The sequence below is a fragment of the Gilliamella sp. W8126 genome (assembly GCF_016102185.1).
In the GTDB taxonomy this organism is placed as follows: Bacteria; Pseudomonadota; Gammaproteobacteria; order Enterobacterales; family Orbaceae; genus Gilliamella; species Gilliamella apis_A.
On the sequence record NZ_JACFPE010000004.1, the window covers coordinates 115,343 to 173,013 of the forward strand.

General features: G+C 35.3%; 57 protein-coding genes, 4 tRNA genes and 1 pseudogene (2 of these 62 running past the window's edge). 36 read left to right on the forward strand and 26 right to left on the reverse strand.

The annotated features are described in order from the left end of the window. On the reverse strand, window positions 1-124 hold the beginning of the coding sequence (locus H3S74_RS08875) for a hypothetical protein (RefSeq protein ID WP_198247699.1). Its footprint begins 1,682 nt before the window's first position; the window shows 124 of its 1,806 coding nt (coding positions 1-124); it begins with the start codon at window positions 122-124; its stop codon lies beyond the left edge, outside the window. 1,070 nt (window positions 125-1,194) lie between these two features. Here H3S74_RS08875 and H3S74_RS08880 point away from each other — a divergent pair. Further along, window positions 1,195-2,421 (forward strand): phospholipase D family protein, encoded by a 1,227-nt coding sequence (locus H3S74_RS08880; protein ID WP_198247700.1) that lies wholly within the window; start codon window positions 1,195-1,197, stop codon window positions 2,419-2,421. Here the strand turns inward: H3S74_RS08880 and H3S74_RS08885 are convergent. The 3 genes and pseudogenes from H3S74_RS08885 to H3S74_RS08895 all read right to left on the reverse strand — a co-directional run. Continuing rightward, window positions 2,418-3,254 (reverse strand): hypothetical protein, encoded by an 837-nt coding sequence (locus H3S74_RS08885; RefSeq protein WP_232354884.1) that lies wholly within the window; start codon window positions 3,252-3,254, stop codon window positions 2,418-2,420. The two genes, H3S74_RS08880 and H3S74_RS08885, sit on opposite strands and share 4 nt — an antisense overlap. Next, window positions 3,251-4,498 carry a type II toxin-antitoxin system RelB/DinJ family antitoxin gene (locus H3S74_RS08890; RefSeq protein WP_198247702.1) on the reverse strand — a complete coding sequence of 416 codons (1,248 nt, stop codon included), beginning with the start codon at window positions 4,496-4,498 and terminating at the stop codon, window positions 3,251-3,253. Before H3S74_RS08890 ends, H3S74_RS08885 begins: the two co-directional genes overlap by 4 nt. A gap of 225 nt (window positions 4,499-4,723) precedes the next feature. Next, a pseudogene (locus tag H3S74_RS08895) lies at window positions 4,724-4,894 on the reverse strand (integrase); the annotation flags it as partial. A 185-nt stretch (window positions 4,895-5,079) separates the two neighbouring features. Between H3S74_RS08895 and H3S74_RS08900 the strand changes: the two are divergent. Beyond that, window positions 5,080-5,445, forward strand: a complete 366-nt coding sequence (locus tag H3S74_RS08900; protein ID WP_198247704.1) for a hypothetical protein — start codon at window positions 5,080-5,082, stop codon at window positions 5,443-5,445. A 462-nt stretch (window positions 5,446-5,907) separates the two neighbouring features. Here the strand turns inward: H3S74_RS08900 and H3S74_RS08905 are convergent. Continuing rightward, a tRNA-Phe gene (locus H3S74_RS08905) sits at window positions 5,908-5,983 on the reverse strand. Window positions 5,984-6,142: 159 nt separating this feature from the next. Between H3S74_RS08905 and H3S74_RS08910 the strand changes: the two genes are divergently transcribed. The 3 genes from H3S74_RS08910 to groL all read left to right on the forward strand — a co-directional run bounded on the left by H3S74_RS08910 (window position 6,143) and on the right by groL (window position 8,717). After that, on the forward strand, window positions 6,143-6,583 hold the full coding sequence (locus H3S74_RS08910) for an FxsA family protein (protein ID WP_198247705.1): 441 nt from the start codon (window positions 6,143-6,145) through the stop codon (window positions 6,581-6,583). A gap of 146 nt (window positions 6,584-6,729) precedes the next feature. Beyond that, window positions 6,730-7,023, forward strand: coding sequence for a co-chaperone GroES (locus H3S74_RS08915; RefSeq protein ID WP_034901049.1), 294 nt, complete (start codon window positions 6,730-6,732; stop codon window positions 7,021-7,023). A 47-nt stretch (window positions 7,024-7,070) separates the two neighbouring features. Next, a complete protein-coding gene (groL, locus tag H3S74_RS08920) occupies window positions 7,071-8,717 on the forward strand; it encodes a chaperonin GroEL (RefSeq protein WP_065613631.1) in 1,647 nt (548 codons plus the stop codon). An 84-nt stretch (window positions 8,718-8,801) separates the two neighbouring features. Here groL and H3S74_RS08925 read toward each other — a convergent pair whose 3' ends face one another. From H3S74_RS08925 to H3S74_RS08935, 3 genes are read right to left on the reverse strand one after another with little or no spacing between them, the layout of a single operon-like run. Further along, entirely contained in the window at window positions 8,802-9,380 is a 579-nt protein-coding gene (locus tag H3S74_RS08925) for a manganese efflux pump MntP family protein (RefSeq protein ID WP_198247706.1), read from the reverse strand. A gap of 51 nt (window positions 9,381-9,431) precedes the next feature. After that, window positions 9,432-10,046 carry a hypothetical protein gene (locus H3S74_RS08930; protein WP_198247707.1) on the reverse strand — a complete coding sequence of 205 codons (615 nt, stop codon included), beginning with the start codon at window positions 10,044-10,046 and terminating at the stop codon, window positions 9,432-9,434. Window positions 10,047-10,065: 19 nt separating this feature from the next. Then, window positions 10,066-11,256 (reverse strand): bifunctional tRNA (adenosine(37)-C2)-methyltransferase TrmG/ribosomal RNA large subunit methyltransferase RlmN, encoded by a 1,191-nt coding sequence (locus tag H3S74_RS08935; RefSeq protein WP_065579081.1) that lies wholly within the window; start codon window positions 11,254-11,256, stop codon window positions 10,066-10,068. 103 nt (window positions 11,257-11,359) lie between these two features. Here H3S74_RS08935 and H3S74_RS08940 point away from each other — a divergent pair, with 103 nt between their 5' ends. Continuing rightward, window positions 11,360-12,109, forward strand: a complete 750-nt coding sequence (locus H3S74_RS08940) for a M15 family metallopeptidase (RefSeq protein ID WP_198247708.1) — start codon at window positions 11,360-11,362, stop codon at window positions 12,107-12,109. On the opposite strand, the gene H3S74_RS08945 is transcribed toward H3S74_RS08940, so the two are convergent. After that, a complete protein-coding gene (locus H3S74_RS08945) occupies window positions 12,106-13,410 on the reverse strand; it encodes an ATP-binding protein (RefSeq protein WP_198247709.1) in 1,305 nt (434 codons plus the stop codon). The genes H3S74_RS08940 and H3S74_RS08945 overlap by 4 nt on opposite strands. Window positions 13,411-13,428: 18 nt before the next feature. Then, window positions 13,429-14,109, reverse strand: a complete 681-nt coding sequence (locus H3S74_RS08950) for a response regulator transcription factor (RefSeq protein ID WP_034901087.1) — start codon at window positions 14,107-14,109, stop codon at window positions 13,429-13,431. 380 nt (window positions 14,110-14,489) lie between these two features. Between H3S74_RS08950 and H3S74_RS08955 the strand changes: the two genes are divergently transcribed. The 13 genes from H3S74_RS08955 to asd all read left to right on the forward strand — a co-directional run bounded on the left by H3S74_RS08955 (window position 14,490) and on the right by asd (window position 24,413). Continuing rightward, window positions 14,490-15,785 (forward strand): serine dehydratase subunit alpha family protein, encoded by a 1,296-nt coding sequence (locus H3S74_RS08955; protein WP_198247710.1) that lies wholly within the window; start codon window positions 14,490-14,492, stop codon window positions 15,783-15,785. A gap of 124 nt (window positions 15,786-15,909) precedes the next feature. Then, a tRNA-His gene (locus H3S74_RS08960) sits at window positions 15,910-15,985 on the forward strand. Between the two features lie 31 nt (window positions 15,986-16,016). Continuing rightward, a tRNA-Pro gene (locus tag H3S74_RS08965) sits at window positions 16,017-16,093 on the forward strand. Window positions 16,094-16,566: 473 nt separating this feature from the next. After that, entirely contained in the window at window positions 16,567-17,289 is a 723-nt protein-coding gene (locus H3S74_RS08970) for a GntR family transcriptional regulator (RefSeq protein WP_146208350.1), read from the forward strand. Then, complete coding sequence (locus tag H3S74_RS08975; protein WP_034903862.1) at window positions 17,286-17,969, forward strand: GntR family transcriptional regulator; 684 nt, start codon at window positions 17,286-17,288, stop codon at window positions 17,967-17,969. Before H3S74_RS08970 ends, H3S74_RS08975 begins: the two co-directional genes overlap by 4 nt. Before the next feature lie 14 nt (window positions 17,970-17,983). Continuing rightward, a complete protein-coding gene (locus tag H3S74_RS08980) occupies window positions 17,984-18,451 on the forward strand; it encodes a PTS sugar transporter subunit IIB (protein WP_065613642.1) in 468 nt (155 codons plus the stop codon). Window positions 18,452-18,468: 17 nt separating this feature from the next. Beyond that, entirely contained in the window at window positions 18,469-19,302 is an 834-nt protein-coding gene (locus H3S74_RS08985; RefSeq protein WP_110448764.1) for a PTS sugar transporter subunit IIC, read from the forward strand. After that, window positions 19,283-20,107: a PTS system mannose/fructose/sorbose family transporter subunit IID gene (locus H3S74_RS08990; protein ID WP_110448763.1), complete on the forward strand. Its 825-nt coding sequence runs from the start codon at window positions 19,283-19,285 to the stop codon at window positions 20,105-20,107. The genes H3S74_RS08985 and H3S74_RS08990 overlap by 20 nt, the downstream gene beginning before the upstream one ends. Before the next feature lie 13 nt (window positions 20,108-20,120). After that, on the forward strand, window positions 20,121-21,200 hold the full coding sequence (locus H3S74_RS08995) for an SIS domain-containing protein (RefSeq protein WP_198247711.1): 1,080 nt from the start codon (window positions 20,121-20,123) through the stop codon (window positions 21,198-21,200). 2 nt (window positions 21,201-21,202) lie between these two features. Beyond that, window positions 21,203-22,201, forward strand: a complete 999-nt coding sequence (locus tag H3S74_RS09000) for an SIS domain-containing protein (protein WP_065613650.1) — start codon at window positions 21,203-21,205, stop codon at window positions 22,199-22,201. A 17-nt stretch (window positions 22,202-22,218) separates the two neighbouring features. Further along, window positions 22,219-22,650 (forward strand): PTS sugar transporter subunit IIA, encoded by a 432-nt coding sequence (locus H3S74_RS09005; RefSeq protein WP_110448761.1) that lies wholly within the window; start codon window positions 22,219-22,221, stop codon window positions 22,648-22,650. A gap of 215 nt (window positions 22,651-22,865) precedes the next feature. After that, window positions 22,866-23,015, forward strand: coding sequence for a hypothetical protein (locus tag H3S74_RS09010; protein ID WP_198247712.1), 150 nt, complete (start codon window positions 22,866-22,868; stop codon window positions 23,013-23,015). A 294-nt stretch (window positions 23,016-23,309) separates the two neighbouring features. Beyond that, on the forward strand, window positions 23,310-24,413 hold the full coding sequence (gene asd / locus H3S74_RS09015; protein ID WP_110448759.1) for an aspartate-semialdehyde dehydrogenase: 1,104 nt from the start codon (window positions 23,310-23,312) through the stop codon (window positions 24,411-24,413). 56 nt (window positions 24,414-24,469) lie between these two features. Here asd and H3S74_RS09020 read toward each other — a convergent pair whose 3' ends face one another. From H3S74_RS09020 to nagB, 3 genes are read right to left on the reverse strand one after another with little or no spacing between them, the layout of a single operon-like run. Beyond that, a complete protein-coding gene (locus H3S74_RS09020; protein ID WP_110448758.1) occupies window positions 24,470-25,693 on the reverse strand; it encodes an ROK family protein in 1,224 nt (407 codons plus the stop codon). A gap of 36 nt (window positions 25,694-25,729) precedes the next feature. Beyond that, entirely contained in the window at window positions 25,730-26,872 is a 1,143-nt protein-coding gene (gene nagA / locus H3S74_RS09025) for an N-acetylglucosamine-6-phosphate deacetylase (RefSeq protein WP_034903256.1), read from the reverse strand. Window positions 26,873-26,883: 11 nt separating this feature from the next. Further along, window positions 26,884-27,690: a glucosamine-6-phosphate deaminase gene (nagB, locus tag H3S74_RS09030; RefSeq protein ID WP_110448757.1), complete on the reverse strand. Its 807-nt coding sequence runs from the start codon at window positions 27,688-27,690 to the stop codon at window positions 26,884-26,886. 246 nt (window positions 27,691-27,936) lie between these two features. Between nagB and nagE the strand changes: the two genes are divergently transcribed. Beyond that, entirely contained in the window at window positions 27,937-29,442 is a 1,506-nt protein-coding gene (gene nagE / locus H3S74_RS09035; protein WP_110448756.1) for an N-acetylglucosamine-specific PTS transporter subunit IIBC, read from the forward strand. Between the two features lie 171 nt (window positions 29,443-29,613). Here nagE and tusC read toward each other — a convergent pair whose 3' ends face one another. The 3 genes from tusC to fkpA are packed head-to-tail and all read right to left on the reverse strand — an operon-like array spanning window position 29,614 to window position 31,262. Continuing rightward, window positions 29,614-29,967 carry a sulfurtransferase complex subunit TusC gene (gene tusC, locus H3S74_RS09040; protein ID WP_198247713.1) on the reverse strand — a complete coding sequence of 118 codons (354 nt, stop codon included), beginning with the start codon at window positions 29,965-29,967 and terminating at the stop codon, window positions 29,614-29,616. Between the two features lie 16 nt (window positions 29,968-29,983). After that, window positions 29,984-30,349, reverse strand: coding sequence for a sulfurtransferase complex subunit TusD (gene tusD, locus H3S74_RS09045; RefSeq protein ID WP_198247714.1), 366 nt, complete (start codon window positions 30,347-30,349; stop codon window positions 29,984-29,986). Window positions 30,350-30,371: 22 nt separating this feature from the next. After that, a complete protein-coding gene (gene fkpA / locus H3S74_RS09050; RefSeq protein WP_198247715.1) occupies window positions 30,372-31,262 on the reverse strand; it encodes an FKBP-type peptidyl-prolyl cis-trans isomerase in 891 nt (296 codons plus the stop codon). 231 nt (window positions 31,263-31,493) lie between these two features. On the opposite strand from fkpA, the gene fabZ reads away from it, so the two are divergent. Genes fabZ through rnhB form a run of 4 tightly spaced genes read left to right on the forward strand, consistent with a single transcriptional unit; the run spans window position 31,494 to window position 34,498 of the window. Then, window positions 31,494-31,940, forward strand: a complete 447-nt coding sequence (gene fabZ / locus H3S74_RS09055) for a 3-hydroxyacyl-ACP dehydratase FabZ (RefSeq protein ID WP_110448752.1) — start codon at window positions 31,494-31,496, stop codon at window positions 31,938-31,940. Between the two features lie 40 nt (window positions 31,941-31,980). Further along, on the forward strand, window positions 31,981-32,760 hold the full coding sequence (gene lpxA, locus H3S74_RS09060; RefSeq protein ID WP_110448751.1) for an acyl-ACP--UDP-N-acetylglucosamine O-acyltransferase: 780 nt from the start codon (window positions 31,981-31,983) through the stop codon (window positions 32,758-32,760). Next, window positions 32,760-33,914, forward strand: a complete 1,155-nt coding sequence (gene lpxB, locus H3S74_RS09065) for a lipid-A-disaccharide synthase (protein ID WP_110448750.1) — start codon at window positions 32,760-32,762, stop codon at window positions 33,912-33,914. The genes lpxA and lpxB overlap by 1 nt, the downstream gene beginning before the upstream one ends. Further along, the gene (gene rnhB, locus H3S74_RS09070; protein ID WP_110448749.1) at window positions 33,908-34,498 is read left to right on the forward strand and encodes a ribonuclease HII; all 591 of its coding nucleotides are present in this window, start codon (window positions 33,908-33,910) and stop codon (window positions 34,496-34,498) included. Before lpxB ends, rnhB begins: the two co-directional genes overlap by 7 nt. Here rnhB and H3S74_RS09075 read toward each other — a convergent pair. Together H3S74_RS09075 and H3S74_RS09080 are read right to left on the reverse strand one after the other, a co-directional pair. Then, window positions 34,495-35,094, reverse strand: a complete 600-nt coding sequence (locus H3S74_RS09075) for a YiiX family permuted papain-like enzyme (protein ID WP_370547591.1) — start codon at window positions 35,092-35,094, stop codon at window positions 34,495-34,497. The genes rnhB and H3S74_RS09075 overlap by 4 nt on opposite strands. Before the next feature lie 96 nt (window positions 35,095-35,190). After that, window positions 35,191-36,480 carry an NAD(P)/FAD-dependent oxidoreductase gene (locus tag H3S74_RS09080; RefSeq protein ID WP_198247717.1) on the reverse strand — a complete coding sequence of 430 codons (1,290 nt, stop codon included), beginning with the start codon at window positions 36,478-36,480 and terminating at the stop codon, window positions 35,191-35,193. Between the two features lie 334 nt (window positions 36,481-36,814). Between H3S74_RS09080 and H3S74_RS09085 the strand changes: the two genes are divergently transcribed. From H3S74_RS09085 to rraA, 5 genes are all read left to right on the forward strand, one after another. Further along, window positions 36,815-37,786, forward strand: a complete 972-nt coding sequence (locus tag H3S74_RS09085; protein WP_065579101.1) for an HlyD family secretion protein — start codon at window positions 36,815-36,817, stop codon at window positions 37,784-37,786. Then, on the forward strand, window positions 37,768-38,907 hold the full coding sequence (locus tag H3S74_RS09090) for an ABC transporter permease (RefSeq protein ID WP_086363528.1): 1,140 nt from the start codon (window positions 37,768-37,770) through the stop codon (window positions 38,905-38,907). Before H3S74_RS09085 ends, H3S74_RS09090 begins: the two co-directional genes overlap by 19 nt. 14 nt (window positions 38,908-38,921) lie before the next feature. Next, window positions 38,922-40,109: an ABC transporter permease gene (locus H3S74_RS09095; protein ID WP_110448745.1), complete on the forward strand. Its 1,188-nt coding sequence runs from the start codon at window positions 38,922-38,924 to the stop codon at window positions 40,107-40,109. 71 nt (window positions 40,110-40,180) lie between these two features. Continuing rightward, entirely contained in the window at window positions 40,181-41,083 is a 903-nt protein-coding gene (locus H3S74_RS09100) for a 1,4-dihydroxy-2-naphthoate polyprenyltransferase (protein ID WP_198192459.1), read from the forward strand. Between the two features lie 89 nt (window positions 41,084-41,172). Then, the gene (gene rraA / locus H3S74_RS09105; protein WP_086358333.1) at window positions 41,173-41,664 is read left to right on the forward strand and encodes a ribonuclease E activity regulator RraA; all 492 of its coding nucleotides are present in this window, start codon (window positions 41,173-41,175) and stop codon (window positions 41,662-41,664) included. A 98-nt stretch (window positions 41,665-41,762) separates the two neighbouring features. Here the strand turns inward: rraA and dprA are convergent, their stop codons facing one another. Further along, a complete protein-coding gene (dprA, locus tag H3S74_RS09110; protein WP_181414709.1) occupies window positions 41,763-42,863 on the reverse strand; it encodes a DNA-processing protein DprA in 1,101 nt (366 codons plus the stop codon). Window positions 42,864-43,021: 158 nt separating this feature from the next. Here dprA and def point away from each other — a divergent pair, with 158 nt between their 5' ends. Then, window positions 43,022-43,534: a peptide deformylase gene (gene def / locus H3S74_RS09115; RefSeq protein ID WP_110448742.1), complete on the forward strand. Its 513-nt coding sequence runs from the start codon at window positions 43,022-43,024 to the stop codon at window positions 43,532-43,534. A gap of 47 nt (window positions 43,535-43,581) precedes the next feature. Here the strand turns inward: def and grpE are convergent, their stop codons facing one another. Beyond that, the gene (gene grpE, locus H3S74_RS09120; RefSeq protein WP_086363534.1) at window positions 43,582-44,166 is read right to left on the reverse strand and encodes a nucleotide exchange factor GrpE; all 585 of its coding nucleotides are present in this window, start codon (window positions 44,164-44,166) and stop codon (window positions 43,582-43,584) included. A 154-nt stretch (window positions 44,167-44,320) separates the two neighbouring features. Between grpE and nadK the strand changes: the two genes are divergently transcribed. Further along, window positions 44,321-45,199, forward strand: a complete 879-nt coding sequence (nadK, locus tag H3S74_RS09125; RefSeq protein WP_198247718.1) for an NAD(+) kinase — start codon at window positions 44,321-44,323, stop codon at window positions 45,197-45,199. Window positions 45,200-45,263: 64 nt separating this feature from the next. Here nadK and H3S74_RS09130 read toward each other — a convergent pair whose 3' ends face one another. Then, window positions 45,264-45,761, reverse strand: coding sequence for a phosphatidylglycerophosphatase A (locus H3S74_RS09130; protein ID WP_198201571.1), 498 nt, complete (start codon window positions 45,759-45,761; stop codon window positions 45,264-45,266). Between the two features lie 102 nt (window positions 45,762-45,863). Then, window positions 45,864-46,871, reverse strand: coding sequence for an ornithine carbamoyltransferase (gene argF / locus H3S74_RS09135; protein ID WP_086363536.1), 1,008 nt, complete (start codon window positions 46,869-46,871; stop codon window positions 45,864-45,866). Window positions 46,872-47,140: 269 nt separating this feature from the next. Here argF and carA point away from each other — a divergent pair, with 269 nt between their 5' ends. Next, window positions 47,141-48,301 carry a glutamine-hydrolyzing carbamoyl-phosphate synthase small subunit gene (gene carA, locus H3S74_RS09140; protein WP_198247719.1) on the forward strand — a complete coding sequence of 387 codons (1,161 nt, stop codon included), beginning with the start codon at window positions 47,141-47,143 and terminating at the stop codon, window positions 48,299-48,301. 1 nt (window position 48,302) lies between these two features. Then, window positions 48,303-51,518 (forward strand): carbamoyl-phosphate synthase large subunit, encoded by a 3,216-nt coding sequence (carB, locus tag H3S74_RS09145; protein WP_198222563.1) that lies wholly within the window; start codon window positions 48,303-48,305, stop codon window positions 51,516-51,518. 60 nt (window positions 51,519-51,578) lie between these two features. Here the strand turns inward: carB and H3S74_RS09150 are convergent, their stop codons facing one another. After that, entirely contained in the window at window positions 51,579-51,998 is a 420-nt protein-coding gene (locus H3S74_RS09150; protein ID WP_025316813.1) for a GFA family protein, read from the reverse strand. A 219-nt stretch (window positions 51,999-52,217) separates the two neighbouring features. Here H3S74_RS09150 and H3S74_RS09155 point away from each other — a divergent pair. Then, a tRNA-Met gene (locus H3S74_RS09155) sits at window positions 52,218-52,294 on the forward strand. A gap of 41 nt (window positions 52,295-52,335) precedes the next feature. Here the strand turns inward: H3S74_RS09155 and metF are convergent. After that, complete coding sequence (gene metF / locus H3S74_RS09160) at window positions 52,336-53,211, reverse strand: methylenetetrahydrofolate reductase [NAD(P)H] (protein WP_065579112.1); 876 nt, start codon at window positions 53,209-53,211, stop codon at window positions 52,336-52,338. A gap of 110 nt (window positions 53,212-53,321) precedes the next feature. Beyond that, on the reverse strand, window positions 53,322-55,595 hold the full coding sequence (gene metE / locus H3S74_RS09165) for a 5-methyltetrahydropteroyltriglutamate--homocysteine S-methyltransferase (RefSeq protein WP_198201576.1): 2,274 nt from the start codon (window positions 55,593-55,595) through the stop codon (window positions 53,322-53,324). Window positions 55,596-55,810: 215 nt separating this feature from the next. Between metE and H3S74_RS09170 the strand changes: the two genes are divergently transcribed. Further along, window positions 55,811-56,167 carry a hypothetical protein gene (locus tag H3S74_RS09170; RefSeq protein ID WP_198247720.1) on the forward strand — a complete coding sequence of 119 codons (357 nt, stop codon included), beginning with the start codon at window positions 55,811-55,813 and terminating at the stop codon, window positions 56,165-56,167. Between the two features lie 74 nt (window positions 56,168-56,241). Here the strand turns inward: H3S74_RS09170 and H3S74_RS09175 are convergent, their stop codons facing one another. Further along, entirely contained in the window at window positions 56,242-56,793 is a 552-nt protein-coding gene (locus tag H3S74_RS09175) for a DUF1440 domain-containing protein (RefSeq protein WP_110448736.1), read from the reverse strand. Window positions 56,794-57,149: 356 nt separating this feature from the next. On the opposite strand from H3S74_RS09175, the gene H3S74_RS09180 reads away from it, so the two are divergent. After that, window positions 57,150-57,671: the beginning of an Nramp family divalent metal transporter gene (locus H3S74_RS09180; RefSeq protein ID WP_110448735.1), read on the forward strand. 831 nt of this gene lie beyond the right edge of the window; 522 of the gene's 1,353 nt are visible here — the first part of the coding sequence; it begins with the start codon at window positions 57,150-57,152; its stop codon lies beyond the right edge, outside the window.

Sequence of the window (57,671 nt, forward strand, 5' to 3'; positions counted from 1 at the left end):
CAATGTTTGCACTTGATGTATCTAAAACTTCACGAATGATTGAATCGTTAATTGAAGATTGCAATGCTCCGTTTTTTAAATTATAAAATTGTGCATTTTTAGTTAACTCTAACTTATCAAGCATAGATATTCCCTCTTAACAAGAAAAATAAATTTTATTTATCTTATTCGCAAAAATAATCTAAAAATTGTAATTAATTGGTTAATTTTTTCAATAAAATAATTATTTAAACTATACATAATAATTTTTTTTATAGGTATCGTTAATTGTGGCCAAGGCAAGGAAGCTCATTCCATCTTCCTTGTCAATTCAAACGCAATGTAATTATGTTCAATTAAAAGATGAGCTGTTTTTGGTTATGCAATTGGATATATCCAGATTGAGTAATATGAAGCTATCTCTTTTTTAGTTGCTCCAGTCTCAGTTATTGTTACTATAGCTATCAGTTATTATCCGTCTGATGTTTCTTATCCTTGCCGAAATAATATTAGATGTAAATGGTTATTTTGATATTGATATTTTGAATCCATATTAACGATATGATTCAAAATAATAAAACCTAAGCAATTTCTTATAGCCATTACAAATAAAGGCTTTAAAGCTATTTTATGGATACACGTCATTATCGAACCAAATGTATCCGGGGTTGTATCCGATTTTGCACTTGATATGGGGTAATCTCAGTTGACGTTGGTTGACAAACAAAATCCCTTTAAAGGCAGCTTTGAAAAGGCTTTAGACATAAAAAAACCTGCTAGAAGCAGGTCTTAGAATTTGGTGATTGGTGCCCGGACGCGGAATCGAAGATACAGCTTAAAGCATTGGTATTATTGGGTTGGGGTATGTATCCGTAGTGGGATTGGTTGGGTTTTAGCTTATTATTAAAAATCCATAATCAAATAGAAAAATGATGATAAAAACAATTGCATACCCTTTATTCTCCAAGCAAATCAACGAGTAAGAGCTCAAAATAGATTAATCTGGCAGTATTTGCCTAAATTAACCGCAATTGATAAACTATCGATCATCATTGCAACAAAAAATTGCGGATAGTTTTAGCAATTCCCCCAAGAAAATCATTAAGGAGGTATATGCCATGATGACGTTATGGGGATATTCTATACTATTATGTTTCGATGTTGAATTCGCTGTTGTCATTATTGTTTTCTACATTTTTTATAGGGAGATATTTAATGGAATTGATAAACCAGCCCTTCACAGGTCAGCTTGGTAACCGTTTGATAGAGTTACTTGGCTCGTCTGACTACCATACACTGAATATCGTAGTAGCTTTTGCAAAGAACAGCGGAATTCTCAGAATCAAGAATGCACTGGACGAATTCAGAAAACGAGGAGGCCTAGTCAATGTATATGTGGGAGTCGATCTTGGTGGAACGTCGTATGAGGCGCTCACAGCTCTATTACTTCATTCGGATTCATTGAATGTTGTCCACTCAGAAAAAGGTCAAACATTCCATACAAAAATATATCAATTTCTAGGGAAGGATAAAGCACTGATAGTTATTGGATCACACAATTTGACGGGGGGAGGTTTATGGACTAATTTTGAAAGCTCAGTACTGATCCCAATAAATCGGTCGAATACCTATGATAGAAATATACTAAAATGGATGGATGACTACTTCAAACAGTTAAAATCACTTAAAGACTCGTTTATGTTAATAAATACAAAAGAAGACATAGATAAGCTCCTTCAAAACGGTTATGTGTGTAAAGAAATCGCCGAGCAAATACGTCTGATAAAAACTACTACACAGGATAAAGCTCGGGAGTGTTTATTCGGTAATGGCACCTCCGCAAAACTACCTAGCATTGCCTCACAAAAGAACGAGAAGATAGATAAGGCTGTTGCTGCGCAAATAAATTCAATCTCCGTTATTTTGAATGATGAAGCACAGACTATTTGGTTTGAAACTAAGAAATTAACTGGTGGATCACGAAATATACTTGATCTATCAATGAAGTCTCTCGTTGAGCGTGGAGACCCCACCGGCACCCCTTTTGACCTTGGTGAATCGAAATTCATGCGCGGCGGGGTCGAGTTTTTTGGTCTAAATCCTACGGTTACAAACAAAAATAAAAACATCACTCTTAACTTTGAAGGAATTGACTACGCAGGAAATACTATACTTTTTCCTGTTGGAGAAAAAGCAAACGGCACATGGCGGCTTCAGATCAAGGGATCTAGTTCTTCTCAAATAAAAATCACTGATGCTTTTAGAAAAAAAGGTGAAACACATTACTTAGTAGAGAAAATAATCACCTTTACTAAGATTGAAGATGATTATTATGTCATGTCTATATTTCCAGAATCTGAACTTGAAAATTTCAAGGCGGCTTCACGTATCTTGGCTCGAAACGGGTCGACAAGAACAGCTAAACAGCTAGGATTGCTTTAAAAACGACTCAACCACTCTTGGTGTTTGCCTTTTCGAACTCCACTAATTCCGCCCTTTGCTCCGCCAAACTCGAGTATCAGGGCATTGTCATTCAGAGAGATTCCTTCTGAAACAAATAGTGGAGCCTGACTTATTTCACAGAAACGTTTTATGAATAATTTTATATCAAAACTGAATGCATACCCTGTTGTATTGTGATATGGGGGATCCACATATACGACGGAATTGTTTGGGACTGGAGCATTAAGTATTGTCATAATATCTGTATTGAAACAGGTTACTCCTTTCATCCCATGCACAAGCGCATCAATTCTACGATGCAGTTCGATTGGAGAAGGTTGCATGGGATTAGCGGGGCTGCGACGTATACTAGTCTCAGTTGGCACCCAGTAATCTCTGAAACTAGCATTTACCCAATGATTGCCTTCACGCCAAATTTGCTTGCCTCCGAAAGAGCATGCCTGAAGCAATGGATAAAGTTCTACTTCATGCTCCTCTACTGGAAGCGCCGATAGTGCTAGCATGTGAGCTTTAAAATCTCGTTTATCATTCGGTAACCCAGATAAAAACAGTTCAAAAGAGTTCATATTAAATGTACCAGAACCAATTGAAGACCAAAAAGATCCCCAAGAACTGATATCGAGCATGATAATTCGTGACGGATCTATACCTCTATTAACTAGCTCGATGGATATCGCTCCAGACCCACAGCACAAGTCGTAGAATTGTGAATTTGGTTCAGGAGCAGCTTCAAGAAGATGATCAACAATTTGAGACGCGACACGTTGCTTTCCCCCCTGATATGCGCAGGGTACGCGCAATCGACTACTCATAAGGATTTTCTACGAATAAAAATTCGCGCATAAACACGTCGGCCGTTAATAATACCGACTCCTCCCCTATCTTCAGAGTGCTGTCGATAGTTTACCTCTTTCAGCACTTTGGAAGATACATTAGTGCGAGCATTGCCGTTAGCAAGCATAACGATTTCAAATTGATCTGGACTGTATTTATCGAGAAAAGTGATAGGAACTCCCATAAGGCCATCGTAGTCAAAAGGAATATTTTGGGTACGCCCAACCTCAATAGCATCATAATTTTCGTAGTATGGGTATTCCTCAGGAATAAAACGACGACTCAATGATATATGCTCATTCCGCCTACTAGTATCCACATTGGTGAACCAACGAACCCCTTTTACTCTAATATAACGCCGTCCTCTTTCATCTATACCACAGCTAGTGGCATTCAATGGATAATTGTCGGGGACATAAAATTTGCGATCACCAGAACGAATAGACTCTCCATACCAAACTTTATTGTCACGGAAGAGAGGAAAGACCTCTTTGTATGTGGCAGCATTCATGTTTCCAAGGATTATAAATTTTTTTTCGTAGCGCTCTAATAGACTAATATACTCACGAAATAGGCTAAAGGGAGGGTTAGTAACCACTATGTCGGCTTCCTTAAGCAAATCCACACATTCATCTGATCTGAAATCACCATCACCAGCAAGGTGCATAAGAGAGTTTCCTTGCATGGCAAATAAGGATTCTAAGTCCAGAGAACCATCAGGTCTTTCCAAAAATACATCAGGCACTTCGGTTACTACTGCCTTGTAAGCATTTGTCTCGCCATCTAGCGGGTATTCTTTCCCCGCTATTGGAGAACTTGAATAACAAGTAGATGTTAACCCAGCAAGTCCAAGCTTTTCGAAATTAAGCACAAAAAATCGAAAGAAAGCTGATTCAAAAGGATCATCACAGTTACAAAGCACAGTCTTACCTTTTAGTTGCTCTCGATATTTTATTATTTCTCTGGAAACATCTTCGTACTGAGTATAGAATTCATCTTTTTTGACGATAAATGCACGATTAAGCGTCGCATTTCCTGATACTGGATATTGTTTTGGACTTTTTATTGTTATATCAAATGGCATTGTTCCCTCACGAACCACTGCTTTAAGAAAAGTATTAATAGCAGCTGACATACTAATGCCAATCTCATCAAAGACTTTAGTAGCTTGTATCTTAACATTTGAATCAATGCGTATTGTCGTAGTTGGTTTGGTAGACATGATTTACAATTCCTTTATAGATATACAATGTAGCACAATTTTCTGTGTAATACAATTTCATTATATTTACCCTAATTAGTAAAAATATAGAAATGTCCCAAAATCTACAACAAAGAATTTTGAGCATGACAATACACTGGGTAATGTTTGCATAAACATCTCCTTAAATTTTTAGATATTAAAATAATTGATTTTTGAAAAGAGAATTAAATAGTAGATTGCTTTTTAAGTCGTTTTGAACTCATAAGGAGTGACAAATTCAGTTCGGATTGAATCTAAGTAATCAGCCCACCACTGAACAATTTTTGTCCGTTCAATAATGTGTTGTGTTTTATGAATATAAGCTGTCCTTACGCCATTACGTTCTTGATGACTCATCTGGCGTTCCACTACATCTATAGTTATACTTCATCATTTTTTACATCCTGAAATCAAACTAAATAAAGCAACAAAGGGGTAAAATTGAAAGAGACGTAAAACCATTTAAATGGATAAATATTAAAAATAGAGCTGAAGTTGTTAGTCTTTTATTAAAAATTCAAAAGATTACAAATACTCATACGGATATATTACATGAAACTATGCATTCTGACTCAAAAGAGTTGTATCAGTACATTCAATATTTTTTTGATGATTGGGATAATTCTAAAGAAGCTAAAGAGCTTTCACAAATTAAAATAAAAAAAGCATGGGATCAAAAAAAATATAGAGATAAAGTTAAAGGTAAAAAAGTATTAAATATTTATTTAGATTCCAAAGTTAAAGATGAATTGAAAAAATTAGCAAAAGAACAAAATAAAACAATAACAAGCGTTATTGAAAATTTAATTAATCGTGAAATTAAATTAATTAACAATACTAAAGCATTTGAAAAAATAAATAAAAATAGGACGGGTCTGGTATTGAATATAGGATCTTCTCAAAAAAAAACAAGAGCCAGATTCTAGTGGAAATATTTTTAGATTTCCTGACAATGATCATGTAGATAGGTAATAATTCTAAATATAAATAAATTTACCATTTATATTTCTTAAAATACCTTTAAGGCAATTTTTAGTGGTACATAGTAATTGAATTAATATTTTTGTATAAATAAGAATGTTTATTAAGTATTTTTTTAAATAGTACCATTGATTATTTTTGTTGTAATTATTTGGTATTTTTTAGTATTCAAAATAATAAAACCTAAGCAATTTCTCTTAAGCATTACAAATAAAGGCTTTAAAGCCATTTTATGGATACACGCCATTATCGAACCAAATGTATCCGGGAGTTGTATCCGATTTTGCACTTGATATGGGGTAATCTCAGTTGGCATCGGTTGACAAAGAAAATCGCTTGAAAGGTAGCTTGGAAAAGGCTTTAGACATAAAAAAAACTGCTAGAAGCAGGTCTTAAAATTTGGTGATTGGTGCCCGGACGCGGAATCGAACCACGGACACGGGGATTTTCAATCCCCTGCTCTACCGACTGAGCTATCCGGGCAACAATGGAGCTGTATTAAACACGATTAGAGATTATTCGTCAATCCTTTTTGTGAGATATTTTTAAAAATATATACTGTTTGGTTGAAATTTAGCTAATCGTCACCATTTTAATAACTAATTAAAAATAATGCCGCTCTATATTTAGAGGAATTTTTGTATGCGAGTTATTGGTTTTATTATATTTTTTATTTATGTTTATTGTGAGATTAGTTTTTTTATCGCAATTGCTAATTATGTGGGGGTATTGCTTGCATTAATCGGAATTATTGCTACCTCGATTATTGGTTTTTCATTAATTAAAAAGCAAGGATTAAAAAATTTAAGTCTTATGCAACAAAAGATTGCTAATCAGCAAAGCCCAAAAGAAGAAATTATTAACAGTGTTTCGTTATTATTTGCTGGTTTTTTCTTATTTATTCCAGGTTTTCTAACGGATATCTTAGGGGGAATTTTATTAATTCCATATGTTCAGGAATATATTGTGCGCTTTATTGTTAAAAAACTTCCTACTAAAGTTTATTCATTTTCTTCTAGTCGCAATGCACAAGTAAGTAATGATGTGATCGAAGGAGAATTTGAACGGAAAGATGATGAATAATTAATCAATTAGAAAATTTTTTTATTTTATTCTCTTGAAGAATATAAATTAATCCCCATCTATTATGCACTATATGATACATATCATAATTTTATGATTTATTGTTAATAATTACTTAAGTAAAAATTAGTGCTAGGAGATAACTAATGAAAATTCGTCCATTGCATGATCGTGTGATCATTAAACGCAAAGAAGTAGAATCAAAATCAGCTGGCGGTATTGTGTTAACTGGCTCAGCAGCAGGTAAATCAACACGTGGTGAAGTTTTAGCTGTTGGTAATGGTCGCATTTTAGAAAATGGTCAAGTTCAGCCATTAGATGTTAAAGTTGGTGATATCGTAATTTTCAATGAAGGATATGGCGTTAAAACAGAAAAAATTGATAACGAAGAAGTGCTTATCTTATCAGAAAGCGATATTTTAGCCATTGTTCAAGAATAACTGGCAGATAATTTAACTTATATACAGAATTTAGGAGAAATACGAAGATGGCAGCTAAAGATGTAAAATTTGGAAATGACGCTCGAGCTAAAATGCTTAAAGGCGTTAATGTATTAGCTGATGCAGTTAAAGTAACTTTAGGTCCAAAAGGACGTAATGTTGTATTAGATAAATCATTTGGTGCGCCAACTATCACTAAAGATGGTGTATCAGTTGCTCGTGAAATCGAATTAGAAGATAAATTCGAAAACATGGGTGCGCAAATGGTTAAAGAAGTAGCTTCAAAAGCAAACGATGCAGCAGGTGATGGTACTACTACTGCAACTGTACTTGCGCAAGCTATCGTTAACGAAGGTTTAAAAGCAGTTGCTGCTGGTATGAATCCAATGGATTTAAAACGTGGTATTGATAAAGCAGTAGTTGCAGCAGTTGAAGAGCTTAAAAAATTATCTTCACCATGTGCTGATTCTAAAGCGATCGCACAAGTTGGTACTATTTCAGCAAACTCTGATGAAACAGTTGGTACTTTAATTGCTCAAGCAATGGAAAAAGTAGGTAAAGAAGGTGTTATCACTGTTGAAGATGGTACTGGTTTACAAGATGAACTTGATGTTGTTGAAGGTATGCAGTTTGACCGTGGTTATTTATCTCCATATTTCATCAACAAACCAGAAACTGCGACTGTTGAATTAGATAGCCCGTATATTTTATTAGCGGATAAAAAAATCTCTAATATCCGTGAATTATTACCAGTATTAGAAGCTGTTGCTAAAGCAGGTAAATCTTTATTAATCATTGCTGAAGATGTTGAAGGCGAAGCATTAGCAACATTAGTTGTGAATACTATGCGTGGTATTGTTAAAGTTGCAGCGGTTAAAGCACCTGGTTTTGGTGACCGTCGTAAAGCAATGTTACAAGATATCGCAATCTTAACTGCTGGTACTGTAATTTCTGAAGAAATTGGTTTAGAGCTTGAAAAAGCAACACTTGAAGATTTAGGTCAAGCTAAACGTGTGGTTATCAATAAAGATAACACAACAATCATCGACGGTGTTGGTGAAGAATCATTAATTAATGCACGTGTTGAACAAATTCGTAAACAAATCGAAGAATCAACTTCTGATTACGATAAAGAAAAACTTCAAGAGCGTGTGGCTAAATTAGCTGGCGGTGTTGCAGTAATTAAAGTTGGTGCAGCAACTGAAGTTGAAATGAAAGAGAAAAAAGCACGTGTTGAAGATGCATTACATGCGACTCGTGCAGCAGTTGAAGAAGGTGTTGTTGCTGGTGGTGGTGTTGCGTTAGTTCGTGCTGCTTCTGCAATTTTAGACCTTAAAGGTGCAAACGAAGATCAAAACGTTGGTATTAAAGTTGCTCTTCGTGCGATGGAAGCGCCATTACGTCAAATCGTTACTAACTGCGGTGAAGAAGCTTCTGTTGTGGTTAATGCGGTTAAAGGCGGTAAAGGTAACTATGGTTACAATGCCTCAACTGAAGAATATGGTGATATGATTGCCATGGGTATTTTAGATCCAACTAAAGTAACACGTAGTGCATTACAATATGCTGCATCAGTAGCAGGTCTTATGATCACAACTGAATGTATGGTTACTGATTTACCTAAAGATGATAAAGCTGACTTAGGTGCTGCTGGTGGTATGGGCGGCATGGGAGGAATGGGCGGAATGATGTAATTCCCCTATTTAGCCCGTCAAAATAAAAAACCACTCCAATATGTGAGTGGTTTTTTTATATCTAAACTTAAGTAAAGAATAAAATTATATAGTGAGATGTTGGTACAATGTTATTGAACCGATGACAATAAGAACGATGCCACCGATAAATGATGCTTGTTTACCAATTAAACAACCAATTTTTTTACCTAGCAATAAGCCCAACGTAACCATGATACAGGTTGCAAGTCCAATCATGGTGGCGGCAATATAAATATTAACGCTGGCAAGTGCTAATCCGACACCAACAGCAAATGCGTCAATACTTGTTGAAACCGCAGTAAGAACTAATATTAAAAATGATTTTTTCGATGAAGGAAGTGGTTTTGCATCACAGTTGTCATCGTTATCTTCCTTAAAACTATGATAGATCATGTTTAGACCTAACAATAACATGACGGTAAAAACAATCCAATGATCCCATCTTTCAATATATTGTAGGGCAATATAGCCAATTAACCAGCCTAGTAATGGCGTGATGGCTTCAACAAAACCAAATAAGATCCCCACTTTTAATGCGCCTAAAAACGGCGTTGATTTTAGTGATACGCCACGACAAATCGCTACCGCAAAGGCATCTGTAGACATGGCTAATGCTAGCAGTAAAATAGCCAAAAAACTCATGATATATACTCTTGCTTCCAGTGAAGTTAATTTTAATTTTGTATTTATAATTTATTTTTTTGATACTAAAAATAGATAGTTAGCTATCTTGTTGTCGCCTTTATTTTTATAAAGTTCGGCTGTTTTTGCTACATTACTTCGACGACTTGCATCATATGCAAAAAGTTGTTTAAACATTAGATCTGCAGTTTTTTTATCGCCGTTTTGGATAGCACAATAACCATATTGCTCGTAGGTATCTGCTTTCCAGCGGTGCCTATCTAGTTCTAGACTTTTGGCAAATTGTTGTTTCGCTTCTTGGTAACGATCTCTACCACATAAAAAGGAGCCGTAGTGCACATGATATAAACCATTACCTGGTTGCATTAATGTGATTCGTTTATAAATCATCTCCGCCTCATTATATTCACCAACATGTTGATCAAACATTGCCATTGCTAGCATGATTTGAGGATTATTGGGTGAATATTGAGCGGCCAATTTTAGATTATAATGTGCCGCTTTAACGTTATCTTCAGATTCATTGGCTTTGGCTAAATAACCTAAGCCTAATCGCATTCTTGCTAACGCAGCGGTTTCTGGATCAAAATCCTCACGACCATTCATTTGGCAACCTGTTAGCATTAACATGGCCAAACTGCTTAATGCTATTAATGCGTTTTTCATGTACAACTCCTCGGTTATTTTAGGCGGTTTGTTGAACAAGATTTTGCTTTTTATAAAGCGTTCGTTTGGTCCGATCTACAACTTCGCCTGCAAGTTGACCACAAGCTGCATCAATATCATCGCCACGTGTTTTCCGAACGATAACTGTAAATCCGTAACCCATTAATGTTTTCATAAACCGATCAATTCGGGTGTTTGAACAACGGGCATAAGGCGCACCTGGGAAAGGATTCCATGGGATTAAATTGATTTTACTTGGTACATTTTTCAGGAATTTAGCCAGCTCATGGGCATGTTCAACACTATCATTAATCTGGTTGAGTAATACATATTCGATGGTCACTTTACCATGATTAGCATTCGAAGTTGAAAGATAACGTAAAATTGAATCACGTAACATTGCCATATTATATTTTTGGTTAATTGGCATAATCTCACTACGAATTTCATCATTTGGTGCATGTAATGAAATAGCTAATGCTACATCAATCATGCCGGCTAATTTATCTAAAGCGGGTACGACACCAGAAGTAGAAAGCGTCACGCGTCTTTTGGATAAACCATAACCAAAATCATCTAGCATAATTTCCATTGCTGGTGCGACATTGGATAAGTTAAGTAAAGGTTCACCCATTCCCATCATAACTACATTAGTGATAGGTCGATCGGCTAATTTACCTGTTACGCCAATAGCATTTGAAGCGCGCCAAACTTGGCCAATAATTTCAGATACGGTTAAATTACGGTTAAAACCTTGTTGCGCTGTTGAACAGAATTTACATTCCAAAGCACAGCCCACTTGTGATGAAACACATAAGGTCGCACGATCACGTTCAGGAATATAAACTGATTCAATCATTTGATTATTGCCTACATCTAAAGCCCATTTTATAGTGCCATCGGATGAACGTTGCTCGATGGCTATTTTAGGTGCTTTAATTTCAGCTAATTTTTTTAATTGCTCACGTAATTTTTTGTTAATGTCGGTCATAAGATCGAAATCATCTATCCCAAAATGATAGATCCATTTCATCACTTGATCCGCTCTAAATGGTTTTTCTCCTAACGAAATAAAAAATTCTCTTAACTGTTGTCTGGTAAAGTTAAGTAAGTTTATTTTTTCGTTAGTTGGATTGGTGGTGTTTTGATTAGTTGTATTTGTCACGTCCAAACAATTATCAGACGATTTGTGTGTAGCTGATGTTAACATATGGCCTCGTTTTTACACATTATGGCTATTTCAATTTTTAGGGAAAGGATTATACTGGTTTTCACCCTGTCTGGCTAATATAATATTAATTAGAATCTAAATGATGAAAAAAATAATAACATTGAAAACAGTTACTCATTTTAGCTCAACTTTAACTTTACTCTTATGTTCAACGTTTGCTATGGCACAATCTATTCCATTAAATAAACTTACTGGGCAATTTGATGAAAAAAAAGATAGTAATTATATTGCTCTCGACTCAACAATATTACCCGTAAACAAAAAAGGTATGTATTTACAGAAGGAACCAACTGAGCAGTTGATTAAGGCTTATAATGATTTTAAAAAATCTTATCCTAACATTCCTTTTATTGTAGTGAGTGCTACGCGTAATTACACCTATCAAAATGGTATTTGGCAACGTAAGTGGGATGCATTATTACCTAAGTTGAATAATCCACAAAAAATTGCCGAACAAATTTTAAAATTATCTTCAATGCCTGGTACATCAAGACATCATTGGGGAACAGATATTGATATTACTAGTGTATCGTCTGAATATTTTAAAAATGATAAACAGGGAATTATTTTGTATCAATGGCTTCGTGAAAACTTACCGAAATATGGTTTTTGCCAACCATTCAATGAGGGGCGAAAAGGGGGCTATTTGCCAGAAGAGTGGCATTGGTCATATAAACCAATCGCCAAACAATATATTGCTGAATATAAAGCAATACTTGACAGTAATCCACAGATGATTATGCAAAATCTGAATTTTACTGGTTACGATAAAATTACCTTAGAAAGTCTGGTAAAAGAGTATGTATTAACCGTTAATCCGGATTGTTATTAATTTTTTCGCCAATAAGGTAGTTTGATTGTTACCACTAAACCACCACCATCGCGATTATTAGCTTGAATAGTGCCGTTATGCATAATAACGGTCTTTCTGACGATGGCTAGACCTAGTCCATAGCCTTTACCTAACTGTGCTGACTGAATACGGACAAAGGGTTCAAAAATACTCGATAATTTACTGGCATCGACACCCGGACCACGATCTTTAACTTCAATTTGTAAATATTTTCCTGCTTCTTTTAATGATACCTCAACCGTTTGGCCTGCATTAGAAAAGCGGATAGCATTACGAATAATATTTTCAATCGCGCGTCGTATCTGTTCAGAATTACCTTTAACAATAGTGTGATTAATGGATGATAAGTTAAACTCTACTTCAATAGATTGGTGATTGGCTTCGTAGTTGGCATCATTAACCACTACACCAATTAACTCTTTTAAGTCAAAGTATTCATCGGTTCGATTATTCATTTCTGCACGTGAATAATTAAGAATCTCACCAATTAATTGATCTAATCGTTGCGACTCTAACTCAATTCTAGCTAAAGCTGTATCGATATTTTGTTTATTTTGTTGGGCAAGACCGATTGCCAATTGTAAGCGGGCCAGAGGGGTTCTGAGTTCATGAGAAACATCATGAAGTAGCGCTTGGCGATCAGATATTAAGATGTTGAGTTGCTCAACCATCATATCAAAATCTTTACCTAATTCACTCAGTTCATCACGACGAGGTTTTAACTTTTTAAATAACCTAACCGATAGATCACCTTGCGATACACGGAAAAATCCTTGTCTTAGTAATTTCATTGGTCTAGTTAAGTTCCATGCTAAAAATAGGCTGAATACTAAACCAACACAGATCCCCATTAACAAAATAGGGGTCGGCATATTAAATAAAGTTTTATTTTTGTTATTGCTGTGATCGGTTTTATCGTCTTTAAATGATACCGAATAGAGGGTGCCATCCGGTGCCACTGCCATCCGTTGATATACATAAGAGCTAGGTTCTAATTCATCTGTGATGATATTGACTTGATCATATTGTGGAGACACCAATTTTATTGACAATAAAACTCGCTCACGTTCGGGTAAATGTGCAATAAAATTGAGTGTTTCATCTTCACCGGCAACATGCAATAATTGAGCAATCATATCCACTTTAGTCGGCATATGATTTAAGAATCGTTGATTTCTACTTTCTATATAATAAGAGAAAGCAATCCAAGTTAATTGGAAAGTAAGATAAAAAATTATCCAAAATATAACCAGTATTTTCCAAAATAATCGACGATTCATAGCAAACCTATGGCTTGATTAACGGATACGATAGCCAACCGCTCTTATTGTTTCAATGGTCACATCATTTTGTGCTACTTGATGTAGTTTTTGGCGAATATTGCTGATATGAACATCGACGCTGCGATCATATAATTCTCGAGCACGACCCAGACCTATTTCAGACAATTCTTCTTTAGTTACCACACGTTCACTATGTTTAACGAGTAAAACTAACAAGTTAAATTCAGTAGAGGTGAGATCTATCGGTTGACCGTTCCAAGTACAAAGTCGTTGTGGTAGATCTAAAGTTAAGCCATTAAAATGATATTTTTTCTCATCAACTAATTCGACTGAACGTTCGTCAAACCGACGTAATACCGCTCTCAATCTCGCCAATAATTCACGTGGGTAACATGGTTTTGGTATGTAATCATCAGCACCTAATTCTAACCCTAATACGCGATCAATATTATCACCTTTGGCAGTTAACATAATAACTGGCATATTACATTGTTGACGAATGCTTTTTAGGACATCAATGCCATTAATATCAGGTAACATCACATCTAAAATTGCTGCACGATATTTACCTGATAGCGCTTCATCAATACCATCCTTACCTAAATAAACACTTTTAATATTAAAACCTTCATTGGTTAAATATTCGCTAAGCATTTGTGATAATTCTACATCATCATCAATTAATAAAATATTTATCATATCTCGCCATTATTATTTAATTTTTGATAGTTACATTATTGCAATAATAAAAAAAAAGTCAGGTAGTTTTACTAAAATATTACATATTTTGAACTATTCCTGATTAATTTATTTACTATGCAGTTAAGTATAGATGTTTCAGATTTAGTCTATTTTTGTCGTGTATGTTTTAAACAAAAAGTGATTGAATAAAATCTGTTTATAGTGGTTTAACGTATTAATAAAATCAGTATTGAACTGATAAATTATGTTCACTTACTCTTTAATATGTGAGCTTAACATTCAGTTTTCAAGTTAAATAGAATAAAATAATTACTTAATTTCATGGCTAAACGTTTTATTTGCTAACATTACGGTTAGTAATATGGAGATAAAAAATGGAACAACAAGTAATGTGGCAACAATTAATCAAATTGGTGAAGCATGAAGTCTTGCCAGCACTTGGTTGCACTGAACCTATCTCACTTGCTTTAGCTGCTGCTACGGCAACTCAATATATTGATAAAAATAAAATTAGCCACATTGATGCTTATGTCTCGCCCAATTTAATGAAAAATGGCATGGGTGTTACGGTTCCAGGCACTGGTATGGTGGGATTAGCTATTGCAGCGGCCATCGGCGCCATTGGTGGTGATGCTGGGGCAGGCCTTGAAGTCCTTAAAAATATAACTCAGCAACAGATCGAACAAGCTAAAACGATGCTCAATGAGCATAAAATTAATGTGCAAATTGCCGATAATAATACCGCTATTTATTCTGAAGCTAATATTTATACTAATCATGATCATGTCCGCGTCTGTATTGAAAGCTCACATACTAATGTGATTTTGATTGAAAAAAATGACGAAATAATTTTTAAAGCCGATAACCAAAAGCAAGATGATTCGAAAGATGCGGCTATCATCAAATTGATGTCGGTAAAACAGATATATGAATTTGCCTCGCAGGCTGATTTTGCTGATATCGAATTTATTTTACACTCAGCAGAATTAAATGATGCCTTATCTCAGGAAGGCTTAAGACGAGATTATGGCTTAAGTATTGCGGCGACATTACATGAACAAACTAAAAATGGCTTATTAGCTGATGATCTATTGTCTAAAGTGATTATTCGTACTACTGCTGCATCAGATGCTCGCATGGGTGGTGCAACGTTACCAGCTATGAGTAATTCAGGTTCAGGCAATCAAGGTATTACTGCAACTATGCCAGTCGTTGTTGTTGCCGATTATTTAGAGTCAACGCCAGAACAATTAGCGAGAGCGCTTATTTTATCGCATACCATTGCCATTTATATTCATAGTAAATTTCCGCCATTATCAGCTCTTTGTGCAGCCTCAACAGCAGCCATGGGATCGGCTGCCGGTATGGCGTGGTTACTGGGTAAAGGCCAATATGAGGCAGTTGATATGGCCATATGTAACATGATTGGTGATTTGTCTGGAATAATTTGTGATGGTGCGTCAAATAGCTGTGCAATGAAAGTTTCAACCTCGGTTTCATCCGGATTTAAAGCTGTATTAATGGCGCTAAACCGAATTCGTGTTACAGGTAATGAAGGTATTGTTTGTGATAGTGTTGAAACTTCAATTAATAATTTAGGGGCGATTGTTAGCAATAGTATGAAAGCAACTGACACTCAGATAATTGATATTATGTCGCATAAAGCCTAATTTTTTTGAAAAATGCTAAAAGAATAACCTTTTAACGCTTTTAATATGACCAATTGGTGTTATTTTTAAAAAATATGCTGGACAATATTATTTTTTATGCGTAATATTTCGTCCTGCTTCTATGGTGGCTATAGCTCAGTTGGTAGAGCCCTGGATTGTGATTCCAGTTGTCGTGGGTTCGAGTCCCATTAGCCACCCCATTTTATAGTTAGAATGTGAAGCAATTTCTGACGGCGAGTAGCGCAGCTTGGTAGCGCAACTGGTTTGGGACCAGTGGGTCGGAGGTTCGAATCCTCTCTCGCCGACCAATTTAATAAGAAAGCCTACTCATTTGAGTGGGCTTTTTTATTATTACAACGATGCATTTGATTCGAACCGATAAGAGGTTCGAGCCGAGTAGCACGAGACAGTGTTGCTTTAGCAATGACTAGACATTTTTATCCTTCTAAATTATCTAAGCTGTAACTATGCATTTTTACCATGTTCTTTATAATTAACTCTACAAACACTTTATACTTCGTTCCTTCTTATGACTTGATAAAATTGCGTTTTTACATTGAGTTTTCTTCAAATCTTCCTTTATTGTAAATCAAATAAACAGATACATTTTAAAATATATCATATTGATTTAATTATAAATAATTATAAAAACTGTGATCTATACAACAAATTTGGTACTTAAAATTGACAACATGTATTTTTTTGTTTATTTTTTAATAATATTTACGTTATCTTAACGTATATCTATTTTATAAAAAAGTCCATCAATGGAGTGTGTTTTTTGGAATATCGTGAAATAGCTTCAAAAACTTATGTTGAAGAACAGATTAAAGCTAATCCGACTATTGTCAGTAAGAAATTGACAGAACGAGCACTAGCAGAACATTTTGGTGTAAGTCGTACAACAATCAGAAACGCTTTAAATGATTTAGCTATGGAAGGTTATGTATTCCAAAACGATACTGATGTGGAACCGCATAAAATTTTTGAGATTAATATGTTAAAAATGTCTTCTTTCAGTGAAGAAGTTAAAAAAGAAGACGATATTGACCTTAATATTAAAGTTCTCACCAATCAAATTATTAATATGCCAGCTGAATTGAGATCTTTTTTTGGTTCGAATGAAAAATTGATTAGAATTGTTCGGCAAAGGATATTAAACAAAACTCCGCTTTCCTACGAAGTAACATATTTACCATCTAATAGATTTAAAGGTTTAGAACAAGTCGATTTGAATAATGTTTCTCTTTATCAATTTTTGAAAGAGCATTATCCATTCAAGCCAAGTCACGGTCGTGAAGAAATTACTTATGAGTCAGCAACCGAAGATAAAGCCAAATACTTAGGGGTTATTGAAGGAACACCGATTTATAAAGTATCGAGTAATAGCTTTGATATTAACTTTCAACCATTTGAGCATACCGAGCAATATCTAGCAGGAAAACGATTTAAATATCATTTATCGGCGAAAAATATCTTCAATTATGGAGAAAAACAATTATGAAATTGTTTGAAAAAATTGCCGATCATTTAATGGGACAGATCAACTCGGGTCAATATGGTGTGGGTGCGGAGCTCCCCCCAGAAGTTCAATTACAAAAAGATTTTGATGTCAGTCGTACTACTGTTCGTAAAGCCATTGACCTATTAGTAGAAAAAAATTTAGTTGTACGAAAAAAAGGGGTTGGTTTATTTGTTGCGCCAATGCTGTCTACCCAAAATATTCTTGAGATGACAGGTATTATTAAACCTGGCACTTATCAACATCATAAAAAAATTCTTAAAGAGAATTATTTAAGAAAAGCTGGCCCTTACTATAGCCAGTTATTAAAGATAAAACCGTCAGCACTAATTTATTATATTAGTTTTTTAGAAGTTGCTAAAACTAGTGTAGTAAAAGAGATTTTTCTTTTACCCCTTCACTATTTTCCTGATTTCCAAGTTTCAATAATAAAAGTGCTATCAGCGCTTGAAATTACTAATTCGGGTAAGAAAAAAGTCGATAAATTAGAACAAGATTTACAGCTAATTGTTGCCAATGCTGAATTGGCTAAACAATTACGCTGCCAAATTGATGAACCATTATTTAAAGTGTCTAATCACTATTTTGATATAAATAGCGAACCGATTGCGATTGAATACAAATTCGCTAGTAATACCAAATATGTGGTGGATTTCACCTAGGAGGAAGAAAACCAATGATTAAATTGTTACGTGTCGATCACCGCTTATTGCATGGTCAGGTTGTTGTTTCATGGTTCGATAATGTTGGAGCTAATACTATTTTAGTTGCCAACGATGCTGTTGCTAATGATGAATTTCGTAAATCAGCGATCCGATTAGCTAAACCTGAAAATGCCAAACTAGTCATGAAGTCAATTGATGACAGTATTGGCGCTATTAATTCTGGTGTAACAGATAAATATCAGATGTTAATTGTGGTGGAATCGGTAGAAGATGCAGAAAAACTCATCCGAGGAACTCAAGGACAAATAACTAGTCTTAATTTAGGAGGAACTAAACCTCGTGAAGGAACCAAAAATTATTCTAAAACAATTAATTTGACAGAGTTAGAAGCGGACTTATTAGCTGGATTACAACAAGATGGTGTTGAAGTGTATATACAACAGATCCCAAGTGAATCTAAGCAAAAATTTGAAAAATAGACAAAAAGGAATACAAAATGAGTATTGTTATTACAGCAATTATTTTGGCCTTGATTGCTATGTTAGCCAATGGTGAATACTTTTTAGGTTCATCTATGTTATCAAGGCCTTTAGTTACTTGTACCTTAGCAGGGCTAGTAATGGGGGATGTTACACAAGGAATTATCATCGGTGCGACATTAGAGTTGGCGTTTGTTGGTTCTTTTTCTATTGGTGCATCTATCCCTCCAGAAATTATTTCAGGTAGTGTATTAGGAACTGCGTTTGCGATTGGTGCCGGTAAAAGTACGGCAGTAGCCTTAACTTTAGGGATTCCAATTGCTTCTTTGGTTTTAGTGGTTAAAAACTTATGTTTCTTGTTCATTTTACCTTACTTTGTACATAAAGCAGATAAGTATGCTAGTGAAGGTAATGGTAAAGGCGTTGATCGCATGAATATTTTCGGCGGTTTCTTTTCTATCAACCTACCAATTGGTTTAGTTGTTGGTTTTTCTTACTTATTTGGTAGTGAAGCAATAAAAAGCTTACTTGATGTGATCCCTGAGTTTGTCATTAACGGTTTAGGAATTGCAACAGGCTTATTACCTGCATTTGGTTTTGCTATGTTAATGAAGATTATGATCAAAAAAACCAATGCGACATTCTTTATTCTTGGTTTTGCTGTAGCAGTATATATGAAAGTACCTGTCACTGGTGTTGCCGTTTTTGGCGCTTGTATGGCGTTAATTCTAACCGGTTACTCTTCATTTACCGGCAAAAAACTTACCACCTCAGACAATCAAGAAGTTAATAATCAATCAGGCAATGCTTTAGTAGGACAGGAGATCAATTATGAAGATGAAGAATTCTAATTTAATTACTAAAAAGGATTTAATGCGAACATTTTGGCGTTCTTTCACTGCTGAGTGGTCATGGAACTATGAACGACAAATGAATTTAGGTTATTCTTTTGCGATTCGTCCTGCTTTAGAAAAAATTTATAGCCAAAAACCAGAACAATTAACTACTGCTTATCAACGACATTTAGAGTTTTATAATGTTACGCCATGGTTAATTACTTTCCCATTAGGTATTTCTATTGCTATGGAAGAGCAAAATGCCGTAAATGAAAATTTTGATGAAAGTTCAATAAATGACGTCAAAATTGCATTAATGGGACCACTAAGTGGTTTGGGAGATTCATTCTTCTGGGGAACATTACGGGTTATTGCAACCGGTATTGGTACTTCACTGGCGATGCAAGGTAATATCTTAGGGCCTCTGCTATTTTTATTAATTTTCAATATCCCAGCCATTATTGCTCGTTATTTTGGTCTATTTATTGGTTATAACATTGGTGCATCTTTTATTGAAAAAGTGCAAAAAACTGGCTTGATGGACAAATTGTCTTATGGCGCATCTATCTTGGGGCTCTCGGTGGTAGGAGCCATGGTGGCGACGATGGTGACATTAAATATGCCACTAACCATTGGCTCAGGCTCTGATGCAACGTCATTACAGGATATTTTCGATGGCATTGTTCCGCAAATATTGCCGTTATTATTTACTTTATTTATCTTTTTATTAGACAGAAAAGGACTAAAAGCACATTGGATCTTATTACTGATTGCTGGTATTGGTATCTTTGGTGCTTGGAGTGGATTACTAGGTCAATAACAGGGACGATTTAATGAAAAGTATTGCTGATTATGTAGCATTAGAACCTGAATACTATCAAAATATTTTAGACAATTATCAAACATTGTTTGTTGATAATATTGATTCAAGTAAAGTTAAACAATTTAACTCAATTGTTATCTTTGCTACTGGTTCAAGTTCTAACGCAGCTTATGGGGCGAGACCTTTAATGAGTAAAATCTTAAAGGTTCCCGTTTATATTGAAGATCCTTCAATCGCTGCTAATTATTTACATTACAGCGATCCTAATACCCTCTATTTTGCTATTTCGCAAGGGGGAGAAAGCTATTCAACGATTCATTTAGTTGAAGAGTTTATCAAGAATAATCAAACTATCTATACGCTTACCAGTAATCCTGATAGCCCATTATATAAAATTAGCAATAATGTATTATCTATGGGCATTCCTATTGAGGAAATGCCTTATGTCAGTGCTGGTTATAGCGTTACGATACTTGATTTGATATTAATTGCTTTAGTCATTGCACAAAAAAATGGCAGCATGGATGATCTACAATTTGCCAGTTATTTCGATCAACTTAGAAAAGTTGCAGGTTTGCTACCTAAAGTTATCGAACAATCCCAAGCTTGGGTAAATCAATATCAACACAAATTTTATCATTCTCAACGAGTCATATTTATTGGCTACGGTGCAACCTATGGTATTGCTCGAGAAGGCGAAACAAAATTCACCGAAACTATACGTAATAATGCTTTCGGTAAAGAACTCGAGGAGTATATGCATGGCCCATATTTAGGTTTACATGAGAATGATAATATCGTTTTTCTTGAGCCGCATGGCGTGTTATCTAACCGTGCTGAATTGTTAAAAGTATTTTTAACTAAACATGTTAAAAATATTTCTACGATTTACGCCAATAACAGTAGCAACGTTAAACAAGACGATTTGTGTCTTAATATTGATATAGATGAACTGTACGCATCATTATTTATGACAATACCAATTCATCTATTAAGTTACCAAGTTTCACGATTAAAAGGTCATAACCTTGAAAAATCAACCTATCCAGAATTTGATGAAATAACTAGCTCAAAAATTAAGAGGATTTAAAAATGAGAAAATATGACGAAAAGAAAGAATTAGACAGCATGAATGGTGCATTAGCATTAAGACCACAAATTAATGAATTTATTGATAAAATCCACGCGCGTGGTTATAGCAACGTTTGTTGGTTAGGTATTGGTGGTACTTATGCATCATCAATGCAAGCAGTTGTACATATGAAAGAAAAAACAGCGATTGAGACTTTTGTGCAACACGCTGCTGAATATTTAGTAACTGGTAACAAACGTATTACTAAAGATACGCTTATCATTATTTCATCTGTAACTGGCACAACACAAGAAGTGGTTGCTGCTATTGAAAAAATCCAAAAAGAAGTTGGTTCAACTGTATTTGCTTTCATGGATAAAGCCGATACTCCATTAGGAAATATGGCTGATCATGTAGTTGTTTATCCAATGAATGAACAATTAAAATTCTTTATGACTGCTGATCGTTTAATGTTTTTAGCTGGAGAATTCCCTGATTATGACGAGTTCTACCAACAAATGGATCAACATTTTGCTAAAAATATTGTTGCCGTTGCGAAAAAAGCCGATAAATTTGGTCAAGAAGTTGCTGAAAAACATCATAATGATCCAATGCACTATTTTGTTGGCGCAGGTAATCAATGGGGGGCAACTTATTCTCATGCTATGTGTTATTGGGAAGAACAACATTGGTTACGTTCAAAATCAATTGAGTCAGCAGAATTTTTCCATGGTACATTAGAAGTTATTGATCGTGATACTGCGGTAACCGTTTATGTTGGTGAAGATACTCAACGCCCATTAAGTGAAAGAGTCGCTAAGTTCTTACCGCAAATTTGTGGTAATTATACTATTATTGATACCAAAGATTATGAATTACCGGGTATATCAGAAAAATATCGTGGAAATCTTTCACCATTTGTTTTCCGTGCTATTAATAATCGTATCGATGCTTATGTTGAACATTTAAATCGTCATCCAATGTCAATCCGTCGTTACTATCGTTGTTTAGATTACTAAAATAGGAACTTAAATCGATGATTTCTGTATTAGTCAGTACACATGGTTCAACGGCGAAAAGCTTAATTGAAACGACTGAAATGATTTGTGGTAAACAATCTCAGTGTGAAGCGGTTTCGTTTGCAATGGGGCAATCAACAGATGATTTTCAACAACAACTGCAAAAAAAGCTAGAAGAGTTACAGCATTTTGGCTCAGAAATTGTATGTTTTGTTGATTTAAAAGGTGGAACACCATTTAATACTTTAGTTAGATTGATGGCTGATTTTCCTAATATAGAAATAGTCACTGGTGTAAATGTCCCTATGTTGTTAGAAACCTTTATGCAACGCTCTGACGCAAATCTAGTAACATTGTTACCAGATATTATACAAGCCGGAACTCAAGGGATTGAGCGGTATAATATTGCAGCAATGGCAGCAGATGAACCAAGTGATGAAGATTTCTAAAATTGACAACGCACAAAACTACAATAAGCCCGATAATTCGGGCTTTGTTTTATCAAAAACCAATTATCTAAATTACAATAATAATCTATCTTTTAGACGAAGAGTTAGCCAAAGCGAATGAATAATAATCGTTTGATACATTAAGATATAAATGATAGAACTAGATAATTATTCTAGTTTTATTTTTTATAGAGCATGATAAAAGGAGATCAATAATGTTCTGGTTAAAAAAAATTTTTTTTATCATGATCGTCTTTTTATCATTAGTGAACTGTATTAGTTGTGTATCTAACCACTCTTATTCATCAGTTGACAGTTATGGTTGGATGGAAACAGAAAAGGATCTAACCGACTCGGTGAGATAAATAGTTCTCAAAATGAAAACGTCTTTATTGTAGCTAACCAAGAAGATGGCCATTTTATTAATAATTTTGTCAATATGGTGGTGTTTTTTATGTGGAAAACGAATATTACTGACTAGTTTATGAAGTGCTAGTTTTAGCATAATATTCAGTTTTGCCTATAAAATTATATATAACACCACGTTATTATCTGCTTGACTAGAAAAATAATTCTTATCTGACTTGTTTTATGGTGATTTTTTGCTTTAATAGTAAATGAATATTTCTTTATATAACATCTACTTTTGGAAATAAACTATGAAAAATGTTGGTTTTGTCGGTTGGCGAGGAATGGTGGGCTCTGTTCTTATGCAACGTATGGTTGAAGAGCATGATTTTGATTATATCAATCCTGTTTTCTTTTCTACTTCTCAAGCTGGTCAAGCAGCTCCTTCTTTTGGCGGAAAAACAGGAATATTACAAAGTGCCGATGATATTGATGCTTTAAAAGCATTAGATATTATTGTCACCTGCCAAGGTGGTGATTATACCTCTGAAATTTATGCAAAATTGCGTGCAACCGGTTGGCAAGGCTACTGGATTGATGCTGCGTCAACTTTACGTATGGAAGATGATGCAATTATTGTTCTTGATCCAGTGAATAAAGCTAACATTCAATCAGCCTTAGATAGAGGCATTAAAACTTTTGTTGGTGGTAACTGTACAGTAAGTTTAATGTTGATGTCACTTGGTGGATTATTTGCTGAAAACTTAATCGATTGGGTTTCTGTTTCAACTTATCAAGCGGCTTCTGGTGGTGGTGCACGTCATATGCGTGAATTACTGACCCAAATGGGAATGTTAAACGCTGAAGTTGCTAAAGAACTACAAGATCCTAACTCTTCTATTTTAGATATTGAACGCAAAGTGACGCAAAAAATGCGTGATGGTAGTTTACCGACTGATAATTTTGGCGTGCCTTTAGCGGGTAGCTTAATTCCATGGATTGATAAAGCTCTTGATAACGGCCAAAGTCGTGAAGAGTGGAAAGGCCAAGCGGAAACCAATAAAATTCTAGGAACGAGTCAGATTATTCCAGTCGATGGACTTTGTGTACGAGTTGGGGCATTACGTTGCCATAGTCAATCATTCACGATTAAATTGAAGAAAGATATCAGCATTCCTGAGATTGAAAAACTACTTGCTGCTCATAATGATTGGGTTAAAGTTGTACCAAATGATCGTGAACTTTCTATGCGAGAACTTACTCCAGCTGCGGTTACAGGTACCTTAAGTACACCAGTTGGACGTTTACGTAAATTGAATATGGGTAAAGAGTATCTATCAGCCTTTACGGTTGGCGATCAGTTATTATGGGGTGCTGCTGAACCATTACGAAGAATGCTACGCATCTTAGCTTAATGATGAATAAAAAAAGCCCTGTTTATGGGCTTTTATTTTTATTGTAAAGCAATTTATTAGATTGTTTCTAACAAGGTCATTAACAGTGAACCGTTAAATAACGCTTGTTGTACTAAGGCAAATGCACCAATTGCTGAACGGTCATTAAGTGTTGAACAATTGATAGTTAGATTGTTTCTTAACTCTTCTAAACTTTGAGCATTTAACGCACTAGTTACTGCATTTAATAATACATCGGGTGATTTTGTTAATTCACCAGCTAATACAATCCGTTGTGGGTTAAAAATATTCACCATTATCGCGACAGCTCTACCCAGATTTTCACCGGCATCTTTAACTAACTTAAGCGCTAACTCATCTCCTTGATTGGCATATTTGCAAATATTGCTGATATTTATGTTATCTAAACTTAATTTAGTTGGATAACCTTGCTCTATCATCTGTTTTGCTCGTGCTTCAATGGCCTTGTGAACTACTCGATTTTCTAAACAGCCAAAATTTCCACAATGACAACGTTCACCTAATGCATCAATTTGGATGTGTCCAACTTCACAAGCGGTTTGGTTATGGTTAGTGAGTAATTGTTGATTAATGATAACCCCTGAACCAACACCACGATGTACACGAATTAAAATTGAATCATCGACATCTTGAGTTGAACCGAAATAACTCTCAGCTAATGCCAAACTTTGAATATCATTACCAATAAAAATCGAAACATTAAATTGATCACGTAATACATCCGCTAAAGGCCATGCCTTAACTTGAATATGTGGGGTATAACGAATGATCCCTCGCACTGAATCAATTAAACCGGGTAAAACCACTGAGATCGCAACAAGATGTTTAACTTTTTTATTATTTTTTTCGATGAACTGTTTAATGAGTGCAATTAAATATTCTTGTGCTAACTGTTCCGTAAAAGTAGTAAGTGGATAAACTTCAAATGCTAGACTATTGGCACCTAAATCATAAAGTTCAATCGTGACATGCGAACGGCTCAATTGTATGGCAATTGTCTGATAGTAACCAAATTTTGCTTGTATTGAAACCGCAGGTCGTCCCCCCGTTGATTGTTGGGCATCAACTTCTTTGATCATATTCTTTTTGAGGAGTTGGCGAGTTATTTTGGTGATACTAGCGGGTGCTAATTGACTAATTTCGGCGAGTTGAATACGTGAAATGGGAGCTTGCTGAACAATCAAACGATAAATCATTGCATAATTTAATTGCTTGATTAGTTCAGCATTGCCGACTAGGTGTAGATAATTAAAGGTCATATTTTATCTCAATATTTTCATTAACTATCCGACATTCTAACGGCTCATCTCTCCATTAACAATAGTTTTCACATTTGAAAAGTCACGATTAAAAATAACTAAGTTGGCAATTTTGCTTTCACTAATTGTACCAAGTTGTTTATCAACACCAATCGCTTTGGCTGGGTAAAGTGTTGCCATTCTTAATGCTTCATCTAAAGCAATACCAACATACTCTACTGCATTTTTTACTGCTTCAATCATGGTTAATGCTGATCCACCTAATGTGCCATTTTCATCAACACAACGGCCATCTTTATAATAGATAGTTTTATCAGCAAATACACCAGAAGTTAAATTAGAGCCAGCTAATAACATCGCATCAGTAATCAAAATTAAATGATCTTGTTTAATTTTGTGGCTATTACGAATGTTCGCCCAACTTACATGCTGGCCATCAGCAATGATACCGACATACACTTCTGGTTCATCATAAATTGCGCCAACAACACCTGGTTCGCGACCAGTAATATAAGGCATAGCATTAAATAGATGCGTACCTAGGCGGATACCAGCATTGAAACCACGACGGCAATCATCATAGTGGCCGTTAGAATGTCCAACTGAAACATGAATTCCGGCATCACATAGTTGTTTAATATGTTTGGCATCAACTTTTTCTGGAGCTAGGGTAATGATTTTGATTACATCGGCGTTTGCACAAAGAAAGTCGATCATCTCCTGTGAAGGTTGACGAATGTAATTTATATTATGAATACCTTTCTTCTCAGGATTAATATAAGGCCCTTCAAGATGTAAACCTAATGCTTGGTTAGGGTGCTTAGCTAAATATTCACGCATCACGTTTACTGCTTTGATCATAAACTCATCAGTTGAAGTGATTAAGGTTGGTAAATAGCTAGTACAACCATACACGAGGTTAGTTGCCTGCATAGCTTCTAAGGTTTCAATACTTAGTGCATCAAGAGTTTCATTAAATTGCACACCACCACAGCCATTGACTTGAATATCAATCAAGCCTGGTGCAACATTTGCACCTTGTAAATCTTTAATGGTGATATCAGCTGGTAATTGTTCTTGTTTACAAATTTTTGCAATTTTATCACCGTCAATAATAACAGCGTGATTATCAAGAATTTCATAACCAGTGTAAATACGACAATTGGTTAATGCGTACATTGAGTTATCCTTTATAAAATGGTTACTTGAAGATTATCTGCTTCCATTTGTTTAAAATATTTTAATGTTTTTACCTTTAGATCATCAGTGCTTGTCTCATCACAAACAATAATTGATTTTGGATGCATTTGTAATGCGGAAACAGTCCATAAATGGTTAACACTTCCTTCTACCGCTGCTTGTAATGCTAAACTTTTGTTGTGTCCACAAACTAATAAAATTACCTCTTCGGCATCCATTAATGTTGCAACACCAATGGTTAATGCATGTTTTGGCACTTGTTTGATATCATTATCAAAAAAGCGTGAGTTGGCAATAATGGTATCTTCAGTTAAGGTTTTGATACGAGTTCGTGAACAAAGTGAAGAACCTGGCTCATTAAATGCAATATGTCCATCTTGGCCTACGCCACCAAGGAAAATATTGATTTTGCCGTAGGATTTGATTTTTTCTTCATATTCTTGACATTCTTTTTCGATATCAGCTGCATTACCATTTAATATATGGATGTTGTTTTTATCAATATCAATATGGTTGAAGAAATTTTCATACATAAAAGTGTGATAACTTTGTGGATGATCTTCTGGAATACCGACATACTCGTCCATATTAAATGTCACAACATGTTTAAAACTTACTTTACCCGCTTGGTACTGTTTAATTAGTTGTTGATACATCACTAATGGTGAACTTCCCGTTGGTAAACCTAGTAAAAAAGGACGATCTGCAGTTGGATTAAATTGATTAATTTTGTTTACGATGCGCTGAGCAACCCACGCGCCAACTTCTTGCGCATTTTTTAAAGGAATAAGTCTCATAAAATATAATCTCTTCTGATATAATTGAATAAATCTTTTTTTTTAAAGTAAAATATGTTGTGGTTATTTTACTATATTAAACTAATTAAGCAAAAAAAAAGCGTGATATAAATCACAAAAGACAAACATTTAATTTGCGAAGTAAAATAATATAATGTCAAATGTATTTGACTTACTTCTTTTACTTAATGATGTGAGATTTTATTATTTTTAAGTAACTCCCGAATGATAATATGAGGCAAAACTATGGGAATTTTAGCTTATTTACAACGAATTGGGCGCTCGCTAATGGTGCCCGTGGCAGTATTACCTGCTGCTGCAATACTTTTAGGTATTGGTTATTGGATTGATCCAAATGGTTGGGGAACCAACAATATTGCTGCGGCATTTTTGATTAAATCCGGCGGTGCTATCATCGATAATATGCCAATCCTTTTCGCAATTGGTGTTGCGTATGGTATGTCTAAAGATAAAGATGGTGCAGCAGCATTATCTGGATTGGTAGGCTTTTTAATCATTACTACACTATTATCACCAAATACTATTGCTCTATTTGAAGGGGTTGATACCAGTGTGGACGGTTGGAATGCACAAATATCACCAGCTTTTAGTAAGATAAATAACCAATTTATCGGTATTTTAGTTGGAATTATTTCTGCTGAACTATATAACCGCTTTAGTTCTGTTGAACTACATAAAACCTTAGCTTTTTTCAGTGGTAAACGTCTAGTTCCTATCATTGTTTCTATTGTTATGTTACTTGTTTCAGTAGTGCTATATTTTATTTGGCCTATGGTATTTAGCGCATTAGTTTCTTTTGGTGAATGGATTAAAAATTTAGGTTCAATAGGTGCAGGTATTTATGGTTTCTTTAACCGGTTATTAATTCCTGTTGGTCTACACCACGCTTTAAACTCAGTATTTTGGTTTGACGTTGCTGGTGTTAATGATATTCCTAACTTCTTAGGCGGACAAGGTTCTATTGATTCTGGTAAAGCGATTGCAGGTATAACTGGTCGTTATCAAGCAGGTTTCTTCCCTATTATGATGTTTGGTTTACCTGGTGCGGCATTGGCAATTTATCATACTGCTAAAAAAGGTAATAAAGATAAAACAGCTTCAATCATGTTAGCGGCGTCTTTTGCGGCTTTCTTTACTGGTATTACTGAACCATTAGAGTTTGCGTTTATGTTTGTTGCGCCTGTGTTATATGTAATCCATGCTGTTTTAACCGGTATCTCACTATTTATTGCTGCAACAATGCAATGGATATCTGGATTTGCATTCAGTGCAGGTCTAATCGATATGTTGTTACAATCTCGTAACCCATTAGCAGTACATTGGTATATGTTAATTCTACAAGGTATCGTATTCTTCTTTGTTTACTATATCGTATTCCGCTTTGTAATTGTGAAATTCAATCTTAAAACGCCAGGTCGTGAAGATGATATTGCTAATGCAACTGTAGTTACTGAAGAAACATTAGCACAAGAAAATGCACCAGCTGGTGTTGATTTATCTAAACTTGCTGAACAATATTTAGTAGTTATTGGTGGTAAAGATAACTTAACTAATATTGATTCATGTATTACTCGTTTACGTTTGAATGTTCATGATACCGATCTAATTGATGAACAAGCAGCTAAAGCGCTAGGTGCAATGGCTGTCATAAAATTAGGTAAAACAGGCGTGCAAATCGTGGTTGGTCAACAAGCTGAAAAGATTGCAGATCAAATGAAAAAACTCGTTTAATCGAAATTTTATCTAGCAATTTTTAGTAAAATTATCCCCGTGACTTAATCAGTAATGATAAAAGTCATGGGGATTTTTATATCGTTTTAAAAGTGATTAATCTATTTTCTGGTCACTAAATTATCGATAAGATTATATAAAAATTTTGAGGAGAGGGGTTTTTAGCAGGTTTTAGAAGCGTAAAACTGCATCTTGATTGGTCAATAGTTGAGTTAACTGTTTATTATCAATTAGTTGGTTTGCAATATTGAGAAGAGTTTGGTTTAAGTTTCGTTCATCTAATGATGCTTTACAGACATAAACATCTTCAATGTCATAAAGTTCCAACATATTAAAAGTAGCAATGTAATCACGCATCAATATCAATTCTGGATGTTGATTAGCTAAGAGATGAAATACACCATCGCCGATAAAAAAGACAGATATATGATTGAATGTTGAAAGGGCTAAAGCGGTATCTAATGCTTCTCGGCCTTTGGCACAGCCATGTGGTGCTGAGCTAATAATGATTGCTACTTTTTTCATGTTATCTGCCTATTATTTAAAATTGTAGAACTCGATCTGAACTTGCTACAGCTTCACTTAACTCGCCAAGGCCGGTTAATTCAAAATGTTCGGCAAGATTATTTACACCGATACCACGTCTTTGCGCGGCAGCTACACAAACAGTTAGTTTTAACGAATATTGTTTTGCTAAGCTCTGCCAAGCTTTGACTAAATCAAATTCATCATTGGCTGGATCACTATAACAGTTAGCATTATAAACGCCATCAGCATAGAAAAATATGTTAGCAATCGAATGGTTGCTACTTGAAAGTAATGTTTGAGCAAATTGAAAGGCACAATAAGCAGATTGGGTCCCATAAGCGGGACCCATAATAACCAGTGTATAATTTAATGGTTTCATCAAATTAGTTTGCTGCTAGTTATTATTTAGCTTGATCTGCTTTAGAAGGAGCTGATGCTGGAATTTCTTCCTTATCGTTATCAATACCAAGTAGCTCAACGTCAAAAACTAAAGTTGATGCAGGTGTAATTCTCGCTTTATCACCTTGAGCTGGGAAACTTTGGTCACCATATGCTAATTCAGGTGGCACAACTAGTTTAATTTTACCACCGACACCAACTAATTGGATACCTTCTGTCCAACCTTTAATTACCCCATTAAGTGGGAAAGTTGCTGGTTCATTATGATCATAAGAACTGTCAAATGTACGACCATCTGTTAATGTACCAACATAATGGACAATAACAGTATCTTCTGCTGTCGGATGACGACCAGTTCCTTCATTAATGACTTTATACATTAAACCAGATTTAGTTTTAATTACACCTTCTTGCTTAGCAAAATCCACACGGTATTTTTCACCAGCAGCAGTATTTTCAGTTTTTTGTTTTTCAAAACGAGCTTGGCTTTCTTCTTGAATTCGTTTACCAAATGCATCTAATACATTTTTAACTTCATCTTGGTTAAGTTGTGAGGCACCACGCATGGTTTCATTAAAACCACTGATTAGGTATTCTTGATCGGCAGTTACTTCATTTTGTTCTAAATTTGATTTCATATAATTAGCAAATGAAGAACCTAATGCATAGGCTTCTTTTTGCGCATCAGTTGAAATTGTCGCTTTATCTGCTGAGTTTTGTGCAGTAGCTGCTTCAGTTTTGCTTTCTGTCGCATTGGTATTTTCAGCACTATTTGCCGTTGCAGTGGTTGTTGCTGGTGCTTTGTTTTCTTCGGTGGTCTTTTTGTCATCACAGCCAGCTAATGCTAGTACGATAGCACTACTTACTAATGTCATTTTTATAAATGATTTCATTCTACTCTCCAGGTTAAACATCTTTTTAGCTAAATATTAAACTTATTATATATGATCTAATATAGTATAAAATAGTATTTACATATCATTTAGATAATTTATTGCATTTATTTGATTTTTTAGTCAGCACAAATTTTAAAATCTGCAGTTTAAATCACTCCTTGAGTGAAAGTGGTATCCTCAGTTATAATAGAAAAAATTTATAGAAAATAATGTATAAGGATAGCTATTTTGACTACCGAACTTAATACCCTTGATATTGAAGAAATTATCAGTTTACTTCCACACCGTTATCCGTTTTTGATGGTTGATCGCGTAATTAGTTATGAGAAAGGTAAAACATTAAAAGCCATTAAAAATGTAACTGTAAATGAACCATTCTTCCAAGGTCACTTCCCGAATAAACCTATTTTTCCTGGCGTATTGATTTTAGAAGCGATGGCACAAGCAACTGGAATTTTAGCGTTTAAAAGTATTGAAGAATTGTCACCAGGTCAACTTTATTATTTTGCTTCAATTGATAAAGCTCGCTTTAAACGACCGGTGGTACCAGGTGATCAAATTATGCTTGATGTTGAATATATTAAAGAGCGTCGAGGCATTGCATTGTTCCATGGTGTTGCAACCGTCGATGGCAAATTAGTTTGCGAAGCAGAGATGATGTGTGCTCGTAAATAATTTTGATTTTGAAATATCCCAAACGTATTAAGGAATTGCTATGGCAACGGAAATACACCCAAGTTCAGTAGTAGAAAAGGGGGCAAAGATTGGTGATAATGTCAAAATCGGGCCTTTTTGTTATATTGGTGAAAATGTTGAAATAGGTGATGGTACCTTTTTAAAATCACATGTAGTGGTTAACGGACACACCAAAATTGGTCAAAATAATCAAATCTATCAATTTGCTTCAATTGGTGAAGTTAACCAAGATCTGAAATATCGTGGTGAACCAACTCGCACCGAAATAGGTGATCGCAATATGATTCGTGAAAGTGTGACGATTCATCGTGGTACCGTTCAAGGAGGTGAATTAACCCGTATAGGCAGTGATAATTTATTGATGATTAATGCCCATGTTGCGCATGACTGTATTATTGGTGATCGTTGTATTTTAGCTAATAATGCCACACTTGGTGGTCATGTTCAGTTAGATAATCATGTGATTATTGGCGGTATGACAGCAGTACACCAATTTTGTGTAATCGGTTCTCACGTTATGGTTGGCGGTTGTTCTGGCGTTGCTCAAGATGTACCTCCTTATGTTATTGCTCAAGGAAATCACGCAACACCACATGGCGTCAATTATGAAGGCTTGAAACGTCGAGGCTTTAGTAAAGAAGCACTACAAGCCATCCGTAACACATACAAAATTCTATATCGAAATGGGTTAACGCTTGACGATGCTAAAGTTGAAATTGCAACGCTTGCTAAACAGCACCCAGAAGTGCAGCTGTTTATTGACTTTTTTGATCGTTCAACCCGAGGCATTATCCGTTAATGACAGATAAGCAGTTAACAATTGCTCTGGTCGCCGGTGAAACATCTGGCGATATTCTCGGTGCTGGTTTAATTCGTACTCTTAAAAAACATCATCCTAATATTAAATTTGTCGGTATTGCTGGTCCACGAATGCAAGCTGAAGGTTGTCAAGCTTGGTATGAAATGGAAGAGCTATCAGTGATGGGGATTGTCGAGGTATTAGGTCGGCTACGGCGTATTTTAGCTATTCGTCGTGATATTACTAAACGTTTGATTGATCTCAAACCCGATGTCTTTATTGGTATTGATGCACCGGATTTTAATCTCTCTTTAGAAGGTAAGCTTAAACAAGCTAGTATTAAAACGATTCATTATGTCAGTCCTTCTGTTTGGGCGTGGAAACAAAAGCGGGTATTTAAGATTAAACGCAATACTAATTTGATTTTAGCTTTTCTTCCTTTCGAAAAAGCCTTTTATGATAAATTTGATGTACCTTGTCGATTTATTGGTCATAAAATGGCCGATGATATTCCTCTCGAACCCGATCAAACAGCTATGCGTCAACAGTTAGGTATTCCTGTTGATTGCCAATGCTTAGCCTTATTGCCCGGTAGTCGTCATGCCGAAGTAACGTTATTATCTGAACCTTTTTTAAAAGCAGCGCAATTGTTACGTGATAAATTTCCTGATCTGCATATTGTAGTTCCGTTAGTAAATGGTAAAAGAAGAGCGGAATTTGAACAAATAAAGGCAGAGATTGCACCAAAACTTAATCTGCAATTATTAGATGGTCATGCTCGGGAAGCGATGATTGCCAGTAATGCTGCAATTTTAGCTTCGGGAACAGTGGCACTTGAGTGTATGCTGGCTAAATGCCCAATGGTTGTTGGCTATAAAATGAAGGCTTTCACCTTTTGGTTGGCGAAAAAACTAATTAAAACACCTTATGTTTCATTACCGAATATTCTTGCTGGCAAGGAAATTGTTCCGGAATTACTACAGCATGATTGTACGCCAGAAAATATTGCTAACCATATTGTTCCCTTGTTAAAAAGTGATAATAGCGAATTAAAAGCAACATTTTTGGCTTTGCATAAACAAATTCGTTGTAATGCTGATGAACAAGCTGCGCAAGCGGTGTTAGATGTATTAAAGGATCCCTCTAATTGTTAAAATTTACTTATCCAGATGCAACGTTAATTGCTGGTGTTGATGAAGTCGGTCGTGGTCCACTTTGTGGTGATGTTGTTACTGCTGCTGTTATTTTAGATCCAAATAACCCTATTGTTGGATTAACTGATTCGAAAAAATTGTCAGAAAAAAAACGTGAAGCGCTCTTCGATGTTATTAAAAAAAATGCATTAGCATGGTGTGTGGCTAGGGCATCTGTAGATGAGATTGATGAACTCAATATCCTACATGCTACTATGTTGGCGATGCAACGAGCGGTGTCAGGCTTAAACATTAAACCAAATTATGTATTAGTTGATGGTAATCGTTGCCCTAATTTTGGTATTCGAACCCAAGCAGTGGTTAAAGGCGATCTGTTAGTGGCTGAAATTAGTGCTGCATCGATTTTAGCCAAAGTGACGCGTGATCGTGAAATGGTTGAGCTTGATAAGTTATACCCTCAATATGGTTTAGCCAAACATAAAGGCTATCCAACCAAAGATCATTTAAACGCCATTGAACAACATGGCGTGAATCATCTATATCGTAAAAGCTTTGCACCAATAAAAAGATTATTACTAATTTAATCGCGCTTATCAACTATGCTAAGTAGTGGTGAATTAAATATCGCAACCGGTGATATCACTGTTTCTTGATATGGAATGTTATTACCATAACGTTCTTTTAGTTTTTGTTTAACCGCCGGCGATGATAAATTAAAATCTTTAATTGTTTGTAATTGACCAATTTTTAATTTAAGCGCTCGATTATAAATTTTCCACACTAATTCTGAACAATAAATATATTTGTCATCCCAACCAAACCAAATATCGTAAGGTTTATTTTCAAATTTATGGGCGACTTGTTTTAAACTGGTAATTTCTTGCTGAGATAATGGATGATTTTTTAATCGTTTAATCACATATGTTTTATTTTTGCCACGATTTATCCATTTATCTAACGGGGTATAAATAACTTTACTTGCGGCTTCAAAAACATAAGGTTTGCCATTTTTAATAAAAATTATTCCTACATGACTATAAGGTGAATTTGTTGCTTGCTCAATGGCTTTACTTTGGTTTGATTGAGAAGATTGGAAAATAATATCGCCATCGTGTGGCTGATAATTTGCTATAGCTGTGTAACTAGCGAAAAGTAAACTAAAAATGAAAATAAAACGCATCATCTATTATCTAAATAGTTGTAATTAAGATAATAGTATAAGCGAAAACAGCTACTTAACAAAATTTTTCAGTAGCTGTTAAATATTTTTTAGCAATTAATCACGATTACTAAAAATCGAAGTTGATTTGGTTTTATACATAAATTTGCTAGCACTGGCAAAACGAATAGTTTTAAAAATACCAAGTAAGCTTGCTTGATGCATACGATAGAGTAGTTTGTGGATCATTAAAGCGAAAAATCCTCTCACTCCCATTTCACTATTACCAATTAATTTGACTACACCTTCAGCGGTATCATGTAATGAAATCACAGTACCTTTATCAGTGTATTTAAATGTTTTTAATGATTGGTTGTTTAATAATCTAACGATATTTTCATAGCAAACTTTTGCCATTTGATGAGCTGCTTGAGCGGTAGGTGGTGAAGCATGACCATTGTCTTGCATTGCGTATGCGCAATCACCAATAACAAAAATACTGTCATCACGAGATGTTTGTAATGTTGGTTTTACCACTAATTGATTTGATCGGCTTGATTCTAGACCTGCGATCTCTTTTAAATAATCAGGCGCTTTAACGCCAGCAGTCCAAATCATCATATCGGCTTTAATGGTTTCACCTTCTTTCGGATAAAATCCATCGCTTTCCGCTTTAGTAATCATAGTATTGGTTAATACATGAATCCCTTGTTTTTTAAGTGTTTTAGTAATACTAGCTGCGGTTTTTTCTGGTAAAGCCGGTAAAATACGATCGGTTGCTTCAATGACTGAAACATCTAATAGATCGGAACACATTTTATTACGACCGCAAGCACCAAATGTTTCCACCATATGAGGTAGTTCAGAAGCTAATTCGACTCCAGTCGCCCCACCGCCAACGATAGCAATATGAATTTTATCTTCTTTTGTGGTTTGATCGTCATCAATGATCGAACAAAAACCAGTAAATTTATTAATTAAGGTTTCACGTAGGCGAATAGCAGCATTTTGGTCATCTAAGAAGATACAATGTTCTTTCACTCCAGGGGTACCAAAGTCATTGGAGGTGCTACCAATAGCAATAACTAAAATATCATAATCAACAAGAACAGTTTCATCGTTATGATTGATAATGCTAATTTGCTTTTGGTTGCGATCAAGGTTGGTGAAGGTACCTTGAGTAAATTCGAAATTATGCTGTTGTCCTTGCGATGCATAATAAATATTATCAACTTGCTCATCAAGTACACCAGTTGCTACTTCATGTAATAGTGGTTTCCATAAATGATAACTGTTTTTATCAATTAAGGTAATTTGAGCTTTATCCGTTTTGCCTAATTTATCGCCTAGGTCGGTAGCAAGCTCTAAACCGCCAGCACCACCGCCAATAATAATTATTTTTTGCATATTTTAAGCCTTATTATTTCAATTAAAAATATCATACTAAATAAGTAGGTTTTTATCTATTTCTTTTGACTGATAACATTTATAAATAAAATCTATTAAAATGATGGTTTACAATTATTGAAATTTATCTAAGGCTAAAATAGAATAATCTGTAATATAGTTGTAAATAATTCCTTCTAATTGTTATTTGAGCATAAAATATAGCTTTGATTGTTTAAATTCAGCACGATATCCCATGATATAATATTTGTAATTGAAGTATGCTAATTCTTTATTACATACAATTATCCTAGTTGTTTAGGTCTTATCTGATACTTATTAATCTAAAAAATATATGAATAAAAAAATTTTTATTGTAGTTGCATTGATTGTTATTTTAATTTCAATGACGATTTTAATTCGTGCTCATAGTAGCCAGCTAATTTTGCAAGGTGAAGTGGATGCACCTAATGTTAGCATTTCCTCAAAAGCAAAGGGGCGAGTGCAGACTATTCATGTCAATCGAGGTGATGATGTTAAGCAAAATGACATCTTAATTACACTCGATAGTCCTGAATTGTTAGCGCAAGTTAAAGCCGCTGAAGCAGCTAGGGAGCAAGCGCAAGCACAAGTGCAACTTTCTCAAAATGGTACTCGTGAAGAGAGTATTCGTTATTATGAAGCATTACTTGAACAAGCTAAAGTTGCTTACGATAATGCTTCTAAAGAATACAATCGTAACAAAGCGATTTCGGCCAAAGGCTTTGTCTCGCAATCAATATTAGATAGTGCGCTAAAAACTCGCGATGCGGCTTATCAACAAGTGTTGTCAGCTCAAGCTAATTTAGATCAAGCCAAAAATGGCGATCGGGTTGAACAACGTGAAATCTATAATGCTAAATTAAAAGAGGCTGAAGAGCAGCTTAAACAACTACAGATCCAATATGATGATTTGCAAGTTAAAGCGCCAGTAGATGGGGAGGTAGGTTCAATTCCTGCTGAAGTTGGCGAGCTATTTAATCCTAATAGTCCACTATTAACGGTTATTCGCTTACCGCAAGCTTATTTTGTGTTTAATCTGCGTGAAAATATTATGCCTAATATTCACAAAGGTGATCATGTTAAGCTGGAAGTTCCTGCGCTTGGTAATAAAGAAATTGAAGCTGAAATTCGTTTTATTGCACCAATGGGAGATTATGCGACTAAACGGGCAACGCGAGCGACGGGTGATTTTGATTTAAAAACGTTTGAAATTAGACTTTATCCAACTAAACCTGTAGAAGGCTTACGTGCAGGTATGAGTACATTATGGAAAATCGACGACTAATTTTAGACTTCTGGCATCGCTTTAAAGACGCATTTAACGATGAAATCCCAGATATATTTAAGCGCTTTACTTTCCACTGGTTAATGTGGATTTTACCGCTGATTATCTTTGTGATCATCAGTAGTATATTTTACCGAGGTGTGTTATTTGATCTGCCAGTAGGCTATGTCGATCAAGATAAAAGTACTTTATCTCGTGAAATTGTTCGCGATCTTAATGCTGGTGCGCATGCAAATTTATTCAATTATGATAATCAGCTTAAGAGCGCAGAACGCGATTTAGAAAAAGCAAAAATCTACGCTATTTTGTATATTCCGCCTAATTTTGAAGCTGATGTGTTAGCAGGACGTCAACCAACACCGATGCTCTATTATAATGCTTTATACTATAGTGCTGGCCTCTATTCTATAATGGATTATTCAGGTTTAATAGCCTCATTAAACACTCAATATCGTACCACAATGGCAACAAGTATTGGTTTGCCGGTACCGAAACTTGCACAAGTTAATTTCAATTATGATGGGCTATTTAATGCCAGTGGTAACTCAATGTACTTTCAGCAATTTTCTGCAGTTGTACATTTATTACAATTATTTGTTGTAACAACAACTATTTATATTTTATCTCGCTTGCCTAAGCGAACTCGGCCTAATTATCCGTTTGTTTTGGGTAAATTAGCACCTTATACCATTTGGTATACTATGTTGTTAATGTTTGAAATAGCAATGTTAGTGTTATTTTCTGATGCTAGGGTATCAGGTTCGCCATTCGCCATGATGCTAGTGGTGTTTTTTTATGTAATTGCAGCACAAAGTATCGGTATTTTACTTTATTCGTTTACCAAAAATGTATTAGATGCTTATACCTATATTGGGGTGTTAGTTGGATTGGCATTAACTTATTCGGGGGTGGTTGTGCCAGAATTGTCAATGCCATGGATAGCGAGATTTATTTCGTCCCTTGAACCTTTAACCTATGCGCTTAATAAATTATTCGATCTATTTTTACGGCATTCTAGCTATATATCGGTATTGAAAACCTGCGCTATTTTAATGATCTATCCAATAATTATTACAGTATTAGTAAGAAAACGTTTAGTCAAACGTTTACATTCACAGTAAGAGGCTATATTGGCATGCTTAAGCTATTTCTATCTTCAGCAGTAAAAATGTTTTTTTATATGCTAATGCGACCAATGTGGCTGTTGCTATTAGTATCTGTCTCGTTAATGAGTTTAGTCTATGTGAATGGTACCATCACCAATTTGCCGGTTGCGATTGTTGATCAAGATCATACTACCACCAGTCGAAGTCTGATTCGTTCTTTAAATACCAGTTCCAAAATTGATGTGCTTACTTATGAAAATTCATTGCAAGCCTATGATGATATTAACAGCCGTAAGTTATTTGCGGTGTTCACCATTCCGCGGGATTTTGAAAAGCGACTATTGAATGGTGAAGATGTAACAATCCCTGCTTATGGTGATGCCTCCAGCCGTTTAGCAAATGGTCTGATACAGGTGGATATTAGAGGAATATATCAACAAATATTGACCGAATATAATACCCGTGTGATGCGGAATAGTGGTTTTTCTGATCCACAAATTAATATCATATTATCACCAATTAAAGGGCAAACTATGCCGCTTTATAATGCTGGTATCAGTTTTGCAGCGATAACGTTTCCTGGCTTGTTAGTCATGTTATTGCAACATACCTTTTTAATAGCAACAACACGAACTAATCTAACTTTGCATTCACTGCCACAAGGAAAACCACCAAAAATTGTCATATTTGGTAGCTTGTGTGGTCTTATTCCGATATGGCTATTTTTGTCTTTAGTCCTATTTGGATTATGGCCATGGGTGCTTGGTTATCGGCAATTAGCTAGCATTCCAGCTATTTTGGTGATGACATTTCCGCTATTATTAGGCGTATTAGGCTTAAGTAAATTACTGACTGAATGTTTACATCGAACCGAGATGATTTACTTAACTTTAGCTTTTTTGACAACACCGGTATTTTATCTATCCGGTACCATATGGCCACTTGATGCCATGCCGTTATGGGTACAAACGGTATCACGGATGTTACCATCAACTTGGGCAACCAATATGATTGCTGGAGTAAATCAGATGGGATTAGGTTTGTCAGATAATTTATTTAATATCTTTATGATTCTATTTCTTGGTGCAATTTATGGTTCGTTAGGCTTTTTTATTGCAGCATTGCGAGAGGGTAAAATCAGAGGATACATCAGAAAAATAAAGAAATTTATGCATTCCAATAATAAAAAAATTGATAATAAACCATCTATTAGTTAGTGCTAATGGATGAATATACTATCAATTACTGATATGATGAATGATTGATTTTTTCGCAAAAAAACAGTTATATGGCCAATAAATGTTATCCATGGATTATTAGTTTACGTCCGAAAACATTAGCTTTATCGTTTTCTGCTATTTTGTTGGGCAATGCGCTTGCGTATTGGCAACATTCTTTTGATCTAATTATTATGTTGTTAGCAATGATTACTGCAGCGTTGTTACAAATTTTATCCAATTTAGCCAACGATTATGGTGATGCGGTTAAAGGTGGCGATAAACACAATTTAATCGGCCATCAACGTGGTTTACAGCTAGGTCTAATCACTCTTAATCAGTTAAAAATAGCTATCTGGATCACCATTATATTGTGTGTTTGTTCTGGATTGACTCTACTTTGGTTAGCCTGTAATAACGCTTATCAATTATTAATTTTTATCTTATTAGGTTTATCTTCAATCATCGCAGCAATTACTTATACCGTTGGTAAAAAACCTTATGGCTATATTGGTTTAGGTGATCTATCGGTGTTAATCTTCTTTGGCTTAGTTGGTGTGATGGGCAGTTATTATTTACAGACTAAAACTTTATCGGCATCAATCGTTTTTCCTGCAATAGCCAGTGGTTTGTTGGCAGTGGGAGTGCTAAATATTAATAATTTGCGTGATTATGAAAGTGATAAACAACATCATAAACGGACTTTGATTGTGCTGATTGGTAAAACTTATGGTTGTTGTTATCAGTTAGTTTTGTTAATTGTATCATTATGTTTCTTTGGTTTATTTGCTTATCAACAGTTACACACTTATTGCAGTGGTATCTTTTTATTAACACTGCCGTTGTATCTTAAACATATGTACATGGTGTTTAAATTTAATACGAATAAAGACGCTGTGCCACTATTAGTACAAATGGTCAAACTTGCTTTATTGACTAATTTACTTTATTGTTTAGGTATTATTTTGAGCTAGCTCACGTTTATTCCAAATTTATATCGTTTTACTTCATGTTAGCGTTATACTAGAATCGAATAGATATTACTGTATAAGGAGACTCGACCATGGAATTTGATACATCAATTCTTTGCGATTACTACCCAGAAGATGTGAACGTTGTCGAACCGATATTTAGTAACTTTGGTGGTGTGGCTTCATTTTCTGGCCAAGTTGTCACCGTGAAATGTTTTGAAGATAACGGCATTTTGTACGAAGTGTTACAATCCAATGGTGCAGGGAAAGTATTGGTTATTGATGGCGGAGGTTCGGTGCGTCGAGCATTGATAGATGCCGAATTAATTGATATTGCCCTACAAAACCAATGGGAAGGCATTATTGTTTATGGCGCAGTGCGCCAAGTAGATTATCTTGCTGATGCTGAAATTGGTATTCAAGCACTAGCTGCAATTCCTGTTGGTGCAGAAGATCAAGGTGTTGGCGAAGTTGATATTCGTGTCAATTTTGGCGGTGTAACTTTCTTCTCGGGTGATTTTGTTTATGCTGATAATACTGGCATTATCTTATCTGAAATTGCACTTGAAGTAGACGATAAATAACTTGGTTCTTCTTCGTTATTATTTTTAAAATAAACCGCAGTATTTTTACAGCGGTTTTTTATGTTGAAAAACCCCGTTCCTCAATTTTTTCGATAACTTTATATCGTGCGGTTACGAATATAGCCTCCAGTGACGGTGATAATTAAGCCAGCTATTTCCATATCTAATAATTTAATGGTTAACTCAGGAATGGGTAAATCAACTAGCGTAGCGATTGTATCAACAGCAATAGGCTGATGATGAATAACAGCAAAAATTTCTGGATATAAAACGGTATTACCCTCTTTGTTTTCATGATTATTCTGTCGATTAAGTGATGATAAAAAGCCACTATAATGTTCTAAAATATCGGTTGGTTTAGTAACCAGATAAGCGCCTTGTTGGATTAAATAATGGCTACCATGGCTATTTGGATTATCAATATCACCAGGTAAAGCAAAAACATCACGATTCTGCTCAAGAGCATAACGTGCGGTAATAAGTGAACCACTTTGCTCAGAAGCTTCAAGCACAAATGTCCCTAAGCTCAATCCACTAATAATTCGATTTCGACGAGGAAAGTATACTGCTCTTGCTTTTTCAAATGGGCTAAATTCTGAAATGAGCGCTCCATTTTGAGCTAAAATATCATTTGCCAATCTTAGATTGGCGCGTGGTGTAATTTCCGCTAAACCGCTACCTAATACAGCAATGGTATTGCCGGATACTTCTAGTGCACCACGATGACAAATGGCATCTAAACCGAGAGCGAGCCCACTAGTAACAGTTAAACCATTAATGGCTAATTCGCTAGCAAAATAGCGCCCCCACTGTGCGCCATATTCACTAAATTCACGACTACCCACCATTGCAATTTGTGGAGAGTGTAATAGTTGTTTATTACCCATAACAAATAGCAATAACGGTGGTGAACTGATTTGTTTAAGTAATGTTGGATAATCTGAGTCACAATAAGCAATCAAATGTTTAGCTGGGTTAGCAGTAGCTAACCAATCAAGGATGGGTTCAAAATGAAGATAGGAAATGGCAAAAAAACGACTTTGAAGAGTTTTACAAACGCCTATCTTTTCCAATAATAGTGGTACATTATTTATTTTATTAGGTAGACCAGCACTAAAATATAGACCTATTTTTTCAAAATATCTTATTCTTTTATGGCCAAGCATTGAAATTCGCAATAAAAATTCATATTTACTCATTACAGTCCTTTTATATACATCGTTAGCTTGAACCATATCTAGAATTGATTAGATATATTTTACCAATAGCCAACTAAGGCTATTCATGGGCATAATAAATGTTTACAATGTATACGAAATTGAGAAAACACCAAATTGAGGAGTAGATCGAAGAATTTATGGCTATTTTACCGGTATTGCGTTTCCCAGACGAACGACTTCGCACAGTCGCTAAGCCTGTCTCTAATTTTACACCTGAGCTACAAGAAATTATCGATAATATGGTTGAAACCATGTACGCTGAACATGGCATTGGGCTTGCCGCAACGCAAGTTGATGTGCATGAGCAAATTATTGTCATTGACGTGTCAGAAGATAAAAGCCAACTTTATGTGATTATTAATCCAGAAGTGATTAGTCAAGAGGGTGAAACAGGCATTGAAGAAGGATGCTTATCGATACCTGACTGCCGTGGATTTGTGCCTAGATCGGAAAAAATCAAGATTAAAGCGTTAGATCGTAATGGTAATCCTTACGAAATCGATGCTGATGAATTGTTAGCCATCTGTATACAGCATGAAATGGATCATTTAAAAGGTAAACTGTTTGTTGATTATCTCTCGCCATTAAAGCGACAACGTATTGAACAAAAGATGAGAAAACTGACTCGTGAGGAGCAGAAAAATCGATAAAAAAAACCGCCAGCTATTTTGGCGGTTTTTTACTATATAGCCTAACTTTATTTAGCTACAATTACCATTGCTGGTCGAATTAATCGGCCATTAAGTGTATAGCCTTTTTGAATAGTATTAACAATTTGTCCTGATTGATGTTCTGGTGATTCAACCATACTAATTGCTTGATGCAGATCAGGATTTAGCTGTGAATCAGCTGTATTGATAACTTCAATACCAAATTTTTTGACCGTATCTAAAAATGATTTAAGTGTTAACTCTAATCCTTCTACCGTTGCTTTATGTTCAGGATTATTTTTATCGGTAGATTCTAATGCCCGTTCAAGATTATCAATCACCGGTAAAAGTTCATTTGAGAATTTTTCAAGAGCAAATTTACGTGCTTTATCAACATCTTGTTCAACACGTTTGCGTACATTATCGATTTCAGCACGAGCACGAATCATTGCTTCACTCTCGTTTTTCTTAGCAAGTTGCAGTGCTTGTTCAAGTTCGCTAATGCGAGCATCTTTGGCCTTTAACTGATCTTCAACACTTGGTTGTGATGGGGTTTGCTCTTCAGTACTTTGCTCAGCTGGGGTTTCAATGTTTGTCTCATTTTCTGACATATTGTTCTCTTGTTCTGTCATACGGTACTCCAAATTTAGTCGAAAACTTAGTGAATAACAGTTATTATGGGGACAAATTTTATTATTACAAGTTTAACGATAAGATGATATCGTGTTTTTTAATTGATAACTAAAAAATAATGATACTTAAGTCAAAAATGAACAAGGATATTTTATGGGTAGACCATTTAAATGTATTGGTTTGGTTGGGATTCCACGTAAGTTAGAGGCGATAGAAACTCATCAGGTACTTTATGACTGGCTAGTTAACTTAGGTATTGCAGTTTTAGTAGAAGATCGATTAGCTCAATATATTAAATTACCTAGCAATGTCTATGCATCTCTCGATACTATTGGTGAACAAGCAGATTTAGCCATTGTGGTGGGTGGTGACGGTAATATGTTACGTTCCGCTCGTCACTTATCACACTATAAAATCAAAGTAATTGGGGTGAATCGAGGTAATTTAGGTTTTTTAACTGATATTTCTCACGACCATGTCATCGAACAATTAACACCGGTTATTAAAGGTGAATATGACGAAGATTCACGATTTTTACTAGAAGTATCTATCTATAGTGATGGTCAATTGATTAATTCTGGTTTTGCGGTAAACGAAATTGTGGTTACCCCCAATACTGTTGCGCATATGATTGATTATGATGTGTATATCAATGAGCGCAATGCTTTCTCACAACGTGCTGATGGTTTAATTATTGCCACGCCGACTGGTTCGACCGCTTATTCACTATCGGCTGGCGGGCCAATACTGGCGCCACATTTAGATGCGTTAATTATTACGCCAATGTTTCCACACTCTTTGGCAGTTAGACCTTTAGTGATTAAGAGTGATGATCCTATTCATCTTAAATTTCCAACTACCGCTTTGGATCTTAATATAGCTTGTGATAGCCAAATTATTTTACCGGTTAGGCCAACCCAAGATGTGATAATCCGTCGCTCCAATTATGAATTTAATTTAATCCATACTAAAGACTATGATTATTTTAATAATTTATCGAGTAAGTTAGGATGGTCACAAAAAATGTTTTAAGGGTTGCTATGCTAAGTAACCCTTATTTTCATATTGAAATTATCATTTAAAGATAGATTTATCTTTAAATGATAAAGGTTAAAAGATAAACCGATAATGATGAAAAGATTGCCGCGATCACATCATCAACCATAATGCCAAATCCCCCTGGTACACGTTTATCAAACCAACGGATTGGCCAAGGTTTGGCCATATCAAAGATTCTAAATGCAACAAAAGCAATCGTTACCCATAAAATCGAAATCTGTGGAATAAAAAATAAAGTTATCCACATACCGACAAATTCATCCCAGACAATATGGCCTGAATCATGAGTATGAGTATCATCTGAAGTTTTTTGGCAAACAAAACAACCAAAAATAAAGGTTACTAAAATAAACACCCAATATAACGTTGGCGTTAAACCGTAGAATAACAGCCATAATGGGATCGCCATTAATGATCCCATAGTACCCGGCATGATTGGCGATAAACCACTACCTAAGCCAACAGCCAAAAAGTGAATGGGATTAGTTAGCTTAAGGTACTTTCTAAAATCTTTATTGCGCTGTTTTTTAGTCATTATGATAAAAATCTTTTGATAAAATTATGCCGACATTAGGTCGGCAAAAAGTTTCTTAGCCAAGTTAAGCTAAGCAAGCAATGATGATAATCAAATATATTATTAGTCTTTAGCTAACGTTGCAACCATTACTGCTTTAATCGTATGCAAGCGGTTTTCAGCTTCATCAAAAACGATGCTATGTTTAGATTCAAAGACTTCATCTGTGACTTCTAAACCATTTTTTAAACCATACTGAGCTGCCATTTGTTTACCAACAGTGGTATTCATATCATGAAATGCTGGTAAACAGTGCATAAATTTGACTTCTGGATTACCAGTTAAATTGATGACATCCTGATTTACTTGATATGGCGTTAATAATTTGACTCTTTCGTCCCAAACTTCTTTTGGTTCGCCCATCGATACCCAAACATCGGTATATAGAAAATCCACATCTTTAACACCATCAGCAACGTCTTGCGTTAAAATGATTTTTGCGCCAGTTGTTTTAGCTATTTCTTGGCATTTTTGTACCAATTCTGCTTCTGGCTGACAAGCTTTAGGGGCCACCAAACGAATTTCCATGCCCATAAGTGCAGCACCTTCCATTAATGAGTTACCCATGTTATTACGGGCATCACCTAAATAAGCAAATTTAACACTGCTTAATGCTCGCTCACCAATATGTTCTTGCATGGTCATAAAATCAGCTAAAATTTGAGTTGGATGTGCTTCAGTGGTTAAACCATTCCAAACCGGGACACCAGAATATTTAGCTAAGGTTTCAACAATTTCTTGCCCATAGCCACGGTATTCAATGCCATCATACATTCTGCCTAATACTCGAGCCGTGTCCGCAATTGATTCTTTGTGTCCAATTTGGCTGCCACTTGGCCCTAAATAGGTAACTTGTGCACCTTGATCAAATGCACCAACTTCAAATGCACAACGAGTGCGAGTTGAGTCTTTTTCAAAAATAAGCGCAATATTTTTACCGACTAAATGTTGTTTTTCGGTACCTTGTTTTTTGGCTTTTTTTAATTCAATAGCTAGATTAATCAATTGATTGATTTCTGCTGGAGTAAAGTCAAGTAAACGTAAAAAATGACGTTGATAAAAACCGTGCATACAGAGCTCCTAATAGCCGTAAAAAATTATTAAGATTTTATTTGAATAATTATGCAATTTCAAGTTAAACATTTCATATTTATGTGATATTGGTGTTAAATTATGGAATAGTCTAAAAAATTAGACTTTATTGTTTAATTATTTTTTATAATATCGCTTTTTTTGTTTAAAAAATTGTAATAAAATGGCCAAATATTGTCTCTTTAGAAAACAATTAATTGAATTTTTATTCATAATTATTGATTATTTAATCAAAAGGTCGTTTAATCATGCAAACTTATGCCCTCCTTATTTTACAAGATGGTTCACAATTTATTGGTAAATCAATTGGTGCTGAAGGCCAAACTGTTGGTGAAGTTGTATTTAATACTTCTATGACAGGGTATCAAGAAATTCTTACTGATCCTTCATATTGTGAACAAATAGTGACATTAACGTATCCGCATATTGGTAATGTTGGTACCAATAGTGCTGATGCCGAATCAACGCAAGTTTATGCAAAAGGATTGATTATTCGAGATTTACCATTAATCGTAAGTAATTATCGCAGCGAAATGGATCTTTCAAGTTATTTAAAAAAACATAATGTGATTGCAATAGCAGATATTGATACACGTCGTTTAACACGTATTTTACGTGAAAAAGGGGCACAACATGGCGTGATTATTACCGCAAATGATAAACAGACCTTACTTGATAATGTAGAAAATGCTAAACAACAGGCAGTAGATTATAAGGGTTTAAGTGGTTTAGATCTGGCTCAAGATGTGACGTGCAGTAAAAGTTATACATGGACCAGCAGTATATGGACAATTCAACAAGAGTATCCAATCCCAAAAGCAGAAAGTGAACTACCTTACCATGTTGTTGCTTATGACTTTGGTGTTAAACAAAATATTTTAAGGATGTTAGTTGCGCGTGGATGTAAGTTAACTGTTGTTCCCGCTAAAACGCCAGCAGATGAAGTGCTGGCATTAAATCCGGATGGTATCTTTTTATCAAATGGCCCAGGAGATCCGGCGCCTTGTACTTATGCTATTGACGCGATTAAGCAGTTTCTGACTACCGATATTCCTGTTTTTGGTATCTGTTTGGGACACCAATTGTTAGCGCTAGCCTGTGGTGCTAAAACTATCAAAATGAAATTTGGTCACCATGGTGGTAACCATCCAGTTAAAGATTTGGAAAATAATAGGGTAATGATTACTGCGCAAAATCATGGCTTTGCTGTCGATGAAAATTCCTTACCTAATCATTTACGAGCTACACATAAATCGTTATTCGATGGTTCATTACAAGGTATTCATCACAATCAAAAACCAGCATTTAGTTTTCAGGGCCATCCAGAGGCAAGTCCGGGGCCTCATGATGCTGCGCCACTTTTTGATCACTTTATTGAATTAATTAAAATTTATAAGCAGGAGCAATAACATGGCTAAGCGAACAGATATTAAAAGTATTCTAATTATTGGCGCAGGGCCAATCGTTATCGGTCAAGCTTGTGAATTTGATTATTCCGGTGCTCAGGCATGTAAAGCATTACGTGAAGAGGGCTATCGAGTCATTTTAGTTAACTCAAATCCCGCAACCATTATGACCGATTCAGAAATGGCTGATGCTACCTATATTGAGCCTATCCACTGGACATGTGTGCGCAAAATTATCGAGAAAGAGCGACCTGATGCCATTTTACCGACAATGGGGGGGCAAACGGCATTAAATTGTGCATTAGAGCTTGAAAAACAGGGAGTATTAAAAGAGTTTAATGTTGAAATGATCGGTGCTACTGCCGATGCGATTGATAAAGCGGAAGATCGCAAACGCTTTGATCAGGCGATGAAAAAAATTGGTCTTGATACAGCTCGTTCTGGTATTGCTCACTCATTAACAGAAGCTTATGCGGTATTAGAACAAGTCGGCTTTCCTTGTATTATTCGTCCTTCTTTTACAATGGGGGGAACCGGTGGCGGTATAGCTTACAATCAAGAAGAATTTGAGGAAATATGTACTCGAGGACTTGATTTATCACCGACTAATGAATTACTTATTGATGAATCATTGATTGGATGGAAAGAGTATGAAATGGAGGTCGTGCGGGATAAAAATGACAATTGTATTATTGTTTGTTCGATTGAAAATTTCGATCCTATGGGGATCCACACTGGCGACTCAATCACGGTTGCACCGGCACAAACCTTAACAGATAAAGAGTATCAAATTATGCGTAATGCCTCAATTGCGGTATTACGTGAGATAGGCGTTGAAACTGGTGGTTCAAATGTTCAATTTTCGGTTGACCCAAAAACAGGTCGATTAATTGTGATAGAAATGAATCCTCGGGTATCGCGTTCTTCAGCATTAGCATCTAAAGCAACTGGTTTTCCTATTGCTAAGATCGCGGCTAAATTAGCGGTTGGCTATACACTTGATGAACTCTGCAATGATATTACTGGTGGAAAAACACCTGCTTCTTTCGAACCTACTATTGATTATGTCGTTACTAAGATCCCACGGTTTAATTTTGAAAAATTTGCTGGCTGTAATGATCGCTTAACTACTCAAATGAAATCAGTTGGTGAAGTGATGGCCATTGGCCGAACATTCCAAGAATCCATGCAAAAAGCACTTCGAGGTCTAGAAGTTGGTGCCAGTGGGTTGGACGAAAAAATCGATGATTATAGTGATGAAAAGAATCTAACTAAAATTCGTTATGAATTACAGGAAGCTGGTAGTGAGCGTATTTGGTATCTAGCTGATGCGTTTCGTGCTGGTTTCACGCTGGATGAAATCTTTTTATTAACCCATATTGATCGTTGGTTCTTAGTGCAAATTGAAGAGTTAGTCCAAATAGAAAATCGCTTAAAACAGCAAACGATTGAAGATCTTGATCAAGAGGCATTATGGCAGCTTAAGCGCAAAGGATTTTCCGATCTTCGTATCGCCAAACTCCTAGGTTGCCAAGAACAAATAGTGCGAGATCTACGTTGGCAATATGATATTCACTCAGTTTATAAACGAGTGGATACTTGTGCTGCTGAATTTTCAACCGATACAGCCTATCTTTACTCAACATATGAGCAAGAGTGTGAAGCACAACCACAATTTAATCGTAAAAAGATTATGATTTTGGGCGGTGGGCCTAATCGAATTGGTCAAGGCATTGAATTTGATTATTGCTGTGTGCATGCTGCATTGGCTTTACGTGAAGATGGTTTTGAAACCATTATGGTAAATTGTAATCCAGAAACTGTTTCAACCGATTACGATACTTCGGATCGTCTGTATTTTGAGCCAGTCACTCTTGAGGATGTACTTGAAATTGCTCATGTTGAAAAACCTGATGGGGTAATTGTGCAGTATGGAGGTCAAACGCCGCTTAAACTTGCCCGAGCACTTGAACAAGCAGGCGTACCGATTATTGGTACTTCGCCTGATGCCATTGATAAAGCAGAAGATCGCAAACGTTTCCAAGCTATCGTTGATAAGTTGCAGTTAAAACAACCCGTAAATGCTACTGTCACTGATCTCGATGAAGCAGTGATTAAAGCTGAGCAAATTGGTTATCCATTAGTGGTTCGTCCTTCTTACGTATTAGGCGGACGAGCAATGGAAATTGTTTACAATGAACAAGATTTACGCCGTTATTTTAAAACAGCGGTGAGTGAGTCAAATAATGCGCCTGTACTACTTGATCACTTTTTAGATGATGCAATCGAGGTGGATATTGATGTCATTGCTGATGGTGAACAAATTATTATTGGTGGCATTATGGAACATATTGAACAAGCGGGTATTCACTCTGGTGATTCTGCTTGTTCGCTACCAACCTATACATTAAGTCCTGAAATTCTAGCTGAACTGCGTAAACAAGCTAAACAGTTAGCATTCGAGCTAAACGTAAAAGGTTTAATGAATGGACAGTTTGCAGTAAAAGATAATCAAGTTTATCTGATTGAAATTAATCCTCGGGCTGCACGAACGGTACCTTTTGTCTCGAAAGCTACAGGGTTACCATTGGCCAAAATTGCAGCTCGGGTGATGACAGGAAAATCGCTGGCACAACAGAATGTGACTAAAGAAGTGCTGCCTCCTTATTACTCTGTTAAAGAAGTGGTATTACCATTTAATAAGTTTAGCGGTGTCGATCCTATTTTAGGTCCAGAAATGCGCTCAACCGGTGAAGTCATGGGAATTGGTAAAACGTTTGCCGAAGCTTTTGCTAAAGCACAACTTGGTAGTTTATCTAACATGAAAAAATCGGGTAAAGCATTACTTTCAGTTCGTGAACAAGATAAATCAAGACTATTAGAAGTAGCTAAATGTTTAATTGCGCATGGTTTTACGATTGATGCAACCTTGGGTACGGCCAAACTGTTACAACAAGCAGGTATCAGCTGCCAAATCGTTAAAAAAGAGAATGAAGGTCGGCCAAATATTCATGATCATATTAAAAATGGCGAGTACAGTTATATTCTTAACACAACTTCAGGTCGTGCGGCTATTGAAGCATCTAAAATCCTACGCCGTAGTGCTATCCAATATAAGGTTCATTATGATACGACTATGAATGCAGCTTATGCTACGACAGCAGCTTTGGATTACGATCCTGCTGATAGTGTGATACCGTTACAGGCACTTTATCAATAAACAAAAAGACGAGCTATAGCTCGTCTTTTTTTATAAATAGATTAAATTATAATTTATTTTTTAAGCCTTTCCTTCAGCCATTGCTAAAATATCTGCTTCAGTTAATTTGTGAGTCTGATTAGCAAACGCATAGCAAGTTGGTTTTTTATCAATAAAGACTTCAGCCGTGAATTTTAAATCCTTAATATCGTCAAAGATCCAAGCAGCAATATAATAATTTTGCGTACCTTTTAAATGATAATAAAGATGAGAGCCACACTCTTTACAAAATGCTCTTTCCGCCCATTGTGATGAATTAAAATGGGTAACGTTCTCTTGTCCTTCTATCGTTAAATCACCACTGTGCGCTAAAGTCATTAAAGGTCCAGCACTCCATTTACGACAAGTTTGGCAATGGCATGCACTAAAATCCGTATTAGCAAACGGCACAGATAATTTAACTTTACCGCATAAACAAGATCCATGATATTGAGTTGACATATTTTTTCCTTTTTCCAATTAATGATTTTGCTAATTGGTTAAATATTAGCATAATGGATAATCAACTAGAATAAGTTTAGTTGTAAAAAATATTGAGGAGTGTATACCGTTTGGTATATAAATTGTCTTTATTTGTTAAGGAATGTGTAAAAAAAGGACAGTTAGACTAGTAAGGTATTGCTTTATTATTTTATTGATATAATATAGCCACCTCTTTGACGCGGGGTGGAGCAGCTTGGTAGCTCGTCGGGCTCATAACCCGAAGGTCGTTGGTTCAAATCCAGCCCCCGCAACCAATTTCTCCAAATCTTTCCCCACTTTTATTTATTACTAATCATTATGCAGATTTTGGCACAGCAAGTAATGTTGATACTGCTTCGCTAATACGTCTAGCAATGTAACTATTGTTCATTGTGTATAAATGGATGCCATCAACATTTTGTGAGACTAAATCAACAATCTGATCGATAGCATAAGCAATACCAGCATCACGAAATGCATCAGGGTGATGTTCATATTTTTCCATCATCTGTTTGAACTTTTTAGGTAAATTTACGCCACACATTGAAACCATGCGTTCAATCTGATTTTTATTGGTAACGGGCATAATACCTGCTTCAATTGGTACATTAATATCCATGTCATGTGCTTTATCTAAAAAAGCATAAAAATAATCATTATCAAAAAATAGTTGTGAAATTAGCTGATCGGTACCGGCATTTACTTTTTCTTTTAGATGAATTAAATCTTGTTTAAGCGTCGTTGCTTCAAGATGCCCTTCTGGATAGCATGCGCCAATAACATTAAAATCACCATTTTCTTTAATAAAGGTAACTAATTCGCTAGCAAAACGAAAATCATCTTTTGGTGGTACATTGGGACTGATATCACCACGTAATGCTAATACATTATCAATTCCGGCACATTTGAGGTCGTGAAGAATTTTTAGCATTTCGGCTTTGTCGAAGTTGATCCCTGGTAAATGGGCGACACTTTCAATACCATAAGTATGTTTAACCGAATGTGCAATATCAATTGTAGTTTGGCCATTTAAGCTACCACCAGCACCATAAGTGACACTAATAAAGTCAGGTTTAAAATAACCTAATTCGCGTAATGTGCTATAAATTGTCTCTAATGGTGACGTTTTTTTAGGTGGAAAAACCTCAAAGGAAAATACTGTTTTTTGGTTAAATAATAAATTTGTTTTCATTGGTACCATCCATTCTTGCTATCTTTTTTTACTCTACTGACATTACCGCCGCCTATAAAGGCGGCGGTAATTAAGACAGACAAAGCTAATTAACTTTATAAAAAACAGTGTTAATTAAGTGTCTTTCTCACTTCTAAGGTTGCTTGAACTAGGTGTTCTAAGCTTTCAACTACTTCTTTTTCACCGCGAGTTTTTAAACCACAGTCTGGATTAATCCACAATTTTTGGTTATCAATTTTGGCTAATAATTTTTCAATAGTTGCTTTGATTTCAGCTACTGGTGGTACGCGTGGTGAGTGGATGTCATACACACCAGGTCCCACTTCTGTTTTAAAGTTATTAGCTTTAAGCACATCAATTAATTGTAGATTTGAGCGTGATGCTTCAAATGAAATAACATCAGCATCCATCGCATCGATATCTTTAATGATGTCAGCAAATTCGCTATAACACATATGAGTATGAATTTGTGTATCAGCTTGTACTTTGCTGTGAACCAATCTAAACGCTGGAATTGCCCAATCTAGATATTCACTATTCCAATCAGCTTTACGTAATGGTAATTTTTCTTTTAATGCTGCTTCATCAATTTGAATGACTTTGATACCAGCCGCTTCAAGATCTAATACTTCATCACTGATCGCTAAACCAATTTGGAATACCGATTCTTTTTGTGAGATATCTTCACGAGGGAATGACCAGTTTAAGATAGTCACAGGGCCGGTTAACATGCCTTTAACTGGTTTATCAGTTAAACTTTGTGCATATTTTGAATATTCAACAGTAATTGGTTTTGAACGTGAAATATCACCCCAAACAATTGGTGGCTTAACGCAACGTGTACCATAAGATTGTACCCACGCTTTTTCAGTAAATACGAATCCGTTTAAGCTTTCACCGAAGTATTCCACCATGTCATTACGTTCAAATTCACCGTGAACTAATACATCAATACCGATCTCTTCTTGCAGTTTGATACATTCAGCAATTTTTTGTTTATTAAATTCGGTATATTCATTTAAACAAATTTCACCCTTTTTAAATTTAGCTCGATTTAAACGAACATCTGGGGTTTGTGGGAATGAACCAATTGTTGTAGTCGGTAATAATGGCAGATTAAAGGCTTTTTTCTGCTCAGCTTCACGCACTGAAAACTCAGGTAAACGAGTAAAATCAGACTCTTTTAATGCTGCTACTTTTTGACGAACTACTTGGTTAGCTCCTTCACGCTCACGGGTAAAGAGTGTTTGGTTCGCTTTATAAGCGGCATTATTATCTGGATTTGCTTCATTAAGTAATTGGCCTAATTCAGCAAGCTCTTGTAGTTTTTCCTGAGCGAAAGCAAAATAAGCACGTTGTTGAATAGTTAATTTAGTCTCATTTTGTAATGTATAAGGTACATGCAATAATGAGCATGAAGTATTCACCACAACGTTTGCAGCTTTTTGTTTAATTTTAGCTAATAAAGTTAAAGTTTTTTTGTAATCATTTTTCCAAATATTTTTACCATTAACGACACCTGCAAATAATACTTTTTCAGCAGGGAAGCCATTATTTTCAAGTAAGGCTAAAGTTTGTTTACCTTCAACAAAATCAAGACCAACACCATCAAAAGGTAATGCAACAAGTTCTTTATAACAGTCACGTACATCACCAAAATAAGTTTGTAATACGACTTTAGTTTTACCTTTAACAGATAAAATAGCTTGATAAATTTCGTTAAATAACTCGATATCTTGTTGAGTAAGATCAGTCACTAAAATTGGTTCGTCAATTTGAATCCAATCAGTGCCAAGATCAGTGAATTTTTGAATGATTTCTTGATAAGCTTTAATAATATCAGCTTTAAAATCAACTAATTGCTTACTACCTAAGTATTGAGCTAATTTGAAAAAGGTTAAAGCACCAATGACAACAGGTTTAGTTTGAATGCCGAGTTCTTTTGCTTCTTGGTATTCATCAAATGGTTTGCTACTGGCAATTTTTATTTCTAGTGAATCTTCGATTTCAGGAACAAGATAGTGATAATTGGTATTGAACCATTTTTTCATAGCTAATGCGCGAACATCACCTTTATCGCCTTGATAACCACGAGCCATAGCAAAATAACGATCGAGTTCAGGTAAACCTAAATCTTGATAACGTTTTGGTACAACATTTAGTAAACATGCTGTGTCGAGAACTGCATCATAAAATGAGAAGTCATTTGATGATATAAATGCTATTTTTTGAGCAGCTTGTTGATTTAAATGTTCTGCACGTAGCGCTTTTGCTTCACTTAATAGTTCAGCTTGAGTTTTGTTTCCTTTAAAATAAGCTTCGGTAGCAAATTTTAATTCACGAAGCTTACCAACACGTGGATATCCAATAACAGCAGTATTCATTTTATTTTCCTTTCATTTCATCGCAGTTCTTTAGTAGATAAAAAGATAACAAAAAAAATTGTTATTGAATAATTATAGTTTTTTATGGATTGATATAGTTTTTAACTATAACAAAATAATCTAGCTTTTTTATCTAAATTAAAATTAGATATATTTATTTAATAACGGCATATAAGATAATAATAAATTTTAGAACATGATCAATAATAGTTACTATGTGTATTATTCTTTATTTAATTTACTTTCTTGAACTTACATTGATCTGTCCATCATTAGGTAATGACCATCTTGGTGTTGTGACTGCTCAGTCGATTTTGAACTTTTTTATTATCGTTTTTTTCTTTGTTAACTGTAATGTCAATATTCTGTATTGCCTATTTAAGTCACGTAAACATTGGTTTGATTATCTTGCGGTTGGCTTATTGTATGCGGTTATTATTTTTATTCCGGTAAACAATTTCATGGTGGAAAAGACAAAGGAAGCTCGTCAATCACACTGGCTTGAGCGACAACTTAGTGATATAAAGGCGGAAAGAGTAGAGAAGATTAATCTAAATATTTTACAAATATGATTAATAATTAATTTATATAGTTAAGATTCAAAACCCTCCTATCTTGATTGGGATAGAAGGGGAGCAAACAATATTTATTTTTGCCATTCGCCTCGGATTGGTCTGGAAAAGTGCGCTAGAACTGCAATCATACAGATCTCGATAGAAACACCCCAATAAATATGGCCTAGAATTTCACTCCATAATTCATAGCCATTTAAATTCCACAACCAACCAATTGTTCCTTCTGGTGCGTAAGCAGGATGGCGGAAACCTAATAAAGGAATTAAAAATCCGTGCATGACAACGGTAATAATTAGACCATAAAACGCCCCATACCAAAGTCGGATTTTATTCCAAAAATAAGCAATAAATACATAAACAAAAGCAAAAGCGAAACTGAATAACCAGTGATAAAGAGTGACTGCACCCAAAACATTGGTTCCTTGATAAATATAATCAAGCGAGTGAGAATTGATGCCTAACCAACCAAGCCAAGCATCAATATGTGCCGCTGGTGGCGAAATTTCACCAGGAACTCGAGGGGGCATATTAACTTCAGATCCCCACTTTACTAATGAACTTATAAAACCACCAATAATTGTTGTCCAGATGATAATTTGACGATTTGTTTTATTTCCAAACATGTGACTTATTCCTTACTATATTAAATAGATTTTCAAACGAGAATAGACAATAATTTAGATCAGTTTACTGCCACTTAACACTGCTGATTGTTTTATAAAATAATCGGTTACCTAAAACGATATTATTTAGTTTTTTGATAATGATTTGGGATGGACTTCTGTATCTTTAATCAGTCATAATAGGCATAGCCATACCTATATAAACTAATCTTGAATAAATAATATACACGCTTAAATATAAATAATACACATTATCATCATAATTTTTAAAAATAACCATAAATGAGTTGTTATTAATTGATAATGATTCTCATTATCATGTATAATGCCGATATATCCATTTAGAGGTTTTAATTATGTTAAAAATATCTACAGTAAGTCTTGAAGAGATTAATAATACGGTTCATATTCCCAACCCTAATGCTGGTTTTTTTCGCAAACTGTGGGCTTTTTCTGGACCAGGGGCTTTAGTTGCTGTTGGTTATATGGATCCTGGGAATTGGATAACCTCAATTCAAGGTGGGGCTCTTTATAGTTATTTACTACTATCAGTAATATTAATTTCTAGCCTGATAGCCATGTTGTTACAAGCGATGTGTGTAAAAATAGGCATCGTTACAGGCATGGATCTTGCTCAAGCAACTAAATCGATGGTTGGTAGAAAAGTGGCTTTTTGTTTATGGATATCCACTGAATTAGCTATTATTGCCACAGAAATTGCCGAAGTAATTGGTAGTGCTGTTGCCTTAAACCTATTATTTGATATTCCATTATTAATTGGGGTTTTATTAACGGTATTTGATGTGGTTATTTTGTTAATTCTAATGCGGTTTGGTTTTAGAAAAATAGAAGCTATCGTTTTTTGTTTAATTGCGACA

Coding starts and splice junctions, on each gene's coding strand:
- H3S74_RS09005 (WP_110448761.1), top strand. CDS start 22,219: ATGATTTCTGTATTAGTCAGTACACATGGTTCAACGGCGAAAAGCTTA.
- nagE (WP_110448756.1), top strand. CDS start 27,937: ATGGGAATTTTAGCTTATTTACAACGAATTGGGCGCTCGCTAATGGTG.
- H3S74_RS08955 (WP_198247710.1), top strand. CDS start 14,490: ATGGAACAACAAGTAATGTGGCAACAATTAATCAAATTGGTGAAGCAT.
- H3S74_RS08975 (WP_034903862.1), top strand. CDS start 17,286: ATGAAATTGTTTGAAAAAATTGCCGATCATTTAATGGGACAGATCAAC.
- carB (WP_198222563.1), top strand. CDS start 48,303: ATGGCTAAGCGAACAGATATTAAAAGTATTCTAATTATTGGCGCAGGG.
- H3S74_RS08990 (WP_110448763.1), top strand. CDS start 19,283: ATGAAGATGAAGAATTCTAATTTAATTACTAAAAAGGATTTAATGCGA.
- H3S74_RS09100 (WP_198192459.1), top strand. CDS start 40,181: ATGGCCAATAAATGTTATCCATGGATTATTAGTTTACGTCCGAAAACA.
- nagA (WP_034903256.1), bottom strand. CDS start 26,872: ATGTACGCATTAACCAATTGTCGTATTTACACTGGTTATGAAATTCTT.
- H3S74_RS08880 (WP_198247700.1), top strand. CDS start 1,195: ATGGAATTGATAAACCAGCCCTTCACAGGTCAGCTTGGTAACCGTTTG.
- tusD (WP_198247714.1), bottom strand. CDS start 30,349: ATGAAACCATTAAATTATACACTGGTTATTATGGGTCCCGCTTATGGG.
- grpE (WP_086363534.1), bottom strand. CDS start 44,166: ATGACAGAACAAGAGAACAATATGTCAGAAAATGAGACAAACATTGAA.
- metE (WP_198201576.1), bottom strand. CDS start 55,595: ATGAATACTGCTGTTATTGGATATCCACGTGTTGGTAAGCTTCGTGAA.
- H3S74_RS08980 (WP_065613642.1), top strand. CDS start 17,984: ATGATTAAATTGTTACGTGTCGATCACCGCTTATTGCATGGTCAGGTT.
- H3S74_RS09170 (WP_198247720.1), top strand. CDS start 55,811: ATGTGTATTATTCTTTATTTAATTTACTTTCTTGAACTTACATTGATC.
- H3S74_RS08925 (WP_198247706.1), bottom strand. CDS start 9,380: ATGAGTTTTTTGGCTATTTTACTGCTAGCATTAGCCATGTCTACAGAT.
- H3S74_RS09090 (WP_086363528.1), top strand. CDS start 37,768: ATGGAAAATCGACGACTAATTTTAGACTTCTGGCATCGCTTTAAAGAC.
- def (WP_110448742.1), top strand. CDS start 43,022: ATGGCTATTTTACCGGTATTGCGTTTCCCAGACGAACGACTTCGCACA.
- H3S74_RS09010 (WP_198247712.1), top strand. CDS start 22,866: ATGTTCTGGTTAAAAAAAATTTTTTTTATCATGATCGTCTTTTTATCA.
- rraA (WP_086358333.1), top strand. CDS start 41,173: ATGGAATTTGATACATCAATTCTTTGCGATTACTACCCAGAAGATGTG.
- dprA (WP_181414709.1), bottom strand. CDS start 42,863: ATGAGTAAATATGAATTTTTATTGCGAATTTCAATGCTTGGCCATAAA.
- H3S74_RS09095 (WP_110448745.1), top strand. CDS start 38,922: ATGCTTAAGCTATTTCTATCTTCAGCAGTAAAAATGTTTTTTTATATG.
- groL (WP_065613631.1), top strand. CDS start 7,071: ATGGCAGCTAAAGATGTAAAATTTGGAAATGACGCTCGAGCTAAAATG.
- nadK (WP_198247718.1), top strand. CDS start 44,321: ATGGGTAGACCATTTAAATGTATTGGTTTGGTTGGGATTCCACGTAAG.
- H3S74_RS09080 (WP_198247717.1), bottom strand. CDS start 36,480: ATGCAAAAAATAATTATTATTGGCGGTGGTGCTGGCGGTTTAGAGCTT.
- H3S74_RS08940 (WP_198247708.1), top strand. CDS start 11,360: ATGAAAAAAATAATAACATTGAAAACAGTTACTCATTTTAGCTCAACT.
- H3S74_RS09130 (WP_198201571.1), bottom strand. CDS start 45,761: ATGACTAAAAAACAGCGCAATAAAGATTTTAGAAAGTACCTTAAGCTA.
- lpxB (WP_110448750.1), top strand. CDS start 32,760: ATGACAGATAAGCAGTTAACAATTGCTCTGGTCGCCGGTGAAACATCT.
- metF (WP_065579112.1), bottom strand. CDS start 53,211: ATGAAAACAAATTTATTATTTAACCAAAAAACAGTATTTTCCTTTGAG.
- H3S74_RS08900 (WP_198247704.1), top strand. CDS start 5,080: ATGCATTCTGACTCAAAAGAGTTGTATCAGTACATTCAATATTTTTTT.
- H3S74_RS08930 (WP_198247707.1), bottom strand. CDS start 10,046: ATGAAAAACGCATTAATAGCATTAAGCAGTTTGGCCATGTTAATGCTA.
- fkpA (WP_198247715.1), bottom strand. CDS start 31,262: ATGAAATCATTTATAAAAATGACATTAGTAAGTAGTGCTATCGTACTA.
- H3S74_RS09150 (WP_025316813.1), bottom strand. CDS start 51,998: ATGTCAACTCAATATCATGGATCTTGTTTATGCGGTAAAGTTAAATTA.
- argF (WP_086363536.1), bottom strand. CDS start 46,871: ATGCACGGTTTTTATCAACGTCATTTTTTACGTTTACTTGACTTTACT.
- H3S74_RS09000 (WP_065613650.1), top strand. CDS start 21,203: ATGAGAAAATATGACGAAAAGAAAGAATTAGACAGCATGAATGGTGCA.
- H3S74_RS09085 (WP_065579101.1), top strand. CDS start 36,815: ATGAATAAAAAAATTTTTATTGTAGTTGCATTGATTGTTATTTTAATT.
- H3S74_RS08910 (WP_198247705.1), top strand. CDS start 6,143: ATGCGAGTTATTGGTTTTATTATATTTTTTATTTATGTTTATTGTGAG.
- H3S74_RS08885 (WP_232354884.1), bottom strand. CDS start 3,254: ATGAGTAGTCGATTGCGCGTACCCTGCGCATATCAGGGGGGAAAGCAA.
- H3S74_RS09175 (WP_110448736.1), bottom strand. CDS start 56,793: ATGTTTGGAAATAAAACAAATCGTCAAATTATCATCTGGACAACAATT.
- H3S74_RS09020 (WP_110448758.1), bottom strand. CDS start 25,693: ATGACCTTTAATTATCTACACCTAGTCGGCAATGCTGAACTAATCAAG.
- tusC (WP_198247713.1), bottom strand. CDS start 29,967: ATGAAAAAAGTAGCAATCATTATTAGCTCAGCACCACATGGCTGTGCC.
- nagB (WP_110448757.1), bottom strand. CDS start 27,690: ATGAGACTTATTCCTTTAAAAAATGCGCAAGAAGTTGGCGCGTGGGTT.
- lpxA (WP_110448751.1), top strand. CDS start 31,981: ATGGCAACGGAAATACACCCAAGTTCAGTAGTAGAAAAGGGGGCAAAG.
- H3S74_RS08935 (WP_065579081.1), bottom strand. CDS start 11,256: ATGTTAACATCAGCTACACACAAATCGTCTGATAATTGTTTGGACGTG.
- H3S74_RS09075 (WP_370547591.1), bottom strand. CDS start 35,094: ATGCGTTTTATTTTCATTTTTAGTTTACTTTTCGCTAGTTACACAGCT.
- asd (WP_110448759.1), top strand. CDS start 23,310: ATGAAAAATGTTGGTTTTGTCGGTTGGCGAGGAATGGTGGGCTCTGTT.
- carA (WP_198247719.1), top strand. CDS start 47,141: ATGCAAACTTATGCCCTCCTTATTTTACAAGATGGTTCACAATTTATT.
- H3S74_RS08985 (WP_110448764.1), top strand. CDS start 18,469: ATGAGTATTGTTATTACAGCAATTATTTTGGCCTTGATTGCTATGTTA.
- H3S74_RS08995 (WP_198247711.1), top strand. CDS start 20,121: ATGAAAAGTATTGCTGATTATGTAGCATTAGAACCTGAATACTATCAA.
- H3S74_RS08945 (WP_198247709.1), bottom strand. CDS start 13,410: ATGAATCGTCGATTATTTTGGAAAATACTGGTTATATTTTGGATAATT.
- H3S74_RS08890 (WP_198247702.1), bottom strand. CDS start 4,498: ATGTCTACCAAACCAACTACGACAATACGCATTGATTCAAATGTTAAG.
- H3S74_RS08915 (WP_034901049.1), top strand. CDS start 6,730: ATGAAAATTCGTCCATTGCATGATCGTGTGATCATTAAACGCAAAGAA.